The sequence below is a fragment of the Rhodococcus sp. 14-1411-2a genome, from assembly GCF_002259485.1.
GTDB lineage: Bacteria > Actinomycetota > Actinomycetes > Mycobacteriales > Mycobacteriaceae > Rhodococcoides.
This window is the reverse complement of record NZ_NPGA01000009.1, coordinates 400,225-457,895: the sequence shown is the minus strand read 5'-3', so window position 1 is coordinate 457,895 and position 57,671 is coordinate 400,225. Positions and strand designations below refer to the sequence as shown.

At 65.6% G+C, this 57,671-nt stretch carries 49 protein-coding genes (2 of these 49 only partly in view); 22 read left to right on the top strand and 27 right to left on the bottom strand.

The genetic code is table 11. The annotated features are described in order from the left end of the window. The 3 genes from CH291_RS07695 to CH291_RS07685 all read left to right on the top strand — a co-directional run. Positions 1-226: the 3' portion of a glycosyltransferase gene (locus CH291_RS07695; protein WP_094687091.1), read on the top strand. 887 nt of this gene lie to the left of the window's left edge; 226 of the gene's 1,113 nt are visible here — the last part of the coding sequence; the start codon falls outside the window, past its left edge; the stop codon is at positions 224-226. A gap of 21 nt (positions 227-247) precedes the next feature. Further along, a complete protein-coding gene (locus CH291_RS07690) occupies positions 248-898 on the top strand; it encodes a DUF1707 SHOCT-like domain-containing protein (protein WP_094639220.1) in 651 nt (216 codons plus the stop codon). A 75-nt stretch (positions 899-973) separates the two neighbouring features. Further along, a complete protein-coding gene (locus CH291_RS07685; protein WP_179276471.1) occupies positions 974-2,866 on the top strand; it encodes a DUF2339 domain-containing protein in 1,893 nt (630 codons plus the stop codon). 118 nt (positions 2,867-2,984) lie between these two features. On the opposite strand, the gene CH291_RS07680 is transcribed toward CH291_RS07685, so the two are convergent. From CH291_RS07680 to trmB, 3 genes are read right to left on the bottom strand one after another with little or no spacing between them, the layout of a single operon-like run. Continuing rightward, on the bottom strand, positions 2,985-6,134 hold the full coding sequence (locus tag CH291_RS07680) for an MMPL family transporter (protein ID WP_094687090.1): 3,150 nt from the start codon (positions 6,132-6,134) through the stop codon (positions 2,985-2,987). Next, positions 6,135-6,839, bottom strand: a complete 705-nt coding sequence (locus CH291_RS07675; protein WP_094671015.1) for an NYN domain-containing protein — start codon at positions 6,837-6,839, stop codon at positions 6,135-6,137. Then, positions 6,836-7,594: a tRNA (guanosine(46)-N7)-methyltransferase TrmB gene (gene trmB, locus CH291_RS07670; RefSeq protein WP_094639229.1), complete on the bottom strand. Its 759-nt coding sequence runs from the start codon at positions 7,592-7,594 to the stop codon at positions 6,836-6,838. Before trmB ends, CH291_RS07675 begins: the two co-directional genes overlap by 4 nt. 211 nt (positions 7,595-7,805) lie before the next feature. Here trmB and CH291_RS07665 point away from each other — a divergent pair, with 211 nt between their 5' ends. The 4 genes from CH291_RS07665 to CH291_RS07650 all read left to right on the top strand — a co-directional run bounded on the left by CH291_RS07665 (position 7,806) and on the right by CH291_RS07650 (position 12,828). Next, complete coding sequence (locus CH291_RS07665; RefSeq protein ID WP_094687089.1) at positions 7,806-8,834, top strand: hypothetical protein; 1,029 nt, start codon at positions 7,806-7,808, stop codon at positions 8,832-8,834. Then, complete coding sequence (locus tag CH291_RS07660; protein ID WP_094687088.1) at positions 8,831-10,336, top strand: hypothetical protein; 1,506 nt, start codon at positions 8,831-8,833, stop codon at positions 10,334-10,336. The genes CH291_RS07665 and CH291_RS07660 overlap by 4 nt, the downstream gene beginning before the upstream one ends. A 47-nt stretch (positions 10,337-10,383) precedes the next feature. Further along, a complete protein-coding gene (locus CH291_RS07655) occupies positions 10,384-10,689 on the top strand; it encodes a DUF6802 family protein (RefSeq protein ID WP_094687087.1) in 306 nt (101 codons plus the stop codon). A gap of 309 nt (positions 10,690-10,998) precedes the next feature. Then, on the top strand, positions 10,999-12,828 hold the full coding sequence (locus tag CH291_RS07650) for a phosphoenolpyruvate carboxykinase (GTP) (RefSeq protein ID WP_068049118.1): 1,830 nt from the start codon (positions 10,999-11,001) through the stop codon (positions 12,826-12,828). Positions 12,829-12,895: 67 nt separating this feature from the next. Here CH291_RS07650 and CH291_RS07645 read toward each other — a convergent pair whose 3' ends face one another. Both CH291_RS07645 and CH291_RS07640 read right to left on the bottom strand, forming a co-directional pair. Continuing rightward, positions 12,896-13,774 carry an ROK family protein gene (locus CH291_RS07645; protein WP_094639214.1) on the bottom strand — a complete coding sequence of 293 codons (879 nt, stop codon included), beginning with the start codon at positions 13,772-13,774 and terminating at the stop codon, positions 12,896-12,898. A 9-nt stretch (positions 13,775-13,783) separates the two neighbouring features. Further along, complete coding sequence (locus CH291_RS07640) at positions 13,784-14,554, bottom strand: class I SAM-dependent methyltransferase (protein WP_231893765.1); 771 nt, start codon at positions 14,552-14,554, stop codon at positions 13,784-13,786. 84 nt (positions 14,555-14,638) lie between these two features. Between CH291_RS07640 and CH291_RS07635 the strand changes: the two genes are divergently transcribed. Continuing rightward, on the top strand, positions 14,639-15,859 hold the full coding sequence (locus tag CH291_RS07635; protein WP_094687158.1) for a glycosyltransferase family 4 protein: 1,221 nt from the start codon (positions 14,639-14,641) through the stop codon (positions 15,857-15,859). Here the strand turns inward: CH291_RS07635 and CH291_RS07630 are convergent. Beyond that, positions 15,806-17,542 (bottom strand): hypothetical protein, encoded by a 1,737-nt coding sequence (locus tag CH291_RS07630; RefSeq protein WP_373455112.1) that lies wholly within the window; start codon positions 17,540-17,542, stop codon positions 15,806-15,808. The two genes, CH291_RS07635 and CH291_RS07630, sit on opposite strands and share 54 nt — an antisense overlap. A 25-nt stretch (positions 17,543-17,567) precedes the next feature. Here CH291_RS07630 and CH291_RS07625 point away from each other — a divergent pair, with 25 nt between their 5' ends. Beyond that, positions 17,568-18,782, top strand: coding sequence for a polysaccharide biosynthesis protein (locus CH291_RS07625; RefSeq protein WP_179276470.1), 1,215 nt, complete (start codon positions 17,568-17,570; stop codon positions 18,780-18,782). On the opposite strand, the gene CH291_RS07620 is transcribed toward CH291_RS07625, so the two are convergent. Beyond that, complete coding sequence (locus tag CH291_RS07620) at positions 18,763-19,839, bottom strand: substrate-binding domain-containing protein (RefSeq protein ID WP_094635229.1); 1,077 nt, start codon at positions 19,837-19,839, stop codon at positions 18,763-18,765. The two genes, CH291_RS07625 and CH291_RS07620, sit on opposite strands and share 20 nt — an antisense overlap. A 106-nt stretch (positions 19,840-19,945) precedes the next feature. On the opposite strand from CH291_RS07620, the gene CH291_RS07615 reads away from it, so the two are divergent. From CH291_RS07615 to CH291_RS07605, 3 genes are all read left to right on the top strand, one after another. Next, positions 19,946-20,383, top strand: a complete 438-nt coding sequence (locus CH291_RS07615) for a MarR family winged helix-turn-helix transcriptional regulator (RefSeq protein WP_094635230.1) — start codon at positions 19,946-19,948, stop codon at positions 20,381-20,383. Positions 20,384-20,552: 169 nt separating this feature from the next. After that, entirely contained in the window at positions 20,553-21,995 is a 1,443-nt protein-coding gene (locus CH291_RS07610; protein WP_094687085.1) for a purine-cytosine permease family protein, read from the top strand. Further along, positions 21,992-23,710 carry a nitrilase-related carbon-nitrogen hydrolase gene (locus CH291_RS07605; RefSeq protein ID WP_094687084.1) on the top strand — a complete coding sequence of 573 codons (1,719 nt, stop codon included), beginning with the start codon at positions 21,992-21,994 and terminating at the stop codon, positions 23,708-23,710. The genes CH291_RS07610 and CH291_RS07605 overlap by 4 nt, the downstream gene beginning before the upstream one ends. Before the next feature lie 97 nt (positions 23,711-23,807). Here the strand turns inward: CH291_RS07605 and CH291_RS07600 are convergent, their stop codons facing one another. Continuing rightward, positions 23,808-24,944, bottom strand: coding sequence for a DUF3068 domain-containing protein (locus CH291_RS07600; protein ID WP_094687083.1), 1,137 nt, complete (start codon positions 24,942-24,944; stop codon positions 23,808-23,810). 166 nt (positions 24,945-25,110) lie between these two features. On the opposite strand from CH291_RS07600, the gene CH291_RS07595 reads away from it, so the two are divergent. Continuing rightward, positions 25,111-26,259, top strand: coding sequence for an acyltransferase family protein (locus CH291_RS07595; RefSeq protein WP_255183267.1), 1,149 nt, complete (start codon positions 25,111-25,113; stop codon positions 26,257-26,259). On the opposite strand, the gene CH291_RS07590 is transcribed toward CH291_RS07595, so the two are convergent. From CH291_RS07590 to CH291_RS07580, 3 genes are all read right to left on the bottom strand, one after another. After that, positions 26,237-30,484: an alpha-(1->3)-arabinofuranosyltransferase gene (locus CH291_RS07590; RefSeq protein ID WP_094687082.1), complete on the bottom strand. Its 4,248-nt coding sequence runs from the start codon at positions 30,482-30,484 to the stop codon at positions 26,237-26,239. The two genes, CH291_RS07595 and CH291_RS07590, sit on opposite strands and share 23 nt — an antisense overlap. 22 nt (positions 30,485-30,506) lie before the next feature. Next, the gene (locus CH291_RS07585; protein WP_082073827.1) at positions 30,507-30,677 is read right to left on the bottom strand and encodes a DUF2613 domain-containing protein; all 171 of its coding nucleotides are present in this window, start codon (positions 30,675-30,677) and stop codon (positions 30,507-30,509) included. 103 nt (positions 30,678-30,780) lie between these two features. After that, positions 30,781-31,248, bottom strand: a complete 468-nt coding sequence (locus CH291_RS07580; RefSeq protein WP_094639207.1) for a universal stress protein — start codon at positions 31,246-31,248, stop codon at positions 30,781-30,783. Positions 31,249-31,403: 155 nt separating this feature from the next. Here CH291_RS07580 and CH291_RS07575 point away from each other — a divergent pair, with 155 nt between their 5' ends. Continuing rightward, positions 31,404-32,579 (top strand): glycoside hydrolase family 3 N-terminal domain-containing protein, encoded by a 1,176-nt coding sequence (locus CH291_RS07575; protein WP_094687081.1) that lies wholly within the window; start codon positions 31,404-31,406, stop codon positions 32,577-32,579. Between the two features lie 62 nt (positions 32,580-32,641). After that, positions 32,642-33,244, top strand: a complete 603-nt coding sequence (locus CH291_RS07570) for a TetR/AcrR family transcriptional regulator (RefSeq protein WP_032396646.1) — start codon at positions 32,642-32,644, stop codon at positions 33,242-33,244. Positions 33,245-33,315: 71 nt separating this feature from the next. Here CH291_RS07570 and CH291_RS07565 read toward each other — a convergent pair whose 3' ends face one another. Together CH291_RS07565 and CH291_RS07560 are read right to left on the bottom strand one after the other, a co-directional pair. Beyond that, positions 33,316-34,173, bottom strand: a complete 858-nt coding sequence (locus CH291_RS07565) for a MaoC/PaaZ C-terminal domain-containing protein (RefSeq protein ID WP_068049153.1) — start codon at positions 34,171-34,173, stop codon at positions 33,316-33,318. After that, a complete protein-coding gene (locus CH291_RS07560) occupies positions 34,170-35,516 on the bottom strand; it encodes a 3-oxoacyl-ACP reductase (protein WP_068049203.1) in 1,347 nt (448 codons plus the stop codon). Before CH291_RS07560 ends, CH291_RS07565 begins: the two co-directional genes overlap by 4 nt. An 83-nt stretch (positions 35,517-35,599) precedes the next feature. Between CH291_RS07560 and CH291_RS07555 the strand changes: the two genes are divergently transcribed. After that, complete coding sequence (locus CH291_RS07555; protein WP_094612988.1) at positions 35,600-36,943, top strand: acetyl-CoA C-acetyltransferase; 1,344 nt, start codon at positions 35,600-35,602, stop codon at positions 36,941-36,943. Positions 36,944-37,073: 130 nt separating this feature from the next. On the opposite strand, the gene CH291_RS07550 is transcribed toward CH291_RS07555, so the two are convergent. The 5 genes from CH291_RS07550 to CH291_RS07530 are packed head-to-tail and all read right to left on the bottom strand — an operon-like array spanning position 37,074 to position 41,869. Beyond that, the gene (locus CH291_RS07550) at positions 37,074-38,393 is read right to left on the bottom strand and encodes an ABC transporter substrate-binding protein (protein WP_094639204.1); all 1,320 of its coding nucleotides are present in this window, start codon (positions 38,391-38,393) and stop codon (positions 37,074-37,076) included. Next, positions 38,390-39,433 carry a branched-chain amino acid ABC transporter permease gene (locus CH291_RS07545; RefSeq protein ID WP_068049160.1) on the bottom strand — a complete coding sequence of 348 codons (1,044 nt, stop codon included), beginning with the start codon at positions 39,431-39,433 and terminating at the stop codon, positions 38,390-38,392. Before CH291_RS07545 ends, CH291_RS07550 begins: the two co-directional genes overlap by 4 nt. Position 39,434: 1 nt before the next feature. After that, on the bottom strand, positions 39,435-40,313 hold the full coding sequence (locus CH291_RS07540) for a branched-chain amino acid ABC transporter permease (RefSeq protein ID WP_094639203.1): 879 nt from the start codon (positions 40,311-40,313) through the stop codon (positions 39,435-39,437). A 22-nt stretch (positions 40,314-40,335) separates the two neighbouring features. Beyond that, complete coding sequence (locus tag CH291_RS07535; protein WP_068049166.1) at positions 40,336-41,058, bottom strand: ABC transporter ATP-binding protein; 723 nt, start codon at positions 41,056-41,058, stop codon at positions 40,336-40,338. Next, the gene (locus tag CH291_RS07530) at positions 41,048-41,869 is read right to left on the bottom strand and encodes an ABC transporter ATP-binding protein (protein ID WP_231893768.1); all 822 of its coding nucleotides are present in this window, start codon (positions 41,867-41,869) and stop codon (positions 41,048-41,050) included. The genes CH291_RS07535 and CH291_RS07530 overlap by 11 nt, the downstream gene beginning before the upstream one ends. Before the next feature lie 148 nt (positions 41,870-42,017). Between CH291_RS07530 and CH291_RS07525 the strand changes: the two genes are divergently transcribed. The 4 genes from CH291_RS07525 (at position 42,018) to CH291_RS07510 (ending at position 47,666) form a co-directional block, all read left to right on the top strand. Then, complete coding sequence (locus CH291_RS07525; protein ID WP_231893769.1) at positions 42,018-43,322, top strand: PucR family transcriptional regulator; 1,305 nt, start codon at positions 42,018-42,020, stop codon at positions 43,320-43,322. 229 nt (positions 43,323-43,551) lie between these two features. Next, positions 43,552-45,783: a VanW family protein gene (locus tag CH291_RS07520; protein ID WP_256980762.1), complete on the top strand. Its 2,232-nt coding sequence runs from the start codon at positions 43,552-43,554 to the stop codon at positions 45,781-45,783. A 148-nt stretch (positions 45,784-45,931) separates the two neighbouring features. Further along, the gene (locus CH291_RS07515) at positions 45,932-46,423 is read left to right on the top strand and encodes a flavin reductase family protein (RefSeq protein ID WP_094687080.1); all 492 of its coding nucleotides are present in this window, start codon (positions 45,932-45,934) and stop codon (positions 46,421-46,423) included. 256 nt (positions 46,424-46,679) lie between these two features. Continuing rightward, positions 46,680-47,666: a hypothetical protein gene (locus tag CH291_RS07510; RefSeq protein WP_143545899.1), complete on the top strand. Its 987-nt coding sequence runs from the start codon at positions 46,680-46,682 to the stop codon at positions 47,664-47,666. Positions 47,667-47,912: 246 nt separating this feature from the next. Here the strand turns inward: CH291_RS07510 and CH291_RS07505 are convergent, their stop codons facing one another. The 3 genes from CH291_RS07505 to CH291_RS07495 all read right to left on the bottom strand — a co-directional run bounded on the left by CH291_RS07505 (position 47,913) and on the right by CH291_RS07495 (position 51,545). Then, complete coding sequence (locus tag CH291_RS07505) at positions 47,913-49,748, bottom strand: acyl-CoA dehydrogenase (protein ID WP_068049178.1); 1,836 nt, start codon at positions 49,746-49,748, stop codon at positions 47,913-47,915. Between the two features lie 79 nt (positions 49,749-49,827). After that, positions 49,828-50,451: a class I SAM-dependent methyltransferase gene (locus CH291_RS07500; RefSeq protein ID WP_094687078.1), complete on the bottom strand. Its 624-nt coding sequence runs from the start codon at positions 50,449-50,451 to the stop codon at positions 49,828-49,830. Positions 50,452-50,474: 23 nt separating this feature from the next. Then, positions 50,475-51,545, bottom strand: a complete 1,071-nt coding sequence (locus CH291_RS07495) for a DUF4185 domain-containing protein (RefSeq protein WP_094687155.1) — start codon at positions 51,543-51,545, stop codon at positions 50,475-50,477. A gap of 179 nt (positions 51,546-51,724) precedes the next feature. Here CH291_RS07495 and CH291_RS07490 point away from each other — a divergent pair, with 179 nt between their 5' ends. Next, on the top strand, positions 51,725-52,159 hold the full coding sequence (locus CH291_RS07490) for a MarR family winged helix-turn-helix transcriptional regulator (protein WP_094687077.1): 435 nt from the start codon (positions 51,725-51,727) through the stop codon (positions 52,157-52,159). 6 nt (positions 52,160-52,165) lie between these two features. On the opposite strand, the gene CH291_RS26725 is transcribed toward CH291_RS07490, so the two are convergent. The 5 genes from CH291_RS26725 to CH291_RS07465 form a co-directional block, all read right to left on the bottom strand. Further along, positions 52,166-52,327, bottom strand: a complete 162-nt coding sequence (locus tag CH291_RS26725; protein WP_176460173.1) for a hypothetical protein — start codon at positions 52,325-52,327, stop codon at positions 52,166-52,168. A gap of 196 nt (positions 52,328-52,523) precedes the next feature. Next, positions 52,524-53,174 carry a TIGR04282 family arsenosugar biosynthesis glycosyltransferase gene (locus tag CH291_RS07480; protein ID WP_094687075.1) on the bottom strand — a complete coding sequence of 217 codons (651 nt, stop codon included), beginning with the start codon at positions 53,172-53,174 and terminating at the stop codon, positions 52,524-52,526. After that, entirely contained in the window at positions 53,171-53,824 is a 654-nt protein-coding gene (locus CH291_RS07475) for a glycosyltransferase (RefSeq protein ID WP_082898705.1), read from the bottom strand. Before CH291_RS07475 ends, CH291_RS07480 begins: the two co-directional genes overlap by 4 nt. Next, positions 53,817-54,875, bottom strand: a complete 1,059-nt coding sequence (locus tag CH291_RS07470) for an NAD-dependent epimerase/dehydratase family protein (RefSeq protein WP_094687074.1) — start codon at positions 54,873-54,875, stop codon at positions 53,817-53,819. Before CH291_RS07470 ends, CH291_RS07475 begins: the two co-directional genes overlap by 8 nt. Continuing rightward, positions 54,872-55,669, bottom strand: coding sequence for an S-methyl-5'-thioadenosine phosphorylase (locus CH291_RS07465; protein WP_094640604.1), 798 nt, complete (start codon positions 55,667-55,669; stop codon positions 54,872-54,874). Before CH291_RS07465 ends, CH291_RS07470 begins: the two co-directional genes overlap by 4 nt. Positions 55,670-55,781: 112 nt before the next feature. Here CH291_RS07465 and CH291_RS07460 point away from each other — a divergent pair, with 112 nt between their 5' ends. Next, the gene (locus tag CH291_RS07460; protein WP_255183106.1) at positions 55,782-57,065 is read left to right on the top strand and encodes a hypothetical protein; all 1,284 of its coding nucleotides are present in this window, start codon (positions 55,782-55,784) and stop codon (positions 57,063-57,065) included. Here CH291_RS07460 and CH291_RS07455 read toward each other — a convergent pair. Then, a protein-coding gene (locus tag CH291_RS07455) for a methyltransferase domain-containing protein (protein WP_094640605.1) crosses the window boundary here: on the bottom strand, positions 57,052-57,671 show its 3' portion. 46 nt of this gene lie beyond the right edge of the window; only the last 620 of its 666 coding nucleotides appear in the window; its start codon lies off the right edge, out of view — the gene reads right to left on this strand; it ends in the stop codon at positions 57,052-57,054. The genes CH291_RS07460 and CH291_RS07455 overlap by 14 nt on opposite strands.

The window sequence follows — 57,671 nt, the reverse complement described above, 5'->3', positions numbered from 1 at the left end:
TACGCCCGTCGTCGTCTCCGAGACCTCGGCGCTGGCGCAGATCGTCACCCCGCACTGCGGTGGATCCTCCGAGAACACCGCAGACGGATTCGCCGCCGAGATGGAACGAGTACTCGAACTGCCGGTCGACGGCCGCCGCATCGCCGCCAGGTTGCGCGCCGAACAGTTCGGATGGCCCGCGTCGGTGTCCGGAATGCTCTCCGTCCTGGGCGGTCGCGCAGCGTGAGATCTTCGCTACCCTGATGACATGGAGGCAAGGGATCTACGAGTGTCCGATGCCGAACGCGAGCACGTCGGAGAGCTGCTGCAGCGCGCCGTGGGCCAGGGCATGCTCTCGCTCGGTGAGTTCACCGAGCGAATGGACACCGCATTGGCGTCGAAGACCCGCGGTGAACTGAACTCTGTTCTCGCCGATCTGCCCGGGATGCAGATCGCCGAGGAACATCGCCCGGCACCGAGATCCTTCGCCGCGCCCACCCCGCAACCGACCCCGCGCCGCGTCGTTCAGGAGCACTGGGGGCACGGCAGCGGCGCGTCGGACACACTGCGCGGCACCATGTCCACCATCACCCGCAAGGGCCCGTGGAACGTGCCGTCGAACCTGCGCCTCGCCACCCGCATGTCCACGGTGACACTCGACTTCACCCAGGCAGTCATGTCCACCCAGGTGGTCGAAATACACGTCGACGACTACTGCAGCACCGTGACCCTGATCGTGCCGACCGAGGCGACCGTCGATCTCAACGGTGTCGACACGGTGGCGGGCAGCGCCACCAACAAGGTCCGCACCGGCCCGCCGTACGGGCCACTGCACCTCGTGGTCTCGGGCAAGGTCCGCCTGGGCTCGGTGACCGCCAAGCATCCGTTCGGTAGCTCGTTCCGCCGCATGTTCGGCTAGAGACGCGCTTCTACTCGAGGAATCCGAGTAGCACTACTCACGCTTTTCGGCCGCGACGGTCGCAGGATCTAACCCATGACTTCTTCCCAGAACTCCGGGCTGGATCCGCAACTCGTCGCGCGACTGTCCAGCCGCTTCGATTCCCTGGGCGACCACATGCGCCAGGTGGCCGTCGATCTGCAGACACTGCAGTCGCAACTCGGTGCCGCGGGTGCCGCTCCTCGTCAGGCCCCTGCTCCAGCCCCTGCCGTTCCGCCGCCGGTGGCGCCACCGTCGTTGCCCCCGCAGCCCTACGGTCAGCCGTTCGGCCAAGCTGTCCGTCAGCCGATGGGACAGCAGATGGTTCGGCCCCAGCCTGCCCCGCCCTACCCCACGCCGCCGAGGGGACCGGTCGTCGCACCCAGGCCCCCGGCTCCACCGCGGGAACCATGGTGGCAGCGTGACGGTGTCATCAGCCGCCTGCTGGCTGTCGCCGGCGCAGGCGTCACTCTCGTCGGTGTCGTGATGCTGCTCGTTCTCGCCGCCCAGGCCGGGTGGTTCGGCCCTCCGCTGAGGGTCGCGGCGGGCGCAGTGTTCTCACTCGCGCTGATCGGTGCGGGCGTCCGTGTCTTCGGTCGCTCGGGTGGACGCGTCGGCGGGATCGCCCTCGCCGCCACCGGCATCGCGGGCCTGTATCTCGATGTACTCGCGACATCCGTCCTGTACGGCTGGCTCGATCCCGTGCTCGGTCTGATCACCGCATTCGGAATTGCCGCAGCCGGAACGGCACTCGCAGTGCAGTGGAAGTCGCAGCCGATGGCGGTGCTGATCCTCGCCGGCGTCGCAGTGTGCGGACCGGTGCTGACCGACGGACTGACCCTGACCTTGATCGCGTTCCTCGTCGCCACCTACGTCTCGAGTTTCCCGGCGCAGATCGGTCGGAATTGGCAACTTCTGCAGGCCGTTCGGACCGTACCGCTCGTCGGCGCGGTACTGGCTGCCATCGCGAGTGCCGATCTGTCCGGATCCACCGGCGACCTCTGGCTGTTCCTGGTCGTCGTGGCGGTAGCCCTCCTCGGCATCGGCACGTCATTGGAGTTGTTGCGCCGCAACGTCTCCGATGTGGTCGCCACCGTGATGATCGCTCTCACGTCTCTGCCCGTACTGGTCTCCGCGGACGTTTTCGATCGCGGGGCCACCGTCGCCCTCCAGTTGGTTCTTGCTGCTGCGGCTCTGGCGATCGTGATTCTGGTGAACTGGTTGCCGGGGCACGCTCGCATCACCGTCGCGGTGGTCGGAGCCCTGGCGACGCTGCAGGCCGCAGTCGAGTCGACGACCCTCGAGATTCGCCCGGTCGTGATGTTCGCAGTCGCCTCGGCTCTGATCGCGGTGGCCCACAGCACCCGCTCGACTCTTGCATACTCGATCGGCAGCGGATTCGGCGTGATCGGTACGTTGATGTTCGTCTCGGTCAGCCCGCCGCAGGCGCTGCTCGACTCCGATCTAGCCGTCGGCAGTGTCGGTATCTCTCTCGGTGGAATCCTGCTCGCTGCAACGGCACTCGCTTTCGTCTACGTGCTGGCCGAACTGAAACTGGTCGACGACGGACTGCAGACCCTCGGCATCGTCTCCGGCGTACTTGCCCTGTACGGCTTGACGACGGCAACGGTGACCCTCGGCATCGGAATCGGCGGCGAAACAACAGGATTCACCGCAGGCCACACCGCGGCAACCATCGAGTGGATGATCGCAGCCTTCGCGCTACTGGCCTTCGGGCTGCGCAGCGTCACCCACGCTCATCTGGCCCTGCTGGCCGGACTGTCCTTGACCGCCGCAGCCATCGCGAAACTGTTTCTGTTCGACCTCGTCGCTCTGGACGGACTCTTCCGAGTCATCGCCTTCATCGCCGTGGGATTGCTGCTCTTGATCGCCGGTACCCGATACGCCAAGGTGTTCGCGGACCGAGAAAGTGCGGCAGTTTCCCGCTGATCCCCCTGCTGCGTCAATGGACCACTGCATGCGTCTCGACGGTGCAGTGGTTCATTGACGCGGTGCGGGGGTGGGGTCAGGAGTTCTCGGGAGTTGTTTCGCCCCAATCACATCGGGGTCAGCGTGAACGGTTGCGCTCGCGCGCGAGTAGTTCACTGACGCTGAGAACGTGTCCGCTCTCCCCGCCGCGATGACGACCGCTGTCGCCGCCCTCGGTGGTCGGTGCGGCCCGACGGCCCGACGGCTTCTCGGACGGTGTCTCGCTCGACGCGGACCCGTTGCTGCCGTTGCGTTCGGTGCCGTTCGGCTCGGTGCCGTTGCGTTCGGACTCGACGCCGCTGTGCCCGTTGCGTTCGGAACCGTTCTGCGGCGAGCTGCTCTCGTCGTCACCCCTGTGGTCCGAGCCGTTCGCAGTCGAACCGTTGTGGTTCGTACCGTTGTGGTTCGTACCGTTGTGGTTCGTACCGTTCGCGGTCGAGCCGTTGCGCGGTGTGCTCGGGGGCGGTGATGCGCTGGGTGCTCGCAGGTCGGCGAGCCAGCTCTCGATGGAACGCGAATCCGGTTCCTCCGCGCGAGGTGCGCGAGCAGCACGGGTTCGGCTCGGCGGCTCGACGGTCGGACGCGGTGCGCTCGGTGCACGAGGCGGCTCCGCCGACGGGGGAGCAGCCACCGGGTTGACCGGCGGTGCGGGCCGGACGATCTCTGCTGCCTGGGTCGGCTCCGGCTCGACGGTCGGGCGCGGTGCCACCGGCCGGCTCGGGGCGGGCCGAGCAGCGGGTCGGTCCTGCGGAGCAGCCTGGGCCCGGGGAGGAGTCTGGGCCTGGGTAGGAGTCTGGCCCTGGGGAGGAGTCGGGCGCGCAGCCGGTGCCGGAGGTGTGGTCGGTGCCGCACGGGTCGGCTCCGGTGGGGTTGCCGGACGTCCCGTCACACTGCGTCGGGATTCTTCCTTCGCGGCGTGGGTCGCCCGAATGGGACCCCCACCATGCGGTGCGACCACCGGAATGGGCTCGGTGAGCGGCTCGTTGCGGCGCGGTGCCGGGCGCATCGGCGGCGCGACGGTACTCGACGGTGCACCGCCTGCGAGCGCGAGCTCGGGCACGTCTTCCATGGGGAGAAGCTCGTCCTCGAGGATGGTCTCGCCGAGTCCGAGTTTCTGCTGGATTCGCTTCATCCACTGCGGGGCCCACCAGCAGTCGTCGCCGAGCAGTTTCATCGTGGCGGGCACGAGGAACATGCGGATGAGGGTGGCGTCGATGATGAGGGCGGCGATCATGCCGTAGGCGATGTACTTCATCATCACCAGGTCGGAGAACGCGAACGCTCCGGTGACGACGATGAGGATCAGGGCCGCGGCGGTGATGATGCGTCCGGTATGCGAGGTTCCGATGCGGATGGCTTCGCTTGTGCTGGCACCCTTTTCGCGTGCTTCGACCATCCGGGAGAGCAGGAACACCTCGTAGTCCGTGGACAAGCCGAACACAATCGAGATGATCAGCACCAGCACCGGAGCCATGATCGGACCAGGGGTGAAATTCATCAGCCCCGCCCCGTTGCCGTCGATGAATATCCACGTCAATATGCCCATGGTGGCACCGAGGCCCAGGACGGTCATGAGCACCGCCTTGATCGGCAACACCAACGATCCGAACGTCAGGAACATCAACAGCGTCACGATGAACACCACGAGCACGGCCATCAACGGCAGCTTGTCGATGAGTGCACTGATGGAGTCCTGCTCGATGGCAGGCGTACCGCCGACGAGAACCGACGCTCCCTCTGGCACGTCGATACTGCGCAGGAAGTCGATGGCGGGCTTGGAGTCGTTGCGATCGACCAGTCCGGCCTTGAAGACGATGATGCCGTCCTTGCTGGCCCCGTTGGGAGTGAACTGCTCGATCAATCCCGGCGCATTGTTGGCCTGGTTGGTGATCGCTGCGAGGTTGGGCCCCTGTGCGTTGCTGATCACCAGCTTGATCGGCTCGGTGCGCTGGCCGGGGAAGAGCGAATCGAACTCGGCCTGTGCCTCGCGGGTCACGTTGTCCGGAGGCAGATAGGTCTCGTTGATACCGCCGAACTTGATGTTGCCGACGGGCAGCGTCAGGAGCACCAGGCCGAGCACGATGGGCACGGTGACCTTGACGGGGTTGCGCATCACCCAGCGGGTGAGGCGGCCCCACATGCCGTTCTCGATCTCCTCGCTCGACTTGGTCTTGCGCATGAACTTCAGACCGAGCGCGTCGACGCGAGGGCCGAGAATGGCGAGCATCGCGGGCAGGATCGTGATGGCCGTCAGGGCTGCGAGCGCGACGGTGGCGATGGAGCCGTAGGCGACCGATTTGAGGAAGCCCTGCGGGAACAGCAACAGACCACCGAGGGACGCGACGATCATCGTCGCCGAGAACACCACGGTGCGACCGGCCGTCATGACGGTCCGGCGCACGGCCTGTGGCGTCGAGTAGCCGTCGCCGAGTTCTTCTCGGAATCTCGAGACGATGAACAATCCGTAGTCGATCGCCAAGCCGAGGCCGACGAGCGAGACCACGGGCGCGACGAACGAGTTGACCTCGGTGAAGTTGGTGAACACCTTCACGATGCCGTTGGCACCGACGACCGTCAGGCCACCGATGATCAGCGGAAGAGCGGCGGCCACGACGCCGCCGAAGATGAAGAACAGCAGTACTGCCACGGCAGGGATGGCGAGGATCTCCATGCGCTGGATGTCGCCGGCCATCGTCGACTGCAATGCCCCCGCGACGGCCTGGAGGCCTGTCACCTGCACGTCCACGCCGTCGATGTAGAAGACGTCCTTGACGGACTGGAAGTTGTTGGTCAGTTCGGTGTCGTTGGCTCCGGCGATGGCGATGCTGGCGATGGCGTGCTGTTTGTCGGTGGTGCCGAGTGCAGCGAGGTTGGGCGCGCCCGTCCCGGGAAAGTACGTGCCGTTGATCTTCTCTATCTGGTCCGGATGGTCGGCAACCAGAGAGTTCAAGTTGTCGGTGATCGCCGACTGGAACGCCGGATCATCGATGGTCGAGCCCTCGGGGGCGGTGTAGAGGACGATGACGTCGCCCTGCTTGTCGCGACCGAAGGTCGTGTCTGCCAGACGGGCAGCCTCAGCCGATTCCGACGTCGGATCGTCCCAACCGCTCTGACTGAGATGGCTGTTGAGATCGAGACCGTAGGCGGCGAAGCCCAGCAGTCCGGCCACCATGACACCGATAACGGTGTACCGCAGCCGGTAGACGATGTCTCCCCATCTGGCGAACACTTAAGAAACTCCTTGGCGCCCGACGAGCAGGGCGGACAGCGGTCGGAAGGGCTGCAGCCACGCGCCCTCGTCGGGGAGCGAATCGAGACTCACCCGAGGCAGTGGCTCACGGAAGACGCCCGGGATGTCCTCGAGGTCGAGGAATTCCAGGATGTCCGACGTGACAGCCCAGCTTGCGTGCTCCCGGAATCCCAGTACCTGTACGGGCACTCCGGTCGCTGCGATGGCCTCCAGCGGCCCCTTGAACGCTTGACCGTCGGCGGACGCGACCATGACACCGGCAAGGCCGCCGTCACGGTTGCGGAAGTCGATGTGGTCGAGCATGTCTGCGTCGACGTCACTGTCTTCGTCGACCTTGGGCTTGGCGAACACCGCGAATCCCACGTTACGCAATGCTTCGACCCAGGGTCGGACCACATCTGCGCTGCCGGGGGCGATGTTGGTGAACACCGTGGCCTCGGGTTCGAGCGTCGCGGTGCCCGAGGTGGAGAGTTCGGCGGTGCGGCTGAGCAGCCATCGGCCCAGGGCATCGAAGCGCGGACGGTAGGCGGCGGTGGGTCGGCCACCCAGAATTGCGCCCAGTCCCATGTCCAGGTTCGGGGCATCCCAGACCAGCAGGACGCGTTTGCTGTGGCGCGTTTCACCGATGGCACCGAGTTCTGAGGGGTCGACCACGGTGTCGGGCATGTCCGTACTGACGCTCATGCTGTCTTCTTTCCCCAGATCAATTCCGTCACCGAGCTACCGACCAGCTGTGCTTTGCCCTCGAACTTGGTCACCGGTCGCTCGTGTGTCATGGGCGATTCCCAATCGAGAACGGTCAGACCGGGCTCGGCGTTCCCGGCCTCGGCAATCCACTCAGCGTATTCGGCATGATCGGTTGCCACGTGCAGAACGCCACCGGGCTTCAACCGATCCGCGATCATCGCGAAAGTCGGCCCCTGCAGCAGCCGACGCTTGTGGTGCCGAACCTTCGGCCACGGGTCGGGGAAGAAGACACGGACGCCGGTCAGCGACTGCGAGGACAGCATGTTCTCGAGCACGTCCATCGCGTCACCGCGCAGCAATCGAACGTTCTCGATGCCTTCTCGTTCGATCTGTTGCAGTGTCTGCGCCAGGCCGGGGCGGTAGACCTCGACGGCCATGAGGTTGACGTGCGGCTCGGCCGAGGCCATCGCCGTGGTGGCCGTGCCGGTACCCGAGCCGATCTCGAGGATCGCCGGGCCGCTGCGCCCGAACCAGGCGTCGATGTCGATCTGCTCGTCGGCGACGTCGCGGCCGATGCGCGGCCACAGGCTGTCCCAGGTGGTCTGCTGCGCCTCGGTCAGCGCTCCGCGCCGAGAGCGGAAACTCGTCACGCGTGGGTAGAGTCGTGAGCCCCGTTCCTGGGTCTGCACGGCGTTCTCCTCGGTGTCGACAGAGGTGTCCTGGGGCTCGTTCACCGGTCCATTGTCGCGCATCGACGGGGCGTGTGACAGGTGGGTCTCGAGTTGAAGTTGAGACTTGCCGTCCAACCGCTGATCAGCGGTGGGACGCACCCGACTAATTACAACGATGCAATTCGTTTCGATCGGCTCGCGAGCGCCCGCATGTGCCAGAATCGGTGCCGCAGCAGGGGGCTGTGCGTCGCGTCCGGAAAGTGGCGGCGGGATCGTTCTGGGGGAATCGATCATGGATGTCGCCGAGGCCGGTCTGGGCCTGTTGCGTGACCGGGTCGCGTCGACCGACGCACGCGAGGCCGTCGAAAACGCCGTCCACGATCGCCTGCGGCCGCTGACCGCACGGGTGACCGGCCGCGCCGGCGTCGGGAAATCCGCTGTTCTCGCCGTTCTCGAGTCGGTGCCGCTCGACGCCGACGGCCTCGATGTCCGATGGCGCGAGGGCAGGACGGACAACAGCGAGGGCGAAGTGCTCGTCCACGTGATCGCGGGAGCGGTGTCGCCGGTCGACATCGCATTGCTGAGTTCGAGGCCGAGGGGTGTTCTGGACGGGACCGTCGTCGTGCTGACGAAGGCGGACACACTCGACGATCCCGCAGCAGACGCAGCAGCGGCCTCGCAGCAGCTGGGGCGGACGGTGTTGCCGGTGATGGGAGCGACCGCGGCGGGCATGCGGGGAGTGGGCCGAGCCGGCGCGACTCTGGACATGGCCGACGTACGAGCCGTTGCGGCGGCCGATCTGCGCCCGACCGATCTGATGACCGTCGATCGGTTTCGCGCCGTCGACATCGAGGTGTCGACGCGTCGCAGAGAAGCTCTGATCGAATGCATCGAACTGCGTGGTCTCGCCCTGCTGGTCGACGTACTGCGGCAGCGACCCGCCGTGTCCGACGGCGATGCGGTGCGCATGCTGGCCGACGCCACCGGGGCCGATGCCCTGATCGCCGCGGTCTCCACGGCCGTGTCGGCGGCCGCAGCGGCTCGGGACGCAGAGCTGCATCGCAGCATGCAACAGATCTCCGCCGGTCATCGGCGTGTTCGTGCCGCTGTCGAGTCGTACCTGGCCTCGGACGAGGCGGTGGCTGCCGAAATGCGCTGTGCAGCTCTACGTCTGGGAGTGCCGATCGAGACCGGTTCGGAGCAGGTCGCGTCGGAGCAGGCGGTGCTGTGGAAGAGGCGGGCGGCCGCAGCCGTCGATCCCGACGTACGTCGCGCCGCACTCGCACTGTGCCGAGGCCACGTACGAATGCTGCGCCGGTGATCCCGCTGTCGGAGGACATGAAAAGTGTTCTACGACGCTGGGATTCCAGTGCCCTGGACGAGATCGAGCGCGCCAGGGTCAGTCGACCTGCCGGGGTTCACCTCACCGGTACTGCAGGGTCGGGCAAGTCCGAACTGCGCCGTGAGCTGTCCCGGCTCGTCGGTTCCGCCATCGAATTCACGGATTCGGTGGCCGATGCGGCGGTCGTGATGATCGTCGTCGACGCGTCGGCCCCGGTGGGTCGCGTCGAGGTCGAGCAGTGGCGAGCAGCCCTCGAATCCACACCGGTCGTGTTCGTGGTGAACAAGATCGACGTGCATCGGCATTGGCGTGAGGTGGTTTCTGCCGACACCGATGTCGTTGCCGAGTGCGTCCCACGGGCGGTGGAGTGCACGTTCCATCCGGTTTCGGTTCGGTTGGCGCGGATGGGCCGGGAGAGCGGTGACGCTGCGATGTCCGCGGAGTCGGGTCTCGGAGCAGTGGCGGACCGGCTCGGCGTTGTACTGCTGCAGACCGCGGCTCTCGGAACCGAGCGTAAATATGCTGCGGCAGTGCAGGACTGCGCATCCGGAGCCAGAGCGTCGATCGTGGCGAGAGCGCGCGCGGTGACCGGGGGCAGTGACACGGCCGAACTCCGTGCGCGGCGAGCCGGGCTCGTCGGCGAACGCGACAAGCTCGGAGGTGATCGACGGGCGCTGCTGCACAATCGCATTCAACGAGTACGCGTGGAGTCCGTCCACGCCGCCGCCGAAGAATTTCGAGCTCTGACCGCCCAGGCCAAGCGCACGATCGACGGAGCCGGACGTGCAGAGCTCACACACCTTCCGGCGCACGTCGCCGAGTCCGCGCGTGGTGCCCGGAACCGAGCCGACGCCGCGCTCACGGCCCGACTGCGGGCGGTGGAGACCGAGCTCGGGCTCGCGCCGTCGCAGGCGGAGTCGAGTCTCGCGGATGACCCGCTCGACATCGGGGAGCCGTCCAAGCGTCGGGGCGTCGAGGATGCGGTCATGATCGTTGTCGGCGCGTCGGCGGGGGTGGGACTCGGGCGGCTGGTGGTGTCGCCGATGGCACTGGTGCCGGCCTGGGCAGTTGCCAACACCGTGATCACCCTCGTCCTCGGTGGTGTGCTCGCCTGGTGGATCACGCGATCGCGGGCGCTGGTGGCCCACCGCGCGCACCTGCGTGGCTGGACGCAGGAAAGCGTGGCCCGGGTGAAATCGTCGGTGGAGCAGCGATTGCTCTCGCGGATTCTCGATGCCGAGTCGATGCTCGCGTCCGCTGTCGCGAGTGCGGACCGGGACGCAGTGGCCCGCATCGACGTCGCACTCGCCGAGGTGGACGCCGAGCTGCATCGGCTCGCCGACAATCGATCGGCGCTGCTGTCTGCCTGCGATCGCGATCTGTCTGCGCTGGAGCGGGGCCTCGAGCGATTTCGTGGATCGGTCCCGCTTTCTTCCACGCACGGGGAACCGTTCGACGAGCCGGTGCGTCGGAGTCAGTAGGTGCAGTGTCGGTTCGTCAGGTTGGTTGGTCGAGGTGAGGAGCGTCGATGATCGCGGTGGATGGCTTCGCAGCAGGGGATTTCCTCACCGAGGAGGTCGAGCCCCACGATGTCGACGATCCGGGCGCGCCCACGGTCTCGACGGACCTGTTCGATCTCGACGGCGACGGCCACTACGAGACCACCGTGCGGCATACCGACGCCGGGATGACGGTGGCGACCGACGTCGACGGGGACGGTGTGACAGACAAGTTCACGGCCTTCGGACGTGACGGGCAATACCGAACGTGGGAGATTTTTCGAGAAGCGAACGGTATCGGCCGGGGTGAAATGACCGAATCGGGTGAGCTCTAGCGCGTGTGCGCGGGCCCGGCATCGCCGCTGGTGGGGGCCTTCTTGCACGGAACTTTCCCTATCTGAATCGGTCTTGTGACCAATCGGACAACACCCTGTTTCTGGATTCACGTCGCTCGGCGTTAACCTGATGAACAGGACATCCGGCGCTCGGTCCTCGGCTTGCTGTACGCGGTAACATGGTGTACTGCAGCTCGAACGGCCGAGCAGCGCCCCGCCGAGAGGGGAAAACCGAGATTCATTCGCGCGTAGTCGCCCACAGCGACCGTGCGGATTCTTCCCGGTTCCGGCTAACCCCAGGAGAGTTAGATGACCTCAGCGACCATTCCCGGTTTGAGCGGCACCGACAATGTGCCGACTCGACACAAAGAACTGCTTGCCTGGGTTGCTCAGGTAGCCGAACTGACAGAACCGGACTCCGTGGTGTTCGCTGACGGATCCGACGCCGAATGGGAGCGCCTGACCGGCAAGCTGGTCGAGGCCGGCACCTTCACTCGTCTCAACGAGGAGAAGAAGCCCAACTCGTTCCTCGGCAACTCCGATCCGTCGGACGTCGCTCGCGTGGAGTCACGCACCTACATCTGTTCCAAGGAAGAGATCGACGCCGGTCCCACCAACAACTGGATGGAACCGTCCGAGATGCGGACGCTGATGACCGATCTCTACCGCGGTTGCATGCGTGGACGGACCATGTACGTGGTGCCGTTCTGCATGGGCCCGCTCGACGCGGCCGACCCCAAGCTGGGCGTCGAGCTCACCGACTCCGAGTACGTGGTCGTGTCGATGCGCGTGATGACCCGCATGGGCCAGGCTGCGCTCGACAAGATCGGCGACGACGGCTTCTACGTCAAGGCGCTGCACTCGCTCGGCGCTCCGCTCGCCGAGGGCCAGGCCGATGTGCCGTGGCCGTGCAACGACACCAAATACATCACGCACTTCCCCGAGGATCGCGAGATCTGGAGCTACGGATCCGGCTACGGCGGCAACGCTCTGCTGGGCAAGAAGTGCTACTCGCTGCGTATCGCATCGGCGATGGCCCACGACGAGGGCTGGCTCGCCGAGCACATGCTGATCCTCAAGCTGATCTCTCCCGAGGACAAGGCGTACTACATCGCCGCGGCGTTCCCGTCCGCGTGCGGCAAGACCAACCTCGCGATGATTCAGCCGACCATCCCGGGCTGGCGCGCTGAGACCATCGGCGACGACATCGCGTGGATGCGCTTCGGTGAGGACGGTCGTCTCTACGCCGTCAACCCCGAATACGGCTTCTTCGGCGTTGCGCCGGGCACCAACTGGGACTCGAACCCCAACGCGATGAAGACCATCGACCAGGGCAACTCGGTGTTCACCAACGTCGGCATGACCGACGACGGCGACGTGTGGTGGGAGGGCCTCGAAGGCAAGCCCGATCACCTCATCGACTGGAAGGGCAACGACTGGACGCCCGAGTCCGGAACCGATGCCGCGCACCCGAACTCGCGCTACTGCGTGCCGATGGCCCAGTGCCCGTCGATGGCTCCCGAGTGGGACGACCCGCAGGGCGTACCGATCTCGGCGATCCTGTTCGGTGGACGTCGCAAGACCACCGTTCCGCTGGTGACCGAGGCTCGCGACTGGCAGCACGGCGTGTTCATGGGAGCCACCGTCGGCTCCGAGCAGACCGCTGCTGCCGAGGGCACCGTCGGAACCGTCCGACGCGACCCGATGGCCATGTTGCCGTTCCTCGGCTACAACGTGGGCGACTACTTCCAGCACTGGATCGACCTGGGCAAGAACGCCGACGAGTCGAAGCTGCCGAAGGTGTTCTACGTCAACTGGTTCCGCCGCGGCGACGACAAGCGCTTCCTGTGGCCCGGATTCGGTGAGAACTCGCGTGTGCTCAAGTGGATCGTCGAGCGCATCGAGCACAAGGCCGCAGGCGTCGAGACACCGATCGGTGTGGTCCCCACCGCCGAGGCACTCGACATCGACGGACTCGACACCACCGTCGAGGACGTGGCCGAGGCGCTCGCGGTGAACTCCGACGAATGGAAGGCCGAAATCCCGTTGATCCAGGAATGGTTCGACTTCGTCGGCGAGAAACTGCCCACCGGAATTCAGGACGAATTCGACGCCCTCAAGCAGCGCCTGGGCGCGTAGTATTCACGACACAGAACGGGGCTCACCGAGGGGTGGGCCCCGTTCTGGCTGTGTGGGTATGCCCCGTTCAGACGGTGAGCGCGGCTGCCCCGGCCAGCGTTCCGAGTCCACCCAATGCGGCCGGGACCACCTGCAGGCCATCGAGGAATTTCAGACGCGCATGTAGCGCGATCGACTCCTGAATCGGATTCCACAGCGGCGGGCCGGCCTGGGCGAAGCCACCACCGATCACCACCATCCGTACGTCCACCAGGGCGACGGCCGACGCGATCGCCTGGCCCAGTGCCACTCCGGCGCGCTGCAACGAGGTGATGGCGACCGGCTCCCCGGCGGCCGCATCGGCTGCCAATTCGGTTCCGGTGCTGCCGGTCCACCCCAGCTCGCGCGCCCACCGCACCGCCGACGGACCACTCGAGACGGTTTCCACGCATCCGATTCCGCCACACGCGCAGGGCGTCGTGGAACCGGGGACGACGATGTGTCCGATGTGCCCGGCGTTGCCGCTGGCACCGGCGACGATCTGCCCGCCCAGCACCAACCCGCCGCCGATGCCGGTCGACACCACCAGACTCAGCACGTCCGGAACTCCTACGGCGGCACCGAAGCGGTGCTCACCCAGTGCCGCTGCGCTGCCGTCCATCGCGAGGCGGATGTCGGCTTCGGGGAAGAGTTCGGCGAGGTGATCGCGCAGCCCGAAGCCGTTCTTCCACTCGTCGATGTTGATCGGTGCAACCGACCCGGTCTCGAGATTCACCGGACCGGAGCAGGCGACGCCGATCCGGGTGACAGTGGCGGGTTCGGCCGTGTTCCGAAGCAGTTCGGCACAGGCGTCCCAGACATCGGACTCGGGAGTCGGCACCGTGACCGGATTCTCCGGCCGCCCGTCGTCGCCGACGAGTGCCGCCGTCATCTTGGTGCCGCCGATGTCGAGTGCGAGTGCCGTCATCGTTCCAGGCTAGGTGTTCGGTTTCAGAACGAGGACGAGGTTGCTGCCGAGGAATTCTCGTAGTACTGGAACTCGCATCATCCACCATGCCCAGCGGGGATGGTAGCGGGGGAATGCGGCCAGCAGCGTGGCGTTGGGAGTGCTTCGTGCCCAACGCAATCCGTCTGCGGCGCTGATGTCGAACAGGGATTCGCCGAATCGATTCTTCGGTTCGTGACCGGTGGTACGGGCGTAGCGGCGGGCCGCGTACTCGCCGCCGAGGTAATGCCAGGGCCGGGTCTCGTGGCCGCCGAACGGACCGAACCAGATGGTGTACGAGAGCACCGTCAACCCGCCGGGCCTGGTGACCCGCAGCATCTCCTCGGCCATGGTCCACGGTTCGCGGACGTGCTCGGCGACGTTCGACGAGAAGCAGATGTCGACACTGTTGTCGCGGAACGGCAGTGCCATCCCGGAGCCGCGCACCGAACCGGGTATCTGCAGTCCCGCCGCATGCATCTCGGACGCATCGGGCTCGACGGGCAGGTAGCGCGCGCAGCTGGCCCCGAAGACCTCGGCGAAGTATCCGGGCCCGCCGCCTACGTCCAACACGGTCGCCGCGGACATGTCTGTGCCGGTCAGGCCCCGATACAGATCGCCGATCAGCTCCACGGAATCGCGGGCCAGTGCGCCGTAGAAGATGTCGGGAGCGCTCTGCTCATGTCCGAAGTCCTTCAGCAGACTCACCGAGCGACGCAGTGTCGCGCGAGAGGCGAACAAACGTGTCACGGCGGAAGTCACGAAGACGAACCCTAGCGGTTAGTGTGGCAACGGTAATCGACGGCGGTCGTGAAACGAACATGCGGAAATTGGGTGAAGCGGGCTGTGCGCGAGGTTCTGTTGCTGTGCTGGCGCGATACCGGGCACCCGCAGGGCGGCGGCAGCGAGCGATACCTCGAGCAGGTGGGCGCAGGTCTGGCTCGACGCGGCGTCCGCGTCACGCTGAGGACGGCGTCGTACCCCGGAGCTCCCGCCGAGGAGATCGTCGACGGCATTCGCATCAGTCGCGGTGGTGGACGCCTGTCGGTGTATCCCCGCGCACTGGCCGCCATCGCGGCCGGGCGGCTGGGTTTCGGCCCGCTCAAGGGCATCGCACCCGACGCGGTGATCGACACCCAGAACGGCATTCCCTTCTTCTCCCGTGCTGCGTTCGGCGTTCCGGTGACGCTGCTGGTGCACCACTGCCACCGGGAGCAATGGCCGGTCGCGGGGCCGATGATGGCCAAGCTCGGCTGGTGGCTCGAATCGACTGTGTCTCCGCGGGTACACCGCCGCAATCAGTACCTGACGGTGTCGTTGCCGTCCGCCGACGAGTTGGTCGCACTGGGCGTCGACCGCGAGCGCATCGCCGTGGTGCGCAACGGAGCCGACGAGATTCCCCGGTCGGTGCCCGAGGGTGACGAGAGCACCCGCACCGCGCACCCGTCGCTGACCGTGCTGTCCCGGTTGGTTCCGCACAAGCAGATCGAGGACGCGCTCGACGCCGTTGCTGCGCTGCGCGGACGGATCCCCGATATCCACCTCGACGTCATCGGCGGCGGTTGGTGGGAGCAGAACCTCCGCGATTACGTGAGCGAACTGGGCATCGAGCAGTACGTCACCTTCCACGGGCACGTGGACGAGGACCGCAAGCACGCGCTGCTCGGTCGGTCCTGGGTGCACGTCATGCCCTCCCGCAAGGAGGGATGGGGGCTCGCGGTCGTCGAGGCAGCGCAGCACGGCGTGCCGACCGTCGGCTACCGAAGTTCCAAGGGCCTCACCGATTCCATCATCGACGGCGTCACCGGCGTGCTGGTGGGCGGGCTTTCGGATGGTGAAGAGGACCGGGACGTCTCCGGTCTGACCGCTGCCGTCTCGGAGCTGCTGCAGGACGCCGAAGCCCGAACTCGCCTGGGCGAGAAGGCGCGAGTGCGCGCGGGGGAGTTCTCCTGGGAGCAATGCGCCGACGGTGTGTACTCGGTGCTCGACGCCACGACGCGTGGCACGTGGTCGTCAGGTCTGGTGGGTGCGCAGCACTCGGATTCGGCTCAGCAGTCCTACCGCTAGTCCGCCGAGAAGTAGCAGTGCCCATGCGAGGTGGGCAACGACGACGGCTGCCGCTGGCCGGCTTTCGGTGAGCACGGGATCGGGTACTCGGTAGAGCGTGAGCTGGTCGTCGGAGTACGCGATGGCCAGTGAATTCAGTGTTTGCTCGGATTCGCCGAGTTCGCCGGGGGTGGTGTTCTCCACCAGTATCCAGCCGACACCCAGCTCTGCGACGACGTCCACGGGTTCGCCTGCGAGCAGCGCATTCTGGACCTCCGTCGCGCGCACCCCCTCACCGCGCACCGTGCCGCCCGCGACGATGAGCTCGCCGGTCTGCAACACATCCAGTGGCAGCATGCGCGGCGCGGGATCGAGAACGGGAGCACTGCCGCTGTAGGGAAAGAGGCGGAACATCCCGGCCGGTAGCACCGCGACATCGCCGTCGACGCTCTGTACTTCGGCTGCGACCGCCTGCCAGGACTCCGGGTACACCACGGGCCGCATCGAGTTCCCGACGCCCCAGCCCAGGTCGGGTAGTGCGATCAGCAGGGCCGCTATTGCCACGGCACTGCCGAATCGGGTGCGTTGGACCGCGCTCAGCGCGGCTGGCTGCACCCGATTCGGTCGACGACGGGGAGAAAACGCGGCCGCCGCCGCCAGAGCGTAGATCGGCATCGCCAGCGCGACCCACTTCTGTGAGTCCCTGAGCAGGCCGGCACCGGGCACCGTCTCGCCCAGCGCGCGGGCCATCGCCAACCCTGGTCCCGTCGCTGCCAGCGCAGGCGCTGCGATGGCAAGCAACGCGACGACAGCGAGTCCCACGATCACCGGATTTCTTCGACGCCTGATCAGCGGGCGCACCCCGAACGCGACCACGGTCAGCAGCAGCGCCGTGCCCACGAACGCGAAAGCCCCTGTGCGAGAATCGGGTACCGCATCGGAGTTCCAGATTCCGCCCAGACCGGCGAGGCTGCCGAGGGTACCGAGGCCCGGCTCGGCGCGCGCCGCGAACGCCGCCCAACCCGCCGGATCCGCCTGATCGACGCCACTGCCGGACACGGCCGTCGCCACCAGCCACGGTGTCGACGCCACCGCCGCCATTCCGAGGGCGCCGACCACGCGCAGGCCGCGTCGGGCACCCCCGGGGAGGGCGAGGACCACCAGGGCAATGGTTGCGGCGAGCAACGCGCCGGTGGGGGTGAGCCCGGCAGCGGCGAGACAGACTGCGAGTGCCCACCAGGAACGGCCCTCTCTGACCGCGAGTGCAGCGACCACCGTCCACGGCAGAGTGGCGTATCCGACGAGCAGGCTCCAGTGTCCCTGCAGCAGTCGTTCGGCGACGTACGGGTTCCACACGGCCACCGTCGACGCCACGAGCAGCGCGGGCAGTGGGGCTGTCGGCAGTACCGTTCGTGCCATGACCGCCGCACCCCACCCGGTCAGCCACAGGGCGAGCAGCAGAATGGTCTTGACCACGAGTCCGCCGTCGAACACCGTCGACAGCGCGGCGATCGCGGCGTCCTGCGGGACGGCCCGCGCAGCCGTGTCGGCGATTCCCCAGGCGGAGTCGGTGAAGTAGGAACGGGGAGTGCTGACGGCGTCGCGCAGCAGGAGATAGCCGGGGCCGAGCAGCGGGCCGACAATCACCACGGCGAGCAGCAGGCTGTAGAGCGGCGGTGTCCACTTCGACCTCGACCACGCCATGATCGGCACCCTATACCGTGGGCTCATGTCTTTCCGCGCCTCGTCCGAGGCAGACCACACGGCGGGTGCGTCGGTCGCCGGGATGGGGATGGTGACGGCCGGTTCGATGTTCGCGAACGTCGCGGCCTACCTTCTGCAGGTACTTGCGAGCCGGATGCTCGGCGTCGAGGGCTACGGAGAATTCGCGAGTCTGCTTGCTGCGCAATTGGTTCTCGCGGTTCCGGCGTTGGCGTTGCAGTCCGTCGTTGCGCGTGAAGTGGTGCGCGGGCGCAGTTCTCGCGAATTGCGAACAGTGGGATATCGGTGTGCGGCGGTGGTGGGGGTGCTCGCTCTGGCACTGGCACCCGCACTGTCCGCGGCCATGGACGTCTCGATGACGGCGACCGTGTCGGCGGTCATCGCTGCGCCGGTGTTGGTGCTGCTGGCTGCCGAGCAGGGGTTGCTACAGGGGCGTGGGCGATTCGGAGCCCTCAGTGTCGTGCTTGCCGCAGCAGGATTCGGCAAGGTGGCACCGGCGGTGCTGGTGTTGTTGCTCGGCGGTGGTCCCGGTTCGGTTCTGTTGGCCACGGCCGCGGGTATCGGCGTGGTGGCACTCGGTGCGCGATGGACGGCCGGGGTACCGGTGAACTCGGTGTCGGAAACCAAGGTCACCGTTCTGGCCGTGCTGCAGGCGTCACAGGTGCAGTTGGTGTTGATCGCGATGTCCGCGTTGGATCTGGTGCTGGCGCGCACGCTGCTCAGCTCCAACGAAGCCGGGCTGTACGCCGTCGGGGCCGTTGCATCCAAGGCGGCATTCTGGTTACCGCAGGCCGTCGGCGTGGTGCTGTATCCGCGGATGGCGAACCCGCTGCATTCTGCGTCCGCGGTGCGATCGGCGCTGGCCGTCGTCGCGGGGCTCGGTACCGTTCTGGTGATCAGCGGTGCGCTGGCGTCTCCGCTGTTGCCGTTGGTGGTGGGCGATACGTATTCCGGTGTGCAGGAATATGTCTGGCTGTTCGTGCTGCAGGGTGCGTGCCTGGCCGTGCTGCAGAGCGCGTTGCTGTGGGCCATCGCGGGCGAGCGCACCCACCTCGCTCTCGTCGCCTGGTTCGCCCTCGCCGTCGAGGTGTTGCTGTTGCTGTTCGTGGCGTCGACACTCGCGCAGTTCGTCGTCGTCGCGGCCGTCACCGCCGCGGTGACAATGGTGGTGGTGTGTGGGTTGGTGTTGTGGGGGAACCGCGTCAGTCCTTCGCGGGTCTGATCTCACTCAGGATCTCGAAGTCGACCTCGCCGGCCAGCGCCAAGTAGATCGGCTGCGAGACATGGCCGTTGGACAGGGACAGTCGACCGCGGGCACCGGTGAACGACACCGAATCGGAGATGGATTCGATGACGCCCACATCGGTGGTGCCGGCCCTGTTCACCAGTGCACCCAGCAGCTTGATGCCCTCGTAACACGATTGCCCCAGAGCGCCGACGATCGGCGCGTCGACGCCGAACGCACGGGCGAATCGGCCGGAGAATCCCAAACTGTCTTCGGTGGCCAGTGTTTCGAAGTATCCCGAGGCGACATAGAGCCCGTGTGTGTTCTCTCCGCCTGCCGCGATCAACATGTTCTCGTCCATCAGCGGACTGAGCCGAACGCATCGGACGTCGAGTCCCGCTGCAGCGAATTGCTGATGGAAGTACACCGCGTCGTCGCCGAGGAGCAGAACGACGGCACCGTCGGCCCCTGATCGTTCGAGCGCGCCGACGGAGGTGGCGAAGTCGGTGCTGCCGACCGGCCTGAACTCGGCGTGCACCACGCTGGCCCCGAGTTCCCGGAGCCGGGCGGCCGCGATGGTGGCGCTCTTGCGCGGCCAGACGTAGTCGTTTCCGACGATTGCCCACCGTCTGCGTCCGAACTCGCGGACCAGGAAGTCCAGTGCCGGGACGAGTTGGTTGGTGGGTGTCTCGCCGGTGATGAACAGGCCCGGATAGCGGTCACCGCCCTCGTACAGGGACGTGTAGACGTAGGGGATTCGGTTCGTGGCCACCGGAATCACGGCCCGACGGACTGCCGAGGTGTGCATCCCCGCGACTGCGTCGAGGGTGCCTGCGTCGAGCAGGGTCGAGACCTCGTGGGCGACGGCTGCCGGGTCGCGACCACCGTCGATCGAGATCAGCTCGACGCGCCGGCCGAGTACACCGGCGGCGGCATTGAGTTCGTCCCGTGCCAGCTGGGCCGACAGTTCACTCGACGGGCCGACCAGGCCGAACGGTCCGGACATCGGAAAGATCAGACCGACGCGAAACGTGTCGAACCGATCGCTGTTCATCGTGTTGTCCGTCCGATCCGTGTCGATTCGCTGCTCGCTTCGCCCTAGAATCGCTGAGGGAGACTGTAGCGCCGCAGGCGAGGTAAGAGCAGAGGGGCATGATCGCGTGAATCACGACGAGGCTGGTTCGGCCGCTCGTTTGCTCACCGTCGTCGAGCGCGCGGTCTCGGATCGGTTGCGCGGTGCACTCGTCCCGTGGGAGCTCGATCTCGAGGAGTGGCGGGTGCTGTCGTTGCTGTCGGACGGCGAAGGCCACACGATGGCCGAAACCGCGGAGTTCGCGCTGCTCGCGCCGCCGACGCTGACCAAGGCCGTCAACCGGCTGGTCTCCAACAATCTCGTGCACCGTCGTACCGGCACCGTGGATCGTCGTCAGGTGCTCATTCGCCTGACCGCGCGTGGGCGCGCCAAGTACGACGAGGCGGCTCCGGTCATGGAAGCAGTCGCGGCCACGGTGTTTCCGTCCGAATCCGAACGTGAGCAGTTGCAATCCTTGCTGCGCTCTCTCGAGACCAACGCGAAGGCGTCCTCGGTCACCCTGTGAATCGTTGCCGGGTTCCGGCATCGGCTCGACTTCGGCAGTCCCTCGCCTGGTCGTGAACTTTCGTGATCTCCTTTTAACATGTTTCACGTTGCAATAGTGTCCACAGAAAGTATTGTTCGGATGCAGCGCAGCCAGCGCTCTCACCGCGAACCGAAGTGGACACCAGTTCATGAACATGAAGAAGTACTTCGAGGGGCCAGCGACCAGCCTCGACGACCAGATCGAAAGTTACGCAACCTCTCGCGTGCCCGACGATCAACGATGGCGACGGCCGGCGATCCTGCTGGTGCTCACCGGCAACGTCACCGCGATGTTCTGGTTCGCGCTCGGCGGCCAGATCGGCTTCTTGGTGGGGTGGCCGATGTTCCTGATCCCCGTCGCCTACATGGTGATCGGCGCAACGCTGGTCGGCAGCCTGATCATGCGTATTGCCAGCCAGGAAGGCCTGTCGCTGCCACTGCTCACCCGCGGACTCGGCTTCGGCACCAAAGGATCGGCCGTGGCCTCGCTCGTCTACGCCGTGAACTACGTCTTCTACTTCATCTTCGAGGGCAGCATCGTCTCGCACGGCCTCAGCGAACTCGCCGGCATCGACATCAACTCTGCCTGGGCGACAGTGGTGTTCGCACTGGTCGCCCTCGTTGCGCTGTTCTTCTCCTGGCGTGGAATGCACTCGATGAACATTCTGCAGCGGTTCGGTATGCCGATCTTCCTGATTCTGTTCGCCATCGGCATGTACATGCTGGCCAGTGGATACGTCCTGGTGGGGCCGGGCCAATGGGAAGCCACCGGCGGGTTCACCGCAACCGCGATGTGGCAGGCGTTCAGTCTTGCGAACGGACAGGTGGTGTTCCAGGCTCTCATCGCCACCGACTACGGACGTTTCGTCAAGAAGAGCGTCGGATACGTGGGCACCGCGGGGCTGATGCTCGCGGAGCTGCTCATGATCGTCGTGGTGATGATCCTCGGTGTCTTCCTCGGCTTCACCATGTTGCGCCACTTCACCGGAAGCACTGCCGCACCAGAACTTTCGGCTACCGATCCTGGGCTGTATTTTGCCGTCGTGATGGGACTGCTCGGCGTGATCTTCGCCGTTGTCACCCAGGTGCGCATCAACGTGATGAACCTGTACTCCGGGTCGCTGGCACTGTCCAACGCCTGGGACGTGCTCTCGCCCCGCAAGGTCGGACGCCAGTGGTGGATGGTCGCGCTACTCGTCGTCGGCGTGCTCTGCTACCCGGTCAACATCCTGCAGTACACCGACAAGTTCCTGGCCGTCACCGGGATCATGACCAACACCTGGATCTTCATTCTGCTCGCCGATTACTTCGTCTGCCGACGAATGCTCGGCCTCGCACCGCGGAACAACATCGAGTTTCGCGAAGGGCGAGTGCGTAATTGGAACCCCTGTGGCATTTTCGCCATGGCGGCAGGCGTGGCCGTGGGCGGACTCGGCGTGTTCGGTCTCTACCCGTCGTACTACGCCTCGTTCATCGCGATGCTCCTCGGGCCCATCATCTACATCCCACTGACGATGGCAACGCGGGGGAAGTACTACGAACCACCTGTCTCCACCGAAGCTCCGACAATCGAAAGGACTGTGACGTCATGACATTCACCGCAGCGGCCATCCAGTTCGAACCCACACTGTTCGCCAAGGACGCGAATGTCGCCGCGCTGGCAGAGCTGGTCGACAAGGCCGCTTCCGACGGGGCCGAATTGATCACCACGCCCGAGATGGCCACCACCGGTTACTGTTTCCATGATCCCGAGGAGGCATCGACCGTCGTCGAGCAGGTCCCCGGACCCACCACCGATACGTTCGTCGAGATCGCGGCCCGTCGCGATTGCTACATCGTGCTGGGGATGCCGGAAGTCGATCCGACAAGCGGGTTGTTCTACAACAGCGCAGTTCTCATCGGACCCCAGGGAATCATCGGTACCCATCGCAAGACACACCCGTACATCGCCGAGCCCAAATGGGCAGCTCCGGGGAACCTGGGCCATCAGGTGTTCGAGACCAGGCTCGGCCGAATCGCGCTGCTGATCTGCATGGATCTGCACTTCGTGGAGACCGCTCGGGTGGTCGCACTGCAGGGCGCCGACGTGATCTGCCACATCAGCAACTGGCTGGCCGAGCGAACTCCGGCACCCTACTGGATCAGTCGAGCCTTCGAGAACAACTGCTACGTCATCGAGAGCAATCGATGGGGACTCGAACGGACGGTCCAATTCAGTGGCGGCACATGCATCATCGAGCCCGACGGAACCGTCACCGGCCGGATCGACGTCGGCAACGGCATCGTCGCCGCCGAGATCGACATTCGGCGTACCCGCGAGTGCGGGCCCGCGCGTCGACCTGAGCTTTATCGGGAACTCCAGACGAACACGTACACCTGGAACCCTCTGGACTTCTTCACCCTGTACGGCCACTCGCCGCTGCCCGCAGGCAAGACGTCTGCGGTGACCGTGGTGCAAAGCACTCCGGGTACATCGGTCCAGAGCAACCTCGCGGACATCGAGGCCTGGATCCAACAGGTCTCCGGTACAACGGATCTCGTCGTCTTTCCCGAGCTGTCGATCACCGGACCGGTCTCGGCAGCTCGACCGCCTCGCAACGTCGCCGAGACCGCCGACGGGCCCTCGCTCGCACGGATCGCGGACCTCGCGGTTCGGCACGGCATGTCGATCGTCGTCGGCATCGCCGAGCGCGACACCGATACCGAACGGGTGTACAACTCGGCCGTCCTGCTCGGAACCGACGGAGCCCGCACAACCTACAGACAGATCCACCTGTCCGCCGAGCATGCGCCGCTGTTCGACGCCGGCGACACCTGGGCGGTCGTCGATCTGCCGCTGGGACGAGTCGGTCTCCTCGTCGGCAACGATGCGCTGCTACCGGAATCGGGCCGAGTGCTCGCGCTGCGCGGGTGCGATCTGATCGTCTGCCCATCCGCACTGGCGGGTACCTTCGTCGGATCGCACCCCGGAACCGAGATTCCGCTCGCCGCCGAGGTTCTCACCGGGCCCGACGCCACCCACTGGCACCATATGCGCGTGCGCGCCGGCGAGAACAACGTCTACTTCGCCTTCGCGAATGCCGTCGACCTCGACCGCGGAATCACCGGACACAGCGGAGTGTTCGGGCCGGACACATTCGCATTTCCTCGAACGGAAGCCATCGTCGATGCATCCGAACCCGGCCACGCGACGAGCGTAATCGACACCACCAACCTCGACGGGCCGTACCCGACCAACGTCGTACGACGCAAAGACCTCGTCCTGATGCGGCAACCCCACCACTACGGGATTCTCTCGACCGCCTGAGAAAACACCAGTGGCGTGGTTAGGTGCCCCCACGGGCACCTAACCACGCCACTGACCAACCGGGTCGTTCCGCAGGCTCCACTCCTGCGTAGCGCACCTACTCCTTGTTGAGGTTCGTCCTCGGAATCTCTTCCGTGCGATCCGTCGTCCAATCACGGTTGCTCGACGGAGCGGGAGCGGTTCCGCCACCGGGGGTCGGTCGCGGAGTGTTGTCCGCTCGGGCCGGCTGACGATGTCCGCCGTTTCCGCCGCCGCGCAGGAGCAGGACCACTCCGGCGATCAGCGAGATGACACCGAGAATTCCGGCGATGATCGGGACGGTGCGGCCGAAGAGCGAGAGTTGATCCTGGCCGTCCTTGGCCTGCTGGATTTGGTATTCGACGGTGTTCTCGTCGAACGTGATCGGTGCGTTGAGGACGTCGACCTCGGCGTTGCCCGCTTCACGTCCGTAGTACTGGTGAATCTGCTCTTCGCCCTTGACGACGACGCCGGTCTCGGGCTCGACCCACAGGGTGCGGGTGTTCTCGTACCAACGGGTCATCGTCACCGGCGCGGCTCCACCCTCGACACCCCAGGTGTCGGCGGGCAGGGTGACCTTGTTGGTCGGCAGGTTCACCACGGTCGACAGGTCGACCGGGCCGACGGTCTGCTGGTACTGGTACACCGGCGTGCCGTTGATCTCGGTTGCCTCGACGAAATCGATGTCCTTGGTCGCACGCGCGTTGACGTCGAAGTACGGGTAGCTCTTCTGCTCCGAGTTGAACGGGAACTTGTACTGCAGACCGGTGTGGGCCACCTCTTCGGCGGGCGCGTTGCCGGCCACCTGGATGGTGCCGATCGGGTTCTCCACGGGCATGGACGTCTTGCGGTCGATGGTGACGCGGTCGACGCTTGCGGTCAGCAGTCCGGTGTCGGCCTGCTTGTCGCTGCGACGCAGAGTCTGGCCCGCTTGCAGCGTCATGATGTCGGCGTCGGCGGGATCCTCGACGGTGACGAATCGCTGCGAGACGAGGGGAACGTTCTGGTCGACGACTGCGCGGCCGGCGGCGAGGGAAGTCGCATCGAGCACGCTGCCCTCACCGGTGGAGACGGTGGTGACCTCGAGATCCAGCGGCGTCTTCTCGAGTGCCGAAATGGTGTACGTGGGAATGAGAATGGCGGCGACCACCAGAAACGCGCCCAAGCCGATGAGTACGAGGGCAAGTATCCGGCTCGGCCCTGAGCGCTCCGCCATGCTGAATCTCCTTAGTTGACCGCTTCATGGAAGACACCGCGGGCGGGAAAGACGTTCACCCCGACCCGATGTCCGATTTATTACGACACGTCGCAGGTGACAGTAACAGTCGACAGTGGCACCGGTCTCGTCTGCGCCGGTTCGACACGGCACACTTGAGACCACCATGAGCACACAGACCCGTTCGGCAAGCGTTGTCCCGCTTCGTGGGTTCGTACCGTCACTCGAGGGAATGCGTGCCGTCGCGTGTATCGGCATCGTTGTCACCCACGTGGCCTTTCAGACCGGTGGCGCGACCTCGCCGATCTTGGGTCATGTGTGGGGCAGATTCGACCTGACTGTGGCGATCTTCTTCTCGCTGTCGGGATTTTTGCTGTGGCGTCCGCACGCGGCGGCAGCTCGCGGTCACGGGACTGCCCAGCCGATCGGCCGCTATTTCCGTTCGCGGTTCGCGAGGATTCTGCCCGGTTACTGGGTCGGCGTGGTGCTGATCCTGCTGTTTCTTCCCGATGCAGGCGGTGACTACCGCGTGTGGCTGGCGAACCTGTCGTTCACTCAGGTGTTCGTGCCGCTGACCCTGACCCAGGGTTTGACGCAGATGTGGTCGCTGTCGGTCGAGATCGCTTTCTATCTTCTGCTGCCGGTGTTCGCCTGGTCGATGGTGCGCCTGCGCGGTGCGGCCGCCGCCCGCCGTATACCGGTCATTCTGGGTGCTGCGGTGCTGACACTGTCGTGGGCATTCGTTCCGGTGTCGACTCCCGACGGTATTCACCATGACAACTGGCTCCCCGGCTATTTCCCGTGGTTCGCGGCGGGGATGCTGCTGGCCGAGATCTCGGTGGGGCCGACGACCTGGGTGCATCGGTTGGCTCGTCGCCGACGTGTCATGGCGTCCATCGCGGTTGCCGCGTTCGCTTTATCAGCAACTCCTCTGGCGGGTCCGCAGGGCTTGGTGCGTCCGGCGGCCTGGCAGTTCGAGATCAAGATCCTGCTCGGCGCGATACTGGCCTTCGCGATGCTCGCCCCGCTGATTCTCGCCGAGGACGGGAGCCGGCATCGCTTCCTCGAGCATCCGGTGATGCTGACGCTGGGCCGCTGGTCGTACGGGCTGTTCATCTGGCATCTGGCTGTACTTGCCGTCGTGTTCCCGGTGTTCGGCATCATCCCGTTCTCGGGCGGGATGTGGTTCGTGTTGCCGGTGACGCTCGCACTGTCGATTCCGGTGGCAGCGGCGAGCTACGCGCTGGTGGAGGATCCTGCTCGACGACGCTTCGGCCCCCGCAAGAAGGCGGTCAGGGCTTCCGTATCGCCGTGATCGCCAACGCGACGATTCCGATTAGGGACGCCAGCTGCACCCAGTAGGAACCGCCGACGTAGCCGTCGGGAGATCGCCATGGTCCGAGCGAGAGCAGTGCTGGTGCCAGCAGCGTGAGTCCGCCTGCAGTGCAGGCCAATACACGTGAGGACGCCGTGCGACCGTAACGGCGGTCCAGGAGCATGGCGCCGATGCCGATCACGGCCACGGCCACCACACCGGCGATTCCGGCCAACACGATCGTTGCTCCCAGCAGCGCCACGACTGCGACCGGAACGCTCTGCCACGGCCGCGGCGACGGACCGACATCACGCACTCCTCGCGGCCGACGCAGCGCCGCGAACAGCAACGGGATCAGCAGGAGAAGCCCACCGAAGATGCCGAGCCGGTACCAGCGGTCGGTGGTGAAATCCAACGAGATCGTCCCCGACGCCCCCGCCGGAACGATCCAGGCCTGCTGCCACCCGTCGACCACTACCGGGGACAGCTCGAGGCCGCCGGGAGCTGTTGCGCGCCAACCACTGTTGTTGCTCTCCGGGATGACCAGCAGACGGTCCTCCGTCGCGGAGGTGAGCGTCACCTCGCGGTGATCGGCGCTCCAGGCGGAGGTCCGCGCGGCCTGCGGTGCCGAGCTTGTCGGCCAATCGGCAGGAATGGGCATGGTGCGCAACCGAATACCGTCGACGAAGAACGATGCTCCCGGCTGCACCACCACGTCCTGGCGTCCCTCGGGCAGTGATACTGGGTTGACGAAATTCTCGTTCAGCGGGGTGTCGGCGTCGCACACCGACGCCTTCAGCGGCTCGCCGGAGCGGAACTGGTCCGCGGTGGCCGTCACCGACGTACGCACCGTCTGCCCGGCGATGGAGACGATGGGGCCGTCGAAGCAGTCGACGGTGATCCGGCGATCGCCGTCGTACGGTACGCCGATCGGTTCACCACCGGACAGTGGTGTCACTTCGGCGAAGCCGGGAGGCTGTGACTGGATGAAGCCCAACGAGTTTCGGTCCAGGACGCCGTCCCAGTCCACGATCGACAACACGATCCTGTCGGTCACGAACGGTGCCAGTTCGAGAGTCGTCGAGCCGTCGGTGTCGACGTCGCGCACCATCGGGCCGTTGCCGAGGTTGACGGCGACCCGGGTGGGGTGTGCCGGAAGTTCGCCGAGGCTGGGGGTGAGTTCGAGCCCGTCCACCAGTGTGGGAGTAGGCAATTCGATGGTCAAGGTGGGGTTGGTGCCGGCTCGATCGGTGATCGACTTCTCCGGCGCGGTCCAGGACGTGCGCGGATCACCGTCGGTCGCGGCGAATGCCGAACCGTGCAGATCGGCGACGTCCGACGCCCCGCTGGCCAACGGCCGCCCTGGCTGCGCCAGCAGCGCTTCGAGTTCGGGGGACTGACGCGTGCGCACCGTCAGGTCCGGAATGACCGCGGTGCCCATCGGTACGTCGATCGTGCGCGAGAAGCGGCCCAGTTCCTCGGGTGACTTGGACAGCCCACTGCTGCAACGGATTCGATCCTCGGTGTCGAGGCACCCGGAACGGCCGGGGAATTCCTGGCCCAGTTCCCAGGCGTCGACGCTCGCCCCGTCGGGAGTCGCGGGCAGCACCGCGCGGTGCACGATCGGTACCTGCGTCGGGTTGTCCCGGTCGGTGTAGTCGTCCACCGACACCTCGCTGATGCCGAACTGGCTGCCCCGGGTTCCGTCGACCGTCGACTTCGCGGTGATGCGCAGCCACGGGGTTTCTCCGCCCGGCAGTGACACCGTCATCGGCTCACCCGGCTCGTCGACGCGCGCCGCGGTCGAGCCGTTCGGGGTGGTGATCTCCACCCACTTCACCGGGTCGCCGATCGTCCCAGGGCTGGTACGCATGCGCAGCAGCCCGCCGCGCACCGGAGTATCGAAGTCCAGTTGAAGCCATTGCCCCACAGCGCGTTCGATACCGTTGCTGATCCAGCTGGTAGCCAGATCTCCGTCCACCGCGGCGGCGACACCGCTACCCGGGGCGCTGCCGCCGATCTGCGTTGCGTCCGACGCCGAGCTCGACGCCGTCAGGGTCGCGCCCTCCCACTCGGCGTCCACGGTCTCGGCCCCGTACACCGGGTAATCGGAGACCTCGTTGAGCGAACGGCGCGGCTCGTCGGCGGCCCGCAGTGCAGAACTGTGATTGTCGACCTGACCGAAGTCCGTCTCGCGATTCATCGGGGTGTCGGTCACCGTCACCGAGTTCACGGCGATCCCCGCCGCCGCTGCATCCGAGGCCAGCAGAGTGGGACCCGACGGCACAGGATTGCGAATCCCGTTGTTCCGCAGTTCGTTCGAGCGCAGGATGGACTCCGGACCACCCTGGACCACCGGGACACGATCGAGATCGACGGTGTAGGGACCGGACGCGGGAATGCCTGCCGAATCACCGACCGCGTAGATCTCCACAGCCGGATACGGCGGTCGAAGATCACCGTCGAGTACGACGCCGTCGACCTGACCCGGAGCCACGTCCTCACCGAACTCGGCGACCTTCTCGAGTCCCGGCGAACCGTCGAGCACCTGGTGCACCGACGCGGGACGGGTGGATCGGGAGTCCTCGGGATCGAGGTCGTTGCGCACGACGACGTAGCTGATGCCCTGTCCCAGAAGGGTATCGGCCAACCCGGCCGACGGCCGACCGTCGGCGAACAGTCGTTGCACGGAGTCCAGTGCGCGGATGGCACCGGGCGGGGTGAGCGGTACCGCGTCGCGGACGGCCCAGGGCGTGGTGGCCAACGCCTGCAGTGGTTCGTCTCGGGTCAGTCCCCAGGTCTGCAGGGCGAACGGTGCGCCGGGCACAATCAAGGCTCGCTGCGCGTCGGAACCGTCCGGGCTCGATCCCGAGGCATTCTCGGTGAGCCAGTCCGCGGCGTCGTGCCAGTACTGCGGAACGGCCTCGTACGCTCCTCGGGGCGCGAGCTTGCCCGTCCAAGCCAACGAGGTGGACAGCGTCAAGGCCACGAGGATCAACGCGGTCACTGCCATCATCGGATTTTTCTCGGGATGCGCGACGGCCGATCGCCACTGCGTCCGCGGCGCGGAACCCGGCAGCGGAACTCGGGCCAACAGGTGAGCCAGGCCCAGCACCAACGGTATTCGAATGACCGGCTCGAGTTTGTGGATGTTGCGTAGCGGTGCGCCTGCCGAATCGAGGAACACCCGGACGGCACCCGCGAACGGACCGTCCAGCTCGCCGACGAACCCGGCACCGAGGCCGACCAGACCGACGAACAACATGATCGTCAATCGCCCGCGCGCGGGCATCGAGCGCATCGCCAGGCCCGCGATTCCAGCAGCCGCGATCAGACCCGTCGCGATGACGGCCGCCGGCTGAGTCACCAGAACCGCACCGGCCACTCGCTCGGGAGAGACGAACGGCGTCCAACTGCCGGTGCCGCGCAGTACCTCCGTCAGTGACGTCCACTGCGTGGTGGTGCCGGACGATTCGATGTAGTCGAGAAACGGTGGAGAGACCTTGCCCAGCAACAGCAGTGGAACGATCCACCACAGCGTCGCGAGCACGAGAAAGCCCGACCACCACGCGCCGAAGACGACCCAACGTTTGTTCGGCCGATGCGACAACATCCAGATGACGGCCACCAGAACGGCGGCGGCGGTGGCGACGGCATTGACTGCGCCCATCAACGCGACCGCGAGCGCCGACTGCGCGGCCGCTCGTCGCACCGTGTACTTCCCGGAGTCGGAGCCGAGATACCGCACCATCGGGATCAGCACCCATGGTGCCAGCATCATCGGCATCGTCTCCGAGGAGATCGACGCGAGGGTGGTGATCACTCGCGGAGAGAGAACGAAGGCCGTCGCCGCGATCAGACGGGAACTGCGGCTGCCGATACCGAGGGCTTCGGCGAGCCGGACGATTCCCCAGAAGCCGGCGATGAGCAGCAGCGCCCACCAGATGCGCTGAGTGATCCAGGGCGGGATCGACAGCAGGTCGCCGCCGGCGAAGAACGCACCATGCGGAAAGAAGTAGCCGTAGGCCTGGTTCTGCACCTGGCCGAGTGGGGCTGCGCTGTTCCACTGATGGGAGGCGCGTTCGAGAAATCCGAGAGGGTTCTGAGCCAGGTCGAACTTGGTGTCGGCGACGGTGAAGCCGGGGACCTGAAGAAAAGTGAGGAGGAACGCCAGAATCGAGACGCCGAAAAGCCATGTACGGCCGAGCGGCTCGGCCGAGATCATCGATTCACGAAAGCGACCAGCGTCAGCGGCTGCCGTACTCAACCTGGTTCAGCAAGGACGAGTCGGCGTTTCCGGAGCGATCGATATCCGGACGAGAGTTGTCGGCTGCGGCTGCGGTGACTCCGAAGACGACGCCCGCACCCAGTACGGCTCCGACGACGGCGGCAATGACACCCGGGACAGCAAACTTCATCTCGGTTCTCCAGTCAGTCGGCTCAGGAAGGAAGCGGGCGAGGTGGACCCTCGCGCGGGCATCACGGTATCACCCGTACCTGCAGAACAGGCCGGTGGACGCGTTACTTGCCGGGGGGAACGATCAGGACGGGTCGATGGCTGTGTCGCAGAACGTGCTCGGCCACCGAACTCTGGAGCAGCGCACGAAGACCGGTGGTGCCTCTCGTGCCGGTGACGATGATGTCGACGTTCATCTCGTCGGCCTTCTCCACGATCGCGCTCCAGATGGCGGTGGTGCATTCGGTGCACTGGCCCTCCACCTTCAGGCCCGCGGCCTCGGCCAGCGCGACACCTTCGCTGTTGGTCACCTTCGCGTCGGTGAGCGCAACGTCCTCGGCCTCGTCGTCGGGCACCCATTCGGGCTGCATGACGCCGGAGAGGCCGGACATTCGCGCGGCCTGACGCACCATCGGCTCCCACGCGGTGACGACGATCGCACGTGATGTGGTGAGAAAGCGTCCGGCATAGTCGATGGCGCGTTTGGCATTGTCGGAGCCGTCGTAGGCAATGAGTATGAGGTCTGCGGGCATGGTTCGAGGTCCTCCTCATGTCGCGTTCGTCCAGATTACCCCCATCCCCTTCGGGATCAATGTGGGTTTCAGTCGGTCGGAGTGCAACAAAGCCACATTGATCCGGACCCGGGGCGCGCAAGGAACACCCCCCGTCTCGGCTACCGTCGTATTCCATGCGACTTCGGTTTTCGGTTCGGTCCGCTGCGGTGATGACGGTCGGTGTCGGCTTGTTGGTCTCGTGCTCGAGTGAGTCCACGCAGGTCGCGTCGACGCAGACGGCACCACCTGCCTCGACGACGACTGCGGCCGAGACGACGGTCCCGCAACCGCTCCCACCCGTCGACGAGTGCGTGACGTTCGTCGAGGGCCTCACCGAGCGTCAGCGACTGGCGCAGTTGCTCACCGTCGGAGTCACCGGAACTGCGGACGCGGTGCAGATCATGTCGACCGAGCAGGTCGGTGGCCTGTTCGTCGGGAGTTGGACCGACGAGTCGATGCTCGGAAATCGGGAAGTACCGCAGGTGCTCGACGCCTCCGCGGTGGCTCCGATGATCACCATCGACGAGGAGGGTGGACGGGTCTCGCGCGTCGCGGATCTGTTGGGAGAGGCACCGTCGGCGCGAGTGTTGGCACAGACGATGTCGGTGGACGAGGCCTATCAGGCGGCGTTGACGCGCGGCCAGGGGTTGAAGGATCTCGGTGTCACCGTCGACTTCGCTCCGGTGGTCGATGTGAGCGCTCAGCCCGATGATTCCGTCATCGGCGACCGGTCGTTCTCCGACGATCCGCAGGTCGTCATCGAGTACGCGGGTGCGTACGCGCGAGGTCTGGAAGACGCAGGCGTCAAGCCGGTCATCAAGCATTTCCCCGGGCACGGTTCGGGATCGGGCGACTCGCACACCGGCGCGGTGACGACGCCGTCGCTCGACGAGTTGAGGGCCAAGGATCTCCTGCCGTTCGCGGCGTTGAACAACACCGGCGTCGGCGTCATGGTCGGGCACCTGGATGTGCCGGGACTCACCGAGCCGGGTGTGCCGGCGAGTATCAGCCCGGCCGCGATGGCGTTGTTGCGCGACGGCGTCGGATACGGTGCCGCACCGTTCGACGGCCCGATCTTCACCGACGACCTCAGCGGCATGGCGGCGATCACGGCGAGGCTCGGGATCGTCGACGCGGTCGAGGCGGCGTTGGTTGCGGGAGCAGATGTGGCGCTCTGGCTCACCACCGATCAGGTGCCCGCGGTGTTGGACAATCTCGAAGACGCGGTGGCGACGGGACGCCTCGACGCGGCGCAGGTGGACGAGGCTGCGGCGACGGTTGCCCGGTTCAAGGGGGCGTGCGGGGCCTGATTGTGCGGTACTGGACCTTACTGTGGAGTAACGTCTAGTACTTCGTACGTATTGGAGGGTCCATGGCTGGCGGCACCAAGAGATTGCCCCGCGCCGTCCGCGAGCAGCAGATGCTCGACGCGGCGGTGGATGTGTTCTCCGACAACGGTTTTCACGAGACGTCGATGGATTCGATCGCCAAGAAGGCGGCCATCTCCAAGCCGATGCTCTATCTGTACTACGGGTCGAAGGACGAGTTGTTCGCGGCGTGTATTCATCGCGAGGGCGTCAAATTCGTCGAGGCCCTGACTCCTGCTGCGGACCCGACGCTGACGCCGCGCGAGCAGCTGCGCAAAGCGCTGATCGGCTTCCTGGGATTCGTCGGCGAGAACCGGAAATCGTGGATGGTGCTCTACCGTCAGGCGATCGGCCAGCAGGCGTTCGCCTCGCAGGTGCAGAGCAGCCGGGATCGGCTGATCGAGCTGACGGCCGGTTTGCTCGCCATGAGCACGAGGGATCCGGAACAGTCGCAGAATTTCGGGCTGATGGCCGTCGCGTTGGTCGGGGCAGGTGAGGCCGTGGCCGACCGCGTGGCGGGCGGCGAAATCGAGGTCGACGCCGCAGCGGACCTGTTGGAGAACCTGGCCTGGCGCGGCCTGGCGGGAAAGAAGACCGCCACGACTTAGGCTCCTGCCGAACTCGAAGTTATGGACGAAAATCCTAGGAAATCCGTCCATAACTTCGAGTTCGAGCTAACTCAGCGCAGGGTGCCCGTCAGATGCGGGTAGCCCTTCTTCGGGTTCTTCAGCGACAGGTCCCAGCCGGTGCCGACGGCATCGGCGTAGGCGTTGACCGTCGCGGGCAGGACGATCGGCTTGCCGAAGCGGATGCTGTAGTTCACGGCCTCCGGAATTCGACCCTCGACGGTCTGCAGGACGGCTGCCGCGCTCCACATTCCGTGCGCGATGGTCTTCGGGAACCCGAATGCCTTTGCGCCGAGCGAGGATACGTGAATCGGGTTGCGGTCTCCGGAGATGGCCGCGTACCGGCTGATGATCCGCTGATCGACGCGCAGGGTGCGGGTCGGGGGCGGCGGGACCTCGTCGGCGGGCGGTGCCTCACGGGGTCCACCGGACAGCGACGTCTTCTGCAGGCTCAGGAAGCTCGAGGTCTGCTTCCAGACCAGTTCCCGTCCCACTTTGACCTCGCTGATCAGGTCCACCAACAAACCCTTGCGATGCTCGCGCAGATTCTCCGCGTGCACTCGGATGTCCAGCGGTTCGGAAGCGGAGATGCCACGGAACTGCTCGATGACGTTCTCGGCGTGTACCGAACCGATGGCCGCGAACGGAAAGCCCTTGGACACCATCAGTTTCATCACCGTCGGGAAGACGAGGGTGAAGGGGTAGGTCACCGGGAGCTGATCGCCGAATCGCAGCCCCGTCGCCCGGCAGTACCCGGCGAGGTTGTCGGGGTCCACCCGCAGGCCCTTGAGTTCGTACACCGTGTTCGGCACCGACGACGACCGGGATCCGAGGAACGGCAGCGCGCCGAGCGCAGCCGAGGTGTAGATGTCGGAGGTCTTCGGCTGCGCGGTGAGCGTGACGGTGCTCATGCGCCGAGCAGGCTCTGGCCGCACACGCGCACGACCTGGCCGGTGACGGCGTTCGATGCGGGAGAAGCGAAGTACGAGACCAATTCTGCGACGTCCACGGTCTCGCCGCCCTGCAGCAGCGAGCTCATGCGGCGTCCGGCCTCACGGGTGGCGAACGGGATTGCCGCGGTCATCGCGGTCTCGATGAAGCCAGGGGCGACGGCGTTGATGGTGATGTTCTTCTTCGCCAGCACCGGTGCGGATGCATGCACCAGGCCGATGACTCCGGCCTTGGAGGTGCCGTAGTTGGTCTGGCCGCGGTTGCCTGCGATGCCTGCGATGGAGGAGACGTCGACGACGCGGCCGCCCTCCTTGAGTGCGCCGGATGCGACCAGCTCGTCGGTGATGCGCTGCGGGGCAGCAAGATTGACGCCGATGACCGAGTTCCAGCGGGCGTCGTCCATGTTGGCGAGGGTCTTGTCGCGAGTGATGCCTGCGTTGTGCACGATGATGTCGGCTCCGCCGTGGCGCTCGAGCAGGTGCTTCGAGAGGACCTCTCCGGCGTCGGGGGAGGTGACGTCGAGTGCGAGCGAAGTGCCGCCGACCTTGTTGGCCGTCTGCGACAGTGCTTCTCCGGCAGCGGGAATGTCGGCTGCGATGACGGTCGCTCCGTCGCGGGCGAGGACCTCGGCGATGGTGGCACCGATGCCGCGGGCCGCTCCGGTGACGACGGCTACCTTGCCTGCGAGCGGCTTGTCCCACGAAGCCGGTGCTTGCGAGTCGGCGTCTCCGACGGTGATGACCTGGCCGTCGACGAAAGCGGACTTGGCCGAGAGCAGGAAGCGGAGGGTGGATTCGAGGCCGGACAGGCCGGTCGACGCCTTGGGGGAGATGTAGACGAGCTGCGCCGTGGCACCGCGCTTGACCTCTTTGCCGACGCTGCGGGTGAAGCCTTCGAGGGCGCGCTGAGCGATGTGCTCGTCGACGCTCGAGGTCTCCTCCGGCGTCGTGCCGATGACGACGACGCGAGCGGACGGTGCCAGGTTGCGGATGACCGGCTGGAAGAACTTGAAGAGCTGCTCGAGCTCGGCGACATTGCCGATTCCGGTGGCGTCGAACACCAGTCCACCGTGCTTGTCGTCGTGCGGCTGCGACTGCGGGTAGTCCGACAGCAGCTCACGCAGCGGCTCGACGAGGCGGCCACTGCCACCGATCAGGACCGGTCCGGCCAGCGGCGGCTCGCCTGCCTTGTAGCGGCGCAGCTTCTCGGGCTGCGGCAGGCCTGCCTGCTTGGCGATGAAGGCTCCCGGCGCGGACGCGAGGAACGTTGAGTAGAGATCTGGGGCTCCCTTGGAGGCTGCCACTGTCGTACCTTTCATTCAGCGCTGCTCGCTCGAGGAGCGAGGCGCACGACCGGGTGTCGACAACCAACTTACTCGCCAGTAAGATGAAACTCCACCAGGGCCTTTTTCGACGATGTTTGGAGACGTCAGTGACAAGCAAGCAGCTACGACCGGTCGCAATCGTCGGTGGCAACCGCATTCCTTTCGCGCGCTCGGACAAGAAGTACGCGCTGGCGTCCAACCAGGACATGCTCACCGCGACCATCGACGGGCTGGTCTCGCGATTCGGTCTGCAGGGCGAGCGCCTCGGTCTCGTCGCCGCCGGTGCCGTGCTCAAGCATTCACGCGATTTCAACCTCACTCGCGAGGTCGTCCTCGGTAGCGCGCTGAGCCCGTACACCCCGGCCTTCGACATCCAGCAGGCCTGCGGCACCGGCCTTCAGTCGATCATCGCCGTCGGCGACGCCATCGCGTCGGGTCGCATCGATGCCGGTATCGGCGGCGGTGTCGACACCACCTCCGACGCTCCGATCGGCGTCAACGACGAACTGCGCGAGTTCCTGCTCTCCCTGAACCGGGCCAAGAGCACCACCGACCGCATCAAGCTTCTCGGCAACGTCCGTCCCGGCATGCTCGGCATCGAGATCCCGCGCAACGGTGAGCCACGTACCGGCCTGTCGATGGGTGACCACGCCGCCATCACCGCCAAGGAATTCGGCGTCCGCCGCGAGGACCAGGACGAACTGGCCGCAGCGAGCCACAAGAACATGGCTGCCGCCTACGATCGCGGCTTCTTCGACGATCTGGTGACGCCGTTCCTCGGCCTGACCCGAGACGACAACCTGCGTCCGGGATCGACCGTGGAGAAGCTCGCGACGCTCAAGCCGGTCTTCGGAACCAAGCTGGGCGACGCCACCATGACGGCCGGTAACTCGACGCCGCTGACCGACGGTGCGTCGGCTGCCCTGCTGTCGAGTGACGAATGGGCCGCCGAGCGCAACCTGCCGGTGCTCGCGCATCTGGTCGATTCCGAAACCGCCGCAGTCGATTACGTCCATGGCAACGGATCGTTCAAGGACGGCCTGCTGATGGCTCCGACCTACGCGATTCCGCGTCTGCTCGCGCGCAACGGCCTGACGCTGCAGGATTTCGACTACTACGAGATCCACGAGGCGTTCGCTTCGGTGGTGCTCGCAACTCTGCAGGCTTTCGAGAGCGACGAGTACTGCAAGGAGCGGCTCGGCCTCGACAGCGCGCTCGGTTCCATCGATCGCAGCAAGCTCAACGTCAACGGCTCCTCGCTCGCAGCGGGTCACCCGTTCGCCGCGACCGGCGGACGCATCGTGGCCTCGCTGGCGAAGATGTTGGCCGAGAAGGGCTCGGGCCGTGGCCTGATCTCGATCTGCGCGGCCGGTGGCCAGGGCGTCACCGCGATCATCGAGCGCTGATCACTGCAGCTTCGGCTGCTCACGAATCGGGGGACACAGGGTCGGCGGATCCGGTAATCGAGGGGTTTTCGGATCTGCCGACCACGACATGAAAAAGGGGCACGCATCCGCGTGCCCCTTTCTCGTGTGATCAGCCGGGTATGCCGCTTTCCGGCGGGGTCGATTCTTCGCCGGTGTATTCCTCCACAGCCGAATCGCCGATGTCCGTCTGCAGTACCGGAGTCAGGTACTCGGGCACTCCGCCGCGGATCTGGAAGACACTGGCACCGGAGATACCGAGGTGACTGTCTTCCGAGTACCGGAACGGAGCCAGCTGCGGTCCCTCGAAGTCCATTCCGCCGTCCTGGATGGCTGCGACGATGCCCTCACGGGTGGGATTCTCGCCTGCCGCCTCGAGTGCCTGCACGAAGGCGTAGGCCTGGCTCAGACCGTAGATCCGGTAGTTCGTCAGTGGATCACCGGTTCCGTTCTCCGCCCACACCTTCTGCCACAGTTGGGTCCACGGGTTCTCCGGAGAGTCGACGCCCGGGATGTACTCCAGCGAGATCATCCCTTCGAGCGACTGTGCGCCGTCGGTGACCGCACCCTGCGAGAAGCGGCCCAGCAGTGAGCCGACGAGGTCGACGTCGGAACCGATCGAGCTGTAGAACCACTCGGGGTCGTAGTTCAGCCGCATGGCGGTCAGCTGGCTCAGCGCGGTGTACGAGGGCACGTTGAAGCCGAGGATCAGATCGGCTCCGGCACCTTGCAGGGCCGCGATCTGAGGTGCGACATCGGTGTTGCCCGAGGTGTAGCGCACGACCTCGACGATCTGGTCGTCGAGATACTGGCGAACCGCTTCCTCACTGTCTCGGCCGAGGTCGTCGTCCTGGAGGAACAGTCCGACCTTGGCGTCGGGCCGGTTCTTGGTCACCCAGTCGCCGATGATCTTGCCCTCGACCTGGTAGTCGGGCTGCCAGCCGAACGTGTTGGGGTACTTCTCTGGATCGTTGCCCCACATGATCGCGCCGGAGGAGACGAACAGGTCCGGCACACCCTCCTCGTTGAGGAAGTCGATGACAGCGCTGTGGGTCGCGGTGCCGAGTCCGCCGACGACGGCGAACACCTCGTCCTGCAGGACGAGTTCGTTGACCACCTGGGTGGTGGTGGTCGGATCGTACGAATCGTCTCGAACCACGTACTCGATCTGCCTGCCGTTGATGCCGCCCGCGGCATTGACGTAATCGAAGTAAGCCTGGGCGCCCGTGGGGATTTCGCTGTAGCCGGGAGCCGCGACCCCGGTCAACGGGAAGTGGGCACCGATCTTCACCGACGTGTCGGTGATGCCGACCGTCGATCCTTCCGAGGACTCCGTCGCCTCGTCTCGGCCACCTGCACCGCACGCCGCGGCCAACGAGACGACGGCGACGAGCGCGGTCGTTCTGAACGCCACCGATCCGAACTTTTTCATTTCATTCCTTTTCTGGTTGTACGTAACTTGCGATACGTGCCCACCAAACCCAGTGGGGCGAACAGGATGACGAGGACGGTGAAGATTCCGGTCACCAGTGGTGCGAGTTCGGCCGATTGCAGACTGCTCAGCCCCAGATCGAGACCGAGGTTGGTCACCACCGGCGGGATGTAGGTCAGCAGAACGGCCCCGATCAATGCGCCGGACAGGGTTCCCAGTCCACCGATGACGACGGCGGAGAGCAGGGTCAGCGAGAGGGTGAGGGTGAAGCCGCTCGGTGCCGCGATTCGGGCCGACATCGCCAGCACTGCACCGCCCGCGCCGGCACAGGCCGCACTGACCACGAATGCGAGGATGCGTGCGCGGCCCAGGTCGATACCGGACAACTCTGCGGCGACCTCGTCGTCTCGGACGGCCCGCCAGCGACGACCGATGCGGCTCGACGAGATGTTGGCCAACAGGAAGAACACCAGCACGAGCAGTATCCAGCTGACGTACGCGACGAATTTCGTTCCGCTGAGCTCGTTTCCGGTGACGAAGAACATCATGTCGTCGATCAGCTCCGGCACTTTCGGTGCCGGGACGACGAGGCCTTGTTCGCCGCCGAGGTAGTCCGAGAAGTACAGGGCCAGGCCCGGTACGGCGACGGCGAGCGCCAGCGTCGCACCGGCCAGGTACGGCCCGTGCAGTCGGGCGGCGGCCACTCCGACCACGATGCCCACCACTGCCGAGATCACGGTGGCGGCAAGCAGGACGAGGGGTACCGACCATCCCGAATCGTTGGCGCGCAACATCAATGCTGCGGTGTACGCACCGACCGCCATGAACGCGCCGTGCCCCAGGGACAGCTGGCCGCTCAACCCGGTCAGCACCGTCAGTCCGCCGGCAGCGATCGCCAGGTAGGCGACGGACGTGAGTTGGCTCTGACGGAAGGTGCTCAGAGATTCGAGGGCGAGCACGATGACGACGAGTCCGATGACAGCGCCCAGGAAGTGGCGTCGAACCGGTGTTGCGGTGAGGCGAGTGAGAGTCGCGTTCATGTCATACCCTCCTGGCCGCGGAGCCGGCGAAGAGCCCGCTCGGTCGCAGCAGAAGCACGACGATCAGGATCACCAATGCCGCGCTGGAGACCAGATCCTGACCGAGATAGCCGCTGACGAAACTGAGCCCGATGCCCATCAACAGTCCGCCGACCACTGCGCCCGCCGGGCTGTCCAGTCCGCCGAGAACTGCTGCGACGAAACCGAATACGACGATCGAGTCCATGTAGCCCGGATGTACCAGCGAGCCACCTGCGATGAGCAGACCCGCCAGCGAACCGACCACTGCGGCCAGAGCCCAACCGAGAGTGAGCATTCGGCTCACGCGGACTCCGAGGAGTTTCGCGACCTCCTGCTCGAAGGCGCTCGCGCGCATCTTCAGTCCCAGATCGGTGAACCGGAAGAGCAGGATCAGCAGTCCCAGGACCACGAGGACGGCGATGATCTTGAAGATGTCGTAGCCGGTCAACGCCACGTTCATGTCGCCGATCCGCTGCCCGGTGAGGCCGAACGGTGCGGGGAAGGAACGGAATTGGTTGCCGAAGATGATGGCGGCCACCGCGTGGATGATGATGAACAACCCGAGCGTGAGAATGACCGGGTTGATGTGCGACGAGCTGTCGACGAACCGGATGACGAGTCGCTCCGTCAAGGCTCCCAGGAGCAGGCCGCACAGCAGCGCGACTGCGAATCCGATCCAGTACGAGTAGCCGGCGTCGATGACGACCAGTGCCACGTACGTGGTGATCATGGCCATCGGGGCCTGGGCGAAGTTGACGATGCGAGTCGATCGCCAGATGAGGACGAGGGCGAGCGCGAACGCGGCGTAGATCATGCCTGTCGTCACGCCGTTGATGAGGATGGTGAGCAGTTGTTGCACTGTGGCAGGCGTCCTTTCGGCTCTAGAACCCGAGGTAGGCGTGTCGGAGGGCGTCGTCCCCGGCCAAGGTGTCGGCGGGACCTTCCACCGCGACCTTGCCCAGATCCAGAACGACGGCGTGTTCGGCGATCGACAGCGCGCTGCGAGCGTTCTGTTCGACGAGAACGACGGTCATCGACTCGGAGTCGACGAGCCCGCGCAACGTCTCGAATATCTGTGCGGCGACTTTCGGTGCGAGTCCGAGAGAGGGCTCGTCGAGCAGAAGCACCGACGGTGTCGCCATCAGTGCTCGGCCGATCACCAGCATCTGCCGCTCTCCGCCGGACAGGGTGTGTGCGGAGGACGTTCGACGGCCGGTCAGGGGCGGAAACATGTCGTAGATGCGGTCGAGGGTGACGGCGTCGTGACTTCGGTTGCGTCCCATCGCACCGAGTCGAAGATTCTCGTCGACGGTCAACTCGGCTATGACGCCACGTCCCTCGGGAACGTGCGCAAGACCCTTGCGGGACATGCGATCCGGTGCCACGCCGACTATGTCGGCCCCGGCGAGTTCGATCCTCCCCGATACCGGTTTCAGCAATCCCGAGATGGTTCGCAGCAAAGTCGTCTTCCCTGCTCCGTTCGCGCCGAGTACGGCGGTGACAGCTCCGGCCGCGACGGTCATCGACACCGAGTCGAGGGCGGTGACCGGGCCGTAGCGAACGGTCAGATCGGTGATTTTCAGGTGTGCCGCGTCAGTCTTCATGTGCCACTTCGTTTCCGAGATATGCCGCCAGTACGGCAGGGTCCTCGCGGATCTGATCGGGCGTTCCCTGTGCGATGACCTTGCCGAAATCCAGCACGTAGATTCGGTCGCACACACTCATCACGAGATCCATGTGGTGTTCGACGAGCATCACCGATGTTGCGGGTCTTTCCGGTTCGGAATCGGTGGGTGCCGTTGCGAGCGATCGGATCTCGTCGCCGAGCTCGCTCATTTCGTCACTGGACAGACCCGAGGCGGGTTCATCCAGCAGGAGCAATGTCGGTGCGCTCACCAGGGCGCGTGCGAGCGCAACGCGTTTGCGCACCGCGTACGGCAGGCTCGGTGGCAATCGGTGCGCATAGCCGTCGATGCGCAGGCGTTCGAGAGTGGCCATCGCGGTGGAACGGACGGCGGCATCGTCGGAGGCGCTCGACGGTAGGCCGAGGAGGCCGGCGACGATCCCGGTGTGCGCTGTCCGGTCGGCACCGACCATGACGTTGTCCAGCACGGTCATCCGATCGAACAGTCCGAGTCCCTGGAGAGTTCGGCTCATGCCGAGCCGGGGAAGGTCGTGCGGTCGTAGCCGGGTCAACGGTTCGCCGAGTCGTCCGAGTGTTCCCGATCGGGGACGAACGAGTCCGCAAGCGACGTTGAACAGAGTCGTCTTGCCCGCACCGTTGGGCCCGATGACGCCCAGAACTTCGCCGGGTCGCACCTCGAGACTGACTCCGGACAGCGCGACGATGCCGCCGAAGGACACCTCGATGTCCGCCATGGTGAGGACCGGGTCCTTCGTTCGAAGAGAGTTCAAGTGATCCACCTCACAATCTGTTGCGTTCACTATGGTGCGTTTCGCACAACGGGCGATATGGGCGCTGCGCACAGAATGTTTGGGTCCCTGGGCACCAGTAACGGTCAAATCGGCCTGTCATGTGGGCTCAGTGCGCAAAACTGTCCAGGTGGGTGCTCCCGATGGTCGACGCGCATCGGCGCGTTCGGCTGCCCGCGGAGCGGTGACGGACTCCGACCAGGAGAAAATTCGGAGTGCGTGGGCCGCGTTGACGCCACGGGCCGACGCGATCGCCGACTCCATCACGCTGGCGCTGATCGAGCAGGAACCCGCCTACCTGGCCAGTTCCACTCCGGACATCGCCGGCGAGATCAGGCGCAGTACCCGTGAGCACATCAATCAGGGCCTTCGCACGTTGTCGGGGCTACGTACCGCGAACGACAACACCCGTGAGGTTTGGCGTCGTACCGGCAGGGAGCGTGCACGCCAGGGCATTCCGATGGAGTTGGTGCTCAAGGCGTACACGCTCGGGAGTCGGACGCTGTGGGAGGAGTTGATGCTCGAGCGCGAGCAGCGTCGAACCAGGATCGACGAGCATCTGCTTCTGGTGGCCGGGCAACAGTTGTGGCGTGCGCTCGACAGTCAGTACGAGACTCTCGTCGAGGCATACCGTCAGGAAAGCGCCCGGATGCAGCAGCGGGATATCGCCAACGTTCTGGTGATACTCGACGGCCTCCGATCGGGGCGAGGTGGTGATCCGGCATTCGTCATGGAAGCTCGTGCCACTCTTGGCCTTTCGGCATCGCAACAAATTGCGTGTGTGGTCGGACCGCTGGACGATCAAGGGTCGCCGCCGCTCCCGGCACCCGAGGACGCGTTGGATCAGATCGGTGCGGTCTCGCATTGGAACACCAGGGACGGCCACCAGTTCGCGCTCGTCGCACTCGGAACCGGATCGTGGAACTCCGTCGTCGACGCGCTCGCTGCTCGGGCCGTCGGGCCGGTGGGGGTCGCGCATTCTCCGGAGGGTCTGTCGTCGTTCGCGGCGGCGTACCGCCTTGCGGCATTGACAGCCGAGACCATCACCGAGGACAGCGGCGTTGCCTTGGCGACGGACCGACTGCCCCGCGTGATCATGGCGGCCGACGACCAGTCGTCGGAGTTGCTGGTTCGCCACGCTCTCGGAAAGTTGTGGACGCACCCGGAGCCGCATCGAGGAACGCTGCTCGACACCCTCGCGCACATGCTCGCGTCGGACGGATCGCCCACCAACGCCGCCAAGGCGCTCTACTGCCACCGAAACACCGTGATCTACCGGGTTCACCGGATCGAGGAATTGACCGGGCACGATCTGACCGATCCGCGAGATCGGCTCTTGCTCACCCTCGCGCTGGTCAGGACGGGACATTGGGCCCGAGCCGTCGGGCAAGGGGACAGTTCGACGACCCGTGGATCATTCAACCGAATGAATTGACGAGACAATTTCGCAGTCGTTGTAACGAGGTGGCACAGCCTGCATATATTCCAGTTGGCTCCGTGCTGCTGCCTGACCCCCGACCCGGCAGCAGCGCGGAGCCTTTGTCGTTCCTGCGCCGATGGTCTCCGAGTGAGCGTCACCGTTCGGTTTGCGTAAGCTCGTGCCGGGGGTACGCCGTGCAGAAGGGCGGAACGAACAACCAACGGTGGTCCTGGAAGGGTCGAACGTGAGCGAGGGCAACAGTAGGTCGGGTGACGCACCCAACGGTGCCGAACCGAAACCCGACGTACCGCCGTACGACGCTCCCACCGAGGTCTTCGGCGCGATCGGCGACGAGGCGGCCGGTCCCGAACATGCATCCGCCGCCGAGCAGATCCCGGAAACGGAGCCCGAGCATGCATCCGAGGTGGAAGCCGACACCGCTGAGCCCGAGTCCGACGACACGGAATCCGCTGTCGCAGACCCGGCCGTCGACGATGTCGAGACCACCGAAACCGCCGCCGCTGAGGCTGGGGACGCGAAGCCCGATGCGGTCCCGGCCCCTGCACAGCCGCCCGCAGCCGACGAATCGCCGACGATCGCGCAACCCGTTGTTCCCGCAGAAGCCGATGTTCCTGCTGAGACCGTTGCTCCTGCGCAGACCGTTGTTTCTCCCCAGGCCGAGTCGCCGGTCCAGCCACCGGTGATTCCGCCGGAGGACGGAGCGCCGCAGGCCGCCGACGGGTCCGGGTTCGTGCCGCCGTGGCGGAAGATCGCGATCGGGACCGGCGCGGTGGTTGCGGTTCTCACGCTGCTGTATGCGGCGGATTGGATCACCTCCAGCGACCGAGTACCCCGTGGTGTGACCGTCGCCGGGATCGAGGTCGGCGGCAAGAGCCACTCCGACGCCGAAGAACTCCTGCGCTCGGAGCTCGGTGCGCGCGCCGAGCAGCCCGTATCGGTCGACGTCGGCGACCGACAGGTCGAGGTACTGCCTGCCGCTGCCGGTCTCGGTGTGGACTGGAACGCCACGCTCGACCGCGCCGGATCGCAACCGATCAACCCGATCACTCGACTGACATCGTTCTTCGGCAGCCGCGAGATCGGCGTCGTGTCGACCACGGACGAGCAAGCGCTCACCGCTGCCGTCGATGGCCTGCGGGTCGAAACCGACCGCGACCCCGTCGAAGGCGACGTCGTGTTCGACGGCAGCACACCGATTGCCGTCGCGCCGTTGGCCGGTCGGATACTCGACGCCGACGGGACGCGTCGCAACCTGCAGACCGAATGGGCCTCGGGCGTAACGGAAGCGGTGTACGAGTCCACTCCCGTTACGGTGACCCAGGAAGCCGTCGACCAGGCGCTGGAGAACATCGCCGCACCTGCGGTGGAGGCACCGGTGATTGTCGCCGGTCGCGAGAACGTCGACGCGACGCTGCCGACGGATCGGGTGGGCGAGGTTCTCCGCTTCGACCCCGACGGCCAGGGCGGACTGACCCCGATCTACGACACCGACGTCGCCACAGGCATTCTCGCGCCGCAACTCGTGCGCACCGAGGTACCGCCGAGGGACGCGTCGTTCACCTTCTCCGGCGGTGCACCGACCGTCGTCCCCGGAGAGATGGGCGAGCTGGTCGAGTGGCGCAAGACCCTCGAGCAGTTGCCTGCCCTGCTGTCCGCTGACGGACCCCGCACCACCGAGGCGATCTACGAGCCGGCCCCGCCCGCTCTCACCACCGAAGCCGCGCAGAATCTCGGTGTGCGAGAAGTGATTGCCGAGTACACCACCGGCGGATTCGAGTACGCGTCGGGCGTCAATATCGGGCTGACGGCGCAGATCGTGAACGGTGCGCTCGTGAAGCCGAAAGAAACGTTCTCGCTCAACGAGTACACCGGTCCGCGAGGTACCGCGCAGGGCTTCGTCGAGTCGGGGATCATCGACAACGGTCGACCCGATCGCGCCGTCGGCGGCGGCATCAGCCAGTTCGCGACGACGCTCTACAACGCGTCCTACTTCGCCGGTATGGAAGACACCGACCACACCGAGCACAGCTACTACATCAGCCGATACCCCGAGGCGCGCGAAGCGACGGTCTTCGAAGGTGCCATCGACCTGAAGTTCACCAACCCGAACGACACCGGTGTGGTCATCCAATCGTTCGCCGATTCGTCCAGCGTCACCGTCCGACTGTGGGGAACCAAGACGGTCGACGTCGAATCGATCACCGGTTCGCGAACCAACTTCACCTCACCCGACACGGTGACACTGCCCGCAGGCGCAGGCTGCGTCGCGTCCGGTGGAGGCCAAGGATTCACCGCCAGTGACACCAGGGTGATCAGCGATGCCGCGTCGGGCAGGGAAATTTCGCGGAACACCCGAACGGTGAAATACGACCCGATCCCCATCGTTCGATGCGTTCAGCCCGATCGCCCGGCACCCGCGGCGGACCCGGCTCCGGAACCGGAAGAAGACGAGTGATGCTGCAACCGCGAGAGGGTCATTCGAATCACGTCGATTCGGACTGTAGCGTTGCCGCCCGATCGGGTGTTTGCTTGCACTAGGTGTTCGCTCGTCGGAACTGTGCCCACGCGGGGTTGCATCACAAGATCGAAAGGGAGCTTCGTCCATGACGCTCACACGTACCGTCCTCGATCAGCAGACGCTTCGTGAGGCGTACGCGCAGTTCCCGAGCGGAGTGGTCGCGATCGCCGCGAAGATAGACGGCGTCCTGGTGGGCTTGGCGGCCAGCAGCTTCGTATCGGTGTCCATCGACCCGCCCCTCGTCGCGGTGTGCATCCAGAACACGTCGACGACATGGCTGAAACTCGAGTTGGCACCCAACATCGGCGTCAGCGTTCTCGGCGAGGCGCACAACGACGCCGTCCGTACCCTGGCAGCCAAGACCGGTGACCGATTCGCCGGCCTCGACCTCACCGTCACCGACGGGGGAGCAGCCTTCATCGTGGGGGCCACCGCATGGCTCGACACCACCATCGAGCAGCAAATCCCCGCGGGCGACCACGCAATAGTGTTGCTGCGCATACATTCCCTGGACGTCCAGAGTGAAGTGAACCCAATCGTGTTCCACGGCAGCAAATTCCGCAAACTGCAGCAGTAGCGGCTGTTCCCTGTTCCTGTTCGCCTGCTTCGGTTCCCCAGTCTTCGCAAAAGCGCGCGCGTTTGTTGAATGCGCGCGAATTGGTGGCCTGATCGGGGGCAATTCTGCGCGCACCTGACGACTGCGCGCGCGTTGGCGGCTCCGGCGCCACAGCGAACTGGTACGCCCGTACCTGTATTCTTCCACAGGTCCGAAGTTGTACACAGGCAGGTACTTTCGTCCTCGGATCGGTGCGCGCATGGTCGAGACTCGAAAGATGAGGGATGACCGAATGGTGCGACGCTCGGAGGCTCTTGCCGATGGCAATGCCGATCACGAGCTGCGAGCAATGTACGAACGCGGGGGCTGGGAGCGTTTGGTGAATGGCGTCTACGTTCCGACGTCGAGGCTGGCCGGCCTTTCGGGGCAGGAGCGGCATCGGTTGTTGATCGACGCCGTATTTCCGATGATTGCGGACGGCAGCACGGTGAGTCACCGTTCGGCGGCGCTACTGCACGAATTACCCTTGCCCACGGGCGGATTCGACAAAGTTCACGTCACCCGACGCCGCCGCGGCGGAGGTCGAGCGAATGCAGCGGTGATCGTGCACTGTGCGCCGTGGGTACCCAGCACCACCGTCGACGGAATTCCCGTGACCTCATTGGCGCGGACGGTTGTCGACCTTGCCCGTACCGAGCCGCTTCTGTCGGCGGTGATCGCAGGTGACTCAGCTCTGAAGCGCTGCGATCCGAAGGAGCTTGAGTCGGAGTTGCAGCGTGCTCGGGGATGGAAAGGTGTGGCGCAGGCGCGACGAGCCGTTTCCCTCATGGACGGGCGGAGCGAAAACCCCGGCGAGTCTCAGAGTCGAGTCATTCTGCGTGAGAGCGGATTCGACGTGGAATCGCAGGTGGAGATCCTGGATCCGGACGGGCGGACGGTGGCGCGGATCGATTGGCTGGTCAATGGCGTCGTGGTGTGCGAGTTCGATGGTAAAGCCAAGTACACCAAGTACCTACGGCAGGATGAGCACCCCGGCGACGTGGTGTTCAGGGAGAAGGTGCGGGAGGACGCGGTGCGCGATCTCGGCTATCCCGTCGTGCGCTGGACGTGGGCAGATTTGGCGAATCCGGCGGAGCTGGTGGCGCGCGTGGCCCGAGCTGTGGAGCGGGCTGCTGCCCTGCCTCCACCACGAGGGACGGTGCGGAGTACCTCGTGCGGCCCGCAAATGCGCGCGCATTCGCCGAATGCACTCGAAATTGCCTGAGTATTCGGCAGAATTCGCGCGCATCTGACAAACGCGCGCGCTTTTGCGGCGGCTGGGGGTTTGCAACCCCGCGCATCTGACAAACGCGCGCGCTTTTGCGGCGGCTGGGGCTCGCACCCCCGCCTCCCAATCAAATGCGCGCGCTTTTGCGGCAAACCCGGGCCCCGCCGCGACACCACCGCCCCGGCGTACATATGACAACGGCCGCACTCGAGAACGAGTGCGGCCGCCGAAGAGTTCAGGGAATCAGAATGCTGCTTCGTCCAGTTCCATGATGTCGTTGTCGATGTTGGTGAGGATGGCGCGGGTCGCCGTGAGCTGCGGCAGGATGTTCTTGGCGAAGAACGAGGCCACTGCGATCTTGCCCTCGTAGAACGCCTTCTCCTTGCCCTCTGCGCCGTTGTCGAGTGCAGCGATGGCGATTTCGGACTGACGCAGCAGCAGCCAGCCGATGAGCAGGTCGCCGAAGCCCATGAGGAAGCGCACCGATGCCAGGCCGACCTTGTACAGCTCGGTGGGCTGGTCCTGTGCACCCATGAGGTGCTGGGTCATCGAGGTGACGATGGCCTGCACGTCTTCGAGTGCGGTGGCGAGCAGTGCGCGCTCGGCCTTGAGGCGACCGTTTCCTGCTTCGCTGTCGATGAACGACTTGATCTGTCCGGCAACGTGAGCCAGTGCTACGCCGCGGTCGCGGGCGATCTTGCGGAAGAAGAAGTCCTGCGCCTGGATGGCGGTGGTTCCTTCGTACAGCGAGTCGATCTTGGCGTCGCGGATGTACTGCTCGAGGGGGTAGTCCTGCAGGAATCCGGAGCCGCCGAGGGTCTGCAGGGATTCTGCGAGTACCTGGTAGGCGATTTCGGAGCCGACGCCCTTGACGATGGGCAGCAGGAGGTCGTTGACGCGGTATGCGATGTCGGCGTCTGCGTCCGAGACCTGCTTGGCGGTGACCGGATCCTGGTGTGCGGCGGTGTAGAGGTACACCGCACGCAGGCCTTCCGAGTACGCTTTCTGCATCATGAGGCTGCGGCGCACGTCGGGGTGGTGGGTGATGGTAACGCGGGGAGCGGTCTTGTCGGTCATCTGCGTCAGGTCTGCGCCCTGGACGCGCTCCTTGGCGTACTCGAGTGCGTTGAGGTAGCCGGTGGAGAGGGTGCCGATTGCCTTGGTGCCGACCATCATTCGAGCGTGCTCGATGACGTCGAACATCTGCGCGATGCCCTTGTGGACCTCGCCGACGAGCCAGCCCTTGGCGGGAATGCCGTTGCCACCGAAGGTGAGTTCACAGGTGGCGGAGGCCTTGAGGCCCATCTTGTGCTCTACGCCGGTGACGAAGGCTCCGTTGCGCTCGCCCAGTTCGCCCTTCTCGAAGTCGAAGAGGATGGACGGCACGAAGAACAGGCTCAGGCCCTTGGTTCCGGGTCCGGCACCTTCGGGGCGGGCGAGTACGAGGTGGAAGATGTTCTCGAAGAGGTCGTCGGACACTGCCGAGGTGATGAAGCGCTTGACGCCTTCGATGTGCCACGAGCCGTCGTCCTGCTTGATCGCCTTGGTGCGACCTGCTCCGACGTCGGATCCGGCGTCGGGCTCGGTCAGGACCATCGTGGCACCCCAGCCGCGCTCGACGGCCACCTTGGCCCATTCCTTCTGCTCGTCGGTTCCGTTGTGGTACAAGATGTTTGCGAATCCGGGGCCTGCGGAGTACATGAACGCGGCCGGCTGCGATCCGAGGAGCATCTCGTTGATGCCCCAGAGCAGGTTGCGAGGTGCTGCCATGCCACCGACTTCCTCGTCGAGGCCGACGCGCCACCACTCGCCGTCGTAGAGCGCCTTGAACGACTTCTTGAAGGAGTCGGGCAGCTTCAGGCTGTGGGTTTCGGGATCGAAGACGGGCGGGTTGCGGTCGGCGTCCGCGAAGGACTCGGCCAGCGGTCCCTCGGCAAGGCGTACGACCTCGCGCAGCATGTCGCGGGCTACTTCACCGTCCATGTCGCCGAAGTTGTCGCCTTCGAGTGTCTCGTCGAGTCCGAAAAGCTCGAAGAGGTTGAACTCGAGATCCCGGAGGTTGCTCTTGTAATGGCCCATTGCTCGTTCGCTCTCCAGTCGGTGGTGCGGTCTCGTGAGTACCGCCCAAGTTAGCTACTCGTCGGTAACTTAACGGATATTACCCCCGATCCGGTTCGCTGCCAAGGGGAGGCCTACTCGCCAGTAGCAATGCGTCGATCGCTGTGCCGCCGGTCACGTCGCGATAGCGGTTTTCGGCAGTGAGGATGGTCAGTCCAGTACCGATGTGCGACGCCAAATCCTCTGGCGTGTAGAGGATCTCGGCTTCCTGTGGACCACCGACGCCGGAGTCGATGTTCGCGGAGTGGTGTCCGAGAATCATGAGGATTCCATCAGGTTTCAGCGCGGAAACGGCGACCGAAACGGCCTTCTGCCGTTCGTTCGGGGGCAAGTGGAGATAGAACATGAGAACCAGGTCATAGTTCGGTTCTGTTGACAACTGCGTCACATCGGCGTGGACCCAGGTCAGTCGCTCGCGCACCGACCTGGGTGCCGAAGACGCCACGTCGTTCGCCCTCGTCAGCGCCACCGAGGAGAAATCGACGGCGTCGACGGTCCAGCCGCGGGTTGCCAACCAGATCGCGTTGCGACCCTGGCCGGACGCGAGATCCAGTGCGCGACCTCGCTTGAGCGTCGTCGCGACTTCGACGAGCGTCGCGTTCGGTGCCTCGCCGTAGACGAGTTCTCGGCCTTCGTACTTGCGATCCCAGTCTGCGGCGTCCACCTTCGGAAGCCTAGTGGCGGTTCCTACAGCGTCGCGCGCAGCAGCAGCACGTTGTAGTTCTGGTAGACCGTCGCCAGGAAATACAGGTCGCGGCCGGTCGAGTAGGGATGGATGTACGGCGCGTAGATGGAGCTGACCTCGCGGGTGTCGACCAGAACCTCCGGTGGGCTCCATGGCCCGACGGGTGACGGCGAGCGTCGCAGGACGATCGAGTTGGCGTTGTCGGTCGTCATCATCAGGTACTGACCGAGGGCTGCGTTGTACGCGACGGAGAGTTCACCGACGCCGCCGACGATGGGTGCGGCCGCGGCCGGGTCGCCCTTCTTCCAGTCCTGGCCGGTCCAGTACTCGTATTCGCCGAGTCGGGCGATGTCCTGTTCCTTGACGCGAGCGACGTGGCCGAGGTTGAAGCGGCCAGGCGGGGTGCCGTACTGGTAGACGTAGCCGCCGTCCTTCAGGTAGGCGCTCTGCTGGAAGTTGCGGTCGCCGCCGACGCTGGGCCGTTGGGTGTCCGGTAGCGCTGCCCAGTTCTCCCCGTTGTCGTTCGACACGGCCAGGCCGGAGAAGTTGGTCTCCCAGGTTCCCGGCGGTCCCCAGTTCTTCACGGACATCAGGTTGAGGTATTGACTGTCGCCGACGGCCACGCCTGCCGTCGGGATTCGGCTGATCTCGACGAACGGGATCTTGGGGCTGGGGACGACCTCTTTGGTCTGGCCGATCGGGTCGAGTACGACGCTGTCGAAGTTCATGCCGTCGGCGAGGTTGCGGTCGTTGCTCCGTACGATGGCGTTGCTGCGCCACGACCACAGGCTGCCCTGCAGCAGGTTGGGTATGCCGAGGCCGGCGGTATCGCCGAATGCCGTCAGCACCTCGCCGCGGCCGTTGTCCCACATGATGCCGAGATCGGTGCCGATCATGTTGACGTTCTGCGTGTTGTTGGGACTCGAGATACCGGTCACCTGAGCGACGGCTTGTGCGCGACCCTGAAGCTGCGGCAGCCCGAACGTGCCGTTGAGTCCGGCAATGGGATTGACCGCATTGGGATTTGCGAGGGCGTTGGGCCCGGTGACCAGCAGCGACGTGGCTACGGCCATGGTGGCAACGGTCAAGACTCTGGAACCCACGCGACGCACGACGATCTCCCCCAATTCGATTTCACTCCCCGGCAACCGACGAGAACCATATCAGCGGTTTGTTCGAGGCGGAATAAACCGAGCGATCCGCTGTTTCTGGGAATCGGGCGAATGCACCTCGGTGTCGTAATCTGGACAGCGTGAGTGATCTGCCCGATTCCCGGCTGGCGAGGGATTTGTCCGTCAGTGCAATGCGATTGAATCGGAGACTCCGACTGCGCCATTCCAGCGACAGATTGCCCGTCGCTCAGCTGTCGATTCTGACGACGTTGCTTCGTGAGGGGCCGATGACGACGGGGGAGTTGGCGGCGCGTGAGCGGATCAAGCCGCCGTCGGTGTCCAGGTCGTCGCACGCCTTGGTCGAGTTGGGTTTGATGAGCCGGGAGCCGCATCCGACGGACGGCAGGCAGGTGGTTCTTCTGTTGACCGATGCGGGCACGGCGACTGCACGGCAGGAGGTTGCCGCTCGGGAAATCGCGCTGGCGGAACAATTGGACGAATTGACGCCGCAGCAGCGCCAGACGCTGGCCGCAGCGGCTCGTATTCTCACCGAGATCGTCGAGCGGGTCGACTGAGCGCAGTCAGTTCTCGTGGTGAAGTTCGTGCTCGAGAGCCTCGACGTCCCACTCGATCGTCGACCCCAATTCCTCGGAGTCACCCCGGCGCGCGACGCGGCCGAGGACGGTGGCGACGACTGTCGCGAACACCATCCAGACGGCTACGCCTATCAACAACCCGGTCATGTCACACTTTCTAGCACCTGTGTCTGTGAAATAGCCGTGAAACGGTGGTTCGGCTTTGTTGCGATTCGATATTGGTCGCCTGCGGTCCGGCAATTCGGGCAGATCGAAGGTGCTGTTCCACAACGGATGTGGAGATTGCGGCCTCGATGCGGCATTTCGGTCGAAACAGACCTGACGGAACGGACCGAGGCCGCTTTCAATTACCGACTTTTTCGACGGCAATATGGAACCGACTGTTCGGTGCGCACAATTGCGCCACCGCTTCGAGATCGGACTCGAAATCGACATCGCGCAATTCCGGGAGCATCGTGATCGACGCCCCGGCCGCGGTCAAGGCATCGAGTGTGTCGGAGCCCGTCGACGGGGCGGACATGGGCACGTCGAGCAAGAACCGAGCGAGTTCGGGGTTGCGAAGGCCGAGCGCCCACCAGCCGCCGTCCTCGGCGAATCCGAGTACGTCACTGTTGCCGAGTTGCGCGGCCGCGTCGGACAGCAAGTGCGCCGTGACCTGAGGGGTGTCCATGCCGATCTGCAGTACGGAACCGGTGGTGGCCGCGTCGGCGTGGGCATTGGCCAGTCGTTCGCCCAGCCCGTCGCCGCGCTGCGCTACGACCGTGAACGACGCCAGCGCGCGGGTCAGTTCGTCGACGCGGGCCGCGTCGGCGAGATTGCCGGTGAGGGCCACGACACGGCGGTCGACGTCGGCGGCCGAGACGGCGTCGAGGGTGTCGAGCAGCGAGGCCGCCGCCAGTTCGGCTGCGGCGGAGTCGCCGATCGTGGCGGCGAGCCGGGTCTTGGCCAGCCCGGGTACGGGGGCTTTGGCGACGACGAGAGCGGTGACGGTCACGAGAGCACCTTCCAGAAATCCCGCACGGCGACGATGGTTCCCTTCACCGATCCCGAGACCTTCGACGTTCCGGCTGTCCGTGGTCGGTAGACCACGTCGTGTTCGACGACGGTCCAGCCGGCTTCGGCCGCCAGTACCAGCAGCTGCAGTGGATAGCCCGAGCGGCGGTCGGTGACGCCGAGGTCGAGCAGAGCCTGACGGCGTACCGCGCGAATGGCTCCGAGGTCGTGCACGGGCAGCTTGTACTTGGTGCGAAGCCGAAGTGAGAGAACGGCATTGCCGATCCTGGCGTGCAGGGGCGAGCTTCCCTTCGCCGGTCGACGGCGACCGACGGCGAGGTCCGCATGGTCGAGGGCCGTCACGAGGGTCGGCAGGTCACGCGGATCCATGGAGCCGTCTCCGTCGAGGACGCAGACGATGTCGGTGTCGGCTGCCACGACGCCTGCATGCACTGCTGCGCCGTAGCCGGGCACGGTTTCGGAGATCACCGTGGCTCCGTGGGCTGCGGCGACGGCGGCGGTGGCGTCGGTGGAGTTGTTGTCCACCACGATCGTGGAGTAGCCCGCCGGTACCGAATCGAGTACTGCCGGAAGCGATTCGGCCTCGTTCATGCAGGGGATGACGACGGTCACCGATTTCTGTTCAGACACGGGGTGGTCCCGTGCCCTCGGCGTCGCGCAACGGTGCGTCGGCGAATGCGGTGAGACCGTCCCTCGGCATGATCCTCGCGCGGAATCCCAGGGTCTGTTCGGCCAGTCGGGAACTGGCGACGATGTGCCGTACATCGCCGGCTCGGTAGCGTCCGGTGATCTCGGGTGTAGGCCCGCCGCGTGCTTCGGCGAGGATGGTGGCGACCTCACCGATGGTGATCGGTTGTCCCGAGCAGACGTTGAGGGCGGTGAAGCCCTCGGTCTCTGCGTCGATCGACGCGATGTTGGCCGCTGCGACGTCGTGAACGTGCACGAAATCGCGGGCCTGCTTGCCGTCCTCGTACACGGTCGGGGCCCGGCCGAGTTCCAGCGACGAGCGGAACATCGCTGCCACACCGGAATACGGGGTGTTGCGGGGCATGTTCGGTCCGTAGACGTTGTGGTAACGCAGTGCGACCACCGAGCCGCCCGTCGATACCGCCCACGCGGAGGCGTAGTTCTCCTGTGCCAGTTTGCTCGCCGCGTAGATGCTCCTCGGCTCGAGTAACGAATCCTCCTCCACCAGAAGCCAATCGAGGGGCTCACCGGACCTCGGATCGCGATTGTCGAACAAGCCGGCATCGAGATCGGCGCGGGTGCGGGGCGGCGGAACTACGGTCTCGCCCGATGAATTGAGATAGCGCCCTTCGCCGTAGACGACCATCGACGAGGCGAGAACCAGCCGCGAACAGCCCGCCTCGTACATCGCGGCGAGCAGAACTGCCGTCCCGTAGTCGTTGTGGCTGGCGTAGGCGGGGGCATCCGCGGCATCGACGCCGGCGCCGACGACGGCGGCCTGGTGACACACGACATCAACCCCGCGCAATGCGTCGACGAGCGAGTCCTTGTCGCGCACATCGAGATCGATGATTCCGTCGGCGCGCGCTCCTGGGCCGTGAGCCGATTCCAGCATGGCGTCGACGGCAACGATCTCGTGGCCGGAGGCGGCTGCCGCATCGCGAATGTGGCCGCCGATGAATCCGGCTGCGCCGGTGAGCAGTACCCGGGTCATGGCAGCTCGATCGGCAGCGTGAGGCCGGTGTGCACCCGACAGGTCGGGCAGTCGCCGGTGGGAGCGTCGGAGATGGCCGAGCGCACCAGTGCCTTGAGTGGCTCGATGTTCTTCTGGAACTCGGCGAACACGTCCACCGCCTTGACGCCCTGACCGGACTCGATGCCGGCGTCGAGGTCGGTCACCAATGCGATCGGTGCGTAGCAGAGTTCGAGTTCGCGAGCCAGAACGGCCTCGGGGTGGCCGGTCATGTTCACCAGCGTCCAACCCTGGCGCGCGAACCACTGGCTCTCGGCACGAGTGGAGAACCGAGGACCCTCGACGACGACCATGACGCCGCCGTCGATCGCCGAGTCCTGGACCGCGGACTTCCGGAGCGTCGGGCAGTACGGGTCTGCGAATTCGACGTGAATCCCGCCCTCGTCGAAGTAGGTCTGTGCTCTCCCGGACGTTCGGTCGACCAGTTGATCGGGAATCACGACGGTGCCCGGGCCGTACTCGGACACCAGGGATCCGACCGCGCACGGGGCGAACACTCGGCTCACCCCGAGCATCCGCAGCGCCCACATGTTGGCGCGGTACGGCAACGTGTGCGGTGAGTACTCGTGATTGCGGCCGTGTCGGGGCAGAAACGCCACTCGCCGACCTTCCACCTCGCCCAACGTGATCGGGGCGCTCGGAGCGCCGTAGGGGGTGTCGAGCACTACCTCCTGGGCGTCGGCTCCGAAGAACGAATAGAAGCCGCTGCCGCCGATGACGGCTATCTCGGCCCGCCCCGTCGCGTCGTTGTCCATCTGCTCATCCTCCATCACCGTCGGTCGATATGCTGGTCCGAAGTCGTGTTCGCCTTCAAGTCCGCAGGGAGAAAAGACTATCCGTTACTGGAGAGAAGCCGTCGCAGGCACGTTGGCCGTCGTGCTCGTCGTGGTCGCATTCGTCGTTCCGTACCTGGGAAACGAACTCGTCACCCCCATCATCAACAGAACTCCGCAGCAGGTACGTGACTTCGCCGATGCGGCGCCGCTGTTCGGCTTCCGCGAGATTCACGTGGGATGGGGAACTCCTGTCGCCGTTCTGATAGCCGTCGCCACTGTGCTGTGGGGGCCGACGGTCGCACGCCGACTGTCGTGGACGCGACTGTTGTTCGTGGTGTGGGGCGCGTCGGCGGCCTGGACGATGTCGCTGGCGATGGTGGACGGTTGGAAGCGCGGCTTCGTGAACCGGCTGGCATCGACGGACGAGTACCTGCACGAAGTGCCCGGCATCACCGACATTCCCGCCACGCTCCGCGGATTCTCCGAACGCATTCTGGACTACCAGGCCGATTCGTGGACGACGCATGTGTCGGGTCATCCCCCCGGCGCACTGCTCACTTTCGTGTGGCTCGATCGTCTCGGCCTCGGCGGAGGAGCCTGGGCGGCGACACTCTGTGTGCTGGTCGGCACGAGTGCCGCTGTGGCGCTGGTACTCACGCTCCGGGTGCTCGGCGACGAGAACATCGCGCGGCGGGCAGCACCGTTCGTGGCCATCGCCCCGGCCGCGATCTGGATCGCCGTTTCCGCCGATGCGTTCTACGCCGGTGTCGCCGCGTGGGGAATTGCGCTGCTGGCGATCTCGACGAAGCGCTACCTGTGGCCCGCGTCGATCGGTGCGGGAGTGTTGCTCGGTTTCGGCGTCTACCTCAACTACGGGTTGGTGTTGATGGGCCTGCCTGCGATCGCGGTGCTGATCGCCGGGCGAAGGATTCTGCCGTTCCTCGGCGCGCTGATCGGTGCGCTGATCGTTGCCGGGATCTTCACCGCGTACGGATTCTGGTGGTACGACGGTTACTTGCTGGTGCAGGAGCGCTACTACCAGGGCATCGCGAAGGACCGGCCGTTCGAGTACTGGGGCTGGGCGAACTTCGCGGCGCTGTTCTGTGCGTTGGGTGTGGCTGTGCCCGCGGCGTTCCCGCGGATACTCACTCGGCTGGAGCCGATCAACCTGTTGGTGATCTCGGCGATCGCGGCAGTGGTCATGGCGGATCTGAGTCAGTTGAGCAAAGCGGAGACCGAGAGGATCTGGTTGCCCTTCGCGATGTGGATGCTGATCGCGCCTGCTGTGTTGCCGATCCGGACGCATCGTTTCTGGTTGGCGCTGCAGGTGATCGGCGCGTTGGCGATCAATCATCTCCTGTTCACGAATTGGTGAACGGGGCCAGCGTCATCTGAGCGAACCAGCGCCCGTGGATCGGTGCCACGTCCACCACTCGCAGGCCTGCGGCGCCGGCGAGATCTGCGGTGGCGTCGGCGCTGACACTGGACCAGGCGAACCAGTCGCCGACCATGGTGTCGGTTTCCCATCGAACGGTGCGGTGGCGAATTCCCGTGTCGCTCGGCGCATCCACTTCGGCGATGACGGCTCCGTGGGGGGCGAGCAGGTCGGCGGCCCGGCGAAGCAGACGCACCGGGTCTCCGCCGATGCCGATGTTTCCGTCCGCGAGGAGGACACACGACCAGTTGCCGGTGTCGGGCAGTGGCTCGAAGAGGTCGCGGAGAACGGCGTTGCCGCCGCGTCCGATGGTCAGATCGACGGCGGCTCGGGAGGTGTCGACACCGAGTGCCGAAACGCCGCGTCGAGCAAGCGCTTCGGTGAGTCGACCCGGACCGCAGCCGAGATCGATCGTGGGGCCGGTACAGCGGCTGAGCATCGCGTGATCCGCGCGGCGATCCTCGGCCGACGAGGCGCTGCCACCCATCCAACGCTCGGTGGGAAGCTGCTGCCTGCTGCCGTCGGAATCGCCTATCCAGCAGGGTA

Excerpts from the sequence above, each read along its gene's own strand:
- CH291_RS07515 (WP_094687080.1), top strand. The coding sequence starts at position 45,932 with ATGACGCTCACACGTACCGTCCTCGATCAGCAGACGCTTCGTGAGGCG.
- CH291_RS07535 (WP_068049166.1), bottom strand. The coding sequence starts at position 41,058 with ATGAAGACTGACGCGGCACACCTGAAAATCACCGATCTGACCGTTCGC.
- CH291_RS07655 (WP_094687087.1), top strand. The coding sequence starts at position 10,384 with ATGATCGCGGTGGATGGCTTCGCAGCAGGGGATTTCCTCACCGAGGAG.
- CH291_RS07585 (WP_082073827.1), bottom strand. The coding sequence starts at position 30,677 with ATGAAGTTTGCTGTCCCGGGTGTCATTGCCGCCGTCGTCGGAGCCGTA.
- CH291_RS26725 (WP_176460173.1), bottom strand. The coding sequence starts at position 52,327 with ATGACCGGGTTGTTGATAGGCGTAGCCGTCTGGATGGTGTTCGCGACA.
- CH291_RS07555 (WP_094612988.1), top strand. The coding sequence starts at position 35,600 with ATGAAACTCCACCAGGGCCTTTTTCGACGATGTTTGGAGACGTCAGTG.
- CH291_RS07630 (WP_373455112.1), bottom strand. The coding sequence starts at position 17,542 with ATGGCGTGGTCGAGGTCGAAGTGGACACCGCCGCTCTACAGCCTGCTG.
- CH291_RS07650 (WP_068049118.1), top strand. The coding sequence starts at position 10,999 with ATGACCTCAGCGACCATTCCCGGTTTGAGCGGCACCGACAATGTGCCG.
- CH291_RS07645 (WP_094639214.1), bottom strand. The coding sequence starts at position 13,774 with ATGACGGCACTCGCACTCGACATCGGCGGCACCAAGATGACGGCGGCA.
- CH291_RS07675 (WP_094671015.1), bottom strand. The coding sequence starts at position 6,839 with ATGAGCGTCAGTACGGACATGCCCGACACCGTGGTCGACCCCTCAGAA.
- CH291_RS07465 (WP_094640604.1), bottom strand. The coding sequence starts at position 55,669 with ATGGACAACGACGCGACGGGGCGGGCCGAGATAGCCGTCATCGGCGGC.
- CH291_RS07575 (WP_094687081.1), top strand. The coding sequence starts at position 31,404 with ATGCGACTTCGGTTTTCGGTTCGGTCCGCTGCGGTGATGACGGTCGGT.
- CH291_RS07600 (WP_094687083.1), bottom strand. The coding sequence starts at position 24,944 with ATGGCGGAGCGCTCAGGGCCGAGCCGGATACTTGCCCTCGTACTCATC.
- CH291_RS07610 (WP_094687085.1), top strand. The coding sequence starts at position 20,553 with ATGAACATGAAGAAGTACTTCGAGGGGCCAGCGACCAGCCTCGACGAC.
- CH291_RS07685 (WP_179276471.1), top strand. The coding sequence starts at position 974 with ATGACTTCTTCCCAGAACTCCGGGCTGGATCCGCAACTCGTCGCGCGA.
- CH291_RS07590 (WP_094687082.1), bottom strand. The coding sequence starts at position 30,484 with ATGATCTCGGCCGAGCCGCTCGGCCGTACATGGCTTTTCGGCGTCTCG.
- CH291_RS07665 (WP_094687089.1), top strand. The coding sequence starts at position 7,806 with ATGGATGTCGCCGAGGCCGGTCTGGGCCTGTTGCGTGACCGGGTCGCG.
- CH291_RS07570 (WP_032396646.1), top strand. The coding sequence starts at position 32,642 with ATGGCTGGCGGCACCAAGAGATTGCCCCGCGCCGTCCGCGAGCAGCAG.
- CH291_RS07580 (WP_094639207.1), bottom strand. The coding sequence starts at position 31,248 with ATGCCCGCAGACCTCATACTCATTGCCTACGACGGCTCCGACAATGCC.
- CH291_RS07595 (WP_255183267.1), top strand. The coding sequence starts at position 25,111 with ATGAGCACACAGACCCGTTCGGCAAGCGTTGTCCCGCTTCGTGGGTTC.
- CH291_RS07620 (WP_094635229.1), bottom strand. The coding sequence starts at position 19,839 with ATGAACAGCGATCGGTTCGACACGTTTCGCGTCGGTCTGATCTTTCCG.
- trmB (WP_094639229.1), bottom strand. The coding sequence starts at position 7,594 with ATGCGCGACAATGGACCGGTGAACGAGCCCCAGGACACCTCTGTCGAC.
- CH291_RS07505 (WP_068049178.1), bottom strand. The coding sequence starts at position 49,748 with ATGGGCCATTACAAGAGCAACCTCCGGGATCTCGAGTTCAACCTCTTC.
- CH291_RS07495 (WP_094687155.1), bottom strand. The coding sequence starts at position 51,545 with ATGGCCGTAGCCACGTCGCTGCTGGTCACCGGGCCCAACGCCCTCGCA.
- CH291_RS07625 (WP_179276470.1), top strand. The coding sequence starts at position 17,568 with ATGTCTTTCCGCGCCTCGTCCGAGGCAGACCACACGGCGGGTGCGTCG.
- CH291_RS07690 (WP_094639220.1), top strand. The coding sequence starts at position 248 with ATGGAGGCAAGGGATCTACGAGTGTCCGATGCCGAACGCGAGCACGTC.
- CH291_RS07605 (WP_094687084.1), top strand. The coding sequence starts at position 21,992 with ATGACATTCACCGCAGCGGCCATCCAGTTCGAACCCACACTGTTCGCC.
- CH291_RS07565 (WP_068049153.1), bottom strand. The coding sequence starts at position 34,173 with ATGAGCACCGTCACGCTCACCGCGCAGCCGAAGACCTCCGACATCTAC.
- CH291_RS07545 (WP_068049160.1), bottom strand. The coding sequence starts at position 39,433 with ATGAACGCGACTCTCACTCGCCTCACCGCAACACCGGTTCGACGCCAC.
- CH291_RS07470 (WP_094687074.1), bottom strand. The coding sequence starts at position 54,875 with ATGACCCGGGTACTGCTCACCGGCGCAGCCGGATTCATCGGCGGCCAC.
- CH291_RS07510 (WP_143545899.1), top strand. The coding sequence starts at position 46,680 with ATGAGGGATGACCGAATGGTGCGACGCTCGGAGGCTCTTGCCGATGGC.
- CH291_RS07550 (WP_094639204.1), bottom strand. The coding sequence starts at position 38,393 with ATGAAAAAGTTCGGATCGGTGGCGTTCAGAACGACCGCGCTCGTCGCC.